Genomic DNA, 51491 nt, shown 5'->3' with positions numbered 1-51491 from the left:
TTGGTGGTTGATGGTGGTGGGGAAACGCCCGGTCCCTTTTCGAACCCGGTGAGCTAAGCCCATTTCATGCTGATGGTACTGCATTCGTTGGGGTGTGGGAGAGTAGGTTGCCGCCAACACTAAAAATCTATAATAGATAAGAGATGCAGGTGAGAAAGGCATATTATTGTCTTTCTCACCTGCATCTCTTTTTGTGTGCCCACGTAAATTCGTTCCCTCAGCACCACAGTCCCATATATATCTACACCCAGTATTCGCGTTCCTCCCCGCTGATCGGGTCAGTGAACTCTAGCCCTATCGCGCATAGGCGCAGGGGCCGGTGAAAGTCCTCTTCTTTCCTGCTGACTACCGGATAAAGGGGATCCCCCTCAATCGGTACGCCGGCGGCGCTCATGTGCACGCGTAATTGGTGTGTTTTCCCGGTATGGGGCCGCAGGGTGTAAGCACCCTGCCCGGAGTTACCTATCTGCTGTACGCCCAGAAGGGTGGTGTGGGCGTTGGGCTCGCGCTCGGGCCAGGTGCGCGCCTGGAGTTCCCCGGGGGTTTTGGTGATGTGGGATCGCCATTCCACGCCGGAATCGGTTTCGGCGCAGGCGGCGGCGAGATCGGGGAGGTATGCGGCGATGGCCTCGTATGTTTTTGTTACCTGGCGCGAGGAGAAGAGTTCTTGATAAGCCCCGCGTATCTCGGGTTTTTTGGTTAAGAGCAGTACGCCAGAGGTTAGTCGATCAAGGCGGTGTGCGGGGGTGAGATCGTTGTTCCCGGTATGTCGGCGTAGTCGTACGGTGGCGGTTTCTGTGATGTGTTCCCCGCGCGGCATGGTGGCCAGGAAGGGGGGTTTATCCACCACAAGGATGCGTTCGTCCTCGTGAATGATTCGTATCTCGTGGGGCACGGGTGTTTCCGGCGCGGGGGTGCGGTAGAACCATACGTCGGTGCCGGGACGCAGGGTGTCGTCGGGTGCAAGGGCGCGTCCGTCGCGGAGGCGCACGTCTCCGGCGTGGAAGCGGTTGAGGATGGCGTCGGAGTTATCCTCGGGGTGCCGGTGCCGTTGGGAGCTAATGAGGTGGTTGAGGAACTCTAAGGCGGTAAGGGTGCTGTCCTCGGGGACGCGGGCGCGGGAGGGGTTGAGACCGTCGCGGATGGGCAGCGGCGGGGGTGTGCGTCGGCGTCGAAAAGCAACCATGCGTCTACTGTAGAGGGGTAATATGAGGGGTGTTGAGTCCAGTCTGAGGAAAGGGGAAGCGATGAGCGCCGAAGGAATCATCGTTGTGGCGGTGGATGGCTCGGAGGCGGCCAAGATGGCTGTGCGCTGGGCGGCGAATACCGCGAATAAGCGGGGCGTGCCGCTGCGCCTGGCGTCGAGTTACACCATGCCGCAGTACCTCTATGCGGAGGGTATGGTGCCCCCGCAGGAGCTTTTCGACGACCTCCAGAGCGAGGCGCTGGAGAAGATCGAGGAGGCTCGCGGCATCGCGCACGAGGTGGCCCCGGAGATTAAGATTGGCCACACCATTGCGGAGGGCTCTCCGATTGACATGCTGTTGGAGATGTCCAAGGACGTCACGATGATCGTGATGGGTTCCCGGGGCCTGGGCGGACTATCTGGAATGGTGATGGGTTCGGTCTCGGCGGCTGTGGTATCTCATGCCTCCTGCCCGGTGGTGGTGGTTCGCGCGGATAATCCGGTGAATGAGAACACCAAGTACGGCCCCGTGGTGATCGGCGTGGACGGTTCCGAGGTATCGCAGCGGGCCACGGAGTACGCCTTTGCGGAGGCCGATGCACGTGACGCGGAGTTGGTGGCCGTGCATACCTGGATGGACATGCAGGTGCAGGCCTCCCTGGCGGGCTTGTCTGCGGCGCAGCAGCAGTGGGAGGAGGTGGAGGCGGAGCAGCGCGAGCTGCTGGATTCCCGCCTGGCTCCATTCGTGGAGCAGTATCCGGACGTGGAGGTGTCCAAGGTCATCACCAGGGATCGTCCGGTGCGCGCCCTGGTGGACGCGGCGGAGAACGCTCAGTTGTTGGTAGTTGGCTCGCACGGCCGGGGTGGCTTCAAGGGAATGCTCTTAGGTTCAACTTCTCGGGCTTTGTTGCAGTCCGCTCCGTGTCCTATGATGGTGGTTCGTCCAGAAAAATAAACATAAGGAGTGGCGTATGAGCGGCTTGAGCATGGGTTTGATGGCCTGGATCATCATCGGTGGCCTGGCTGGTTGGGTTGCCTCCAAGATTAAGGGCACCGATGCCCAGCAGGGACTGGTGCTGAACGTGCTGGTGGGTATCGCCGGCGGCCTGTTGGGTGGTTGGATCCTGAACCTCTTTGGCGTGGATGTCGCCGGTGGCGGGCGTGTATTCAGCTTCTTTACCTGCGTGCTGGGCTCGGTGATCCTGCTGACGATCGTCAATAAAATCAAGAGCTAATCCGCCCTGGATAACCCCGGTTCTTGTGGGAGTGACCACAAGGGCCGGGGTTGTTTCGGCTTAAGCGGACAGGTTTGTCTATTATGTGGGGGTACGTGTTCTGCGGTGGCGAGGGAAGGACAAAAATCAGTGGCCAGTACCAAGGGGCGGAAGTCCGCGGCCGGAACGTCGCGCAGGCGCAGCCGCCCGAGTCCGCGGGAACGCCTGCTGACTTCCGCCACGAACCTCTTTACCACCGAGGGGGTTCGGGTCATTGGCATTGATCGTATCCTGCGCGAGGCGGACGTCGCTAAGGCCTCCCTGTACTCCCTCTTTGGTTCCAAGGACGCCCTGGTGGTGGCCTATATAGAGCGTCTCGACGCCGCCTGGCGCGAGGCCTGGGCCGAGCGCACCAAGGACATGCAGGACGCGGACGCGAAGATCCTGGCCTTCTTCGATCAGTACATCGAGCAGATGCCAGAGGAGAATTACCGGGGATCGCACTTTCTCAACGCCGTGTGCGAGTACCCCAGGCCGGAGACGGAGGCCGAGCACGATATTATCCGCGCGGTGATGGAGCACCGCCAGTGGTGTAAGAATACGCTCACGCAGTTGCTCACCCTCCGCAACGGCTACCCCAGCGAGACCCAGGCGGGGCACCTGCTGATCTTCCTCGACGGCGGGGTGGCGGGCTCGCGCATGTCCCGCAGCGTGGAACCCCTGGAATCGGCGCGCACGCTGGCCCGCCAGATGCTCGCGGAGCCCCCGGCCGATTACTCCATTTAGACCTTCGCCTATTCTTCCCTGCGGTGCCGCCCGCCGCTGCCCCGACGCTCCTCGGGCACCTCGATCCTCATGCGGCCCGCCCACTCCCGGTCGAGGGAGTGCTTGCCCAAGGCGGGAGGCGCTGCCGGTGCGGCTGGGGCCCCGGCCGATTGCCCTTTCTTGGCGGCCTTGGCCTCGGCGATGATGCCGCGCCGCGTCTGTTTCTTAGCCCGGGCGATGTCCTTGCGGTGTTTCTTTTCTGCCGTGCGCTGCACCTTGCGCAGCCGAGACTTCGTGGCGGCGAGTTGGCGATCCTCCTTGGAGCTGAGTCCCTTGAGGCGCAGCGCCCGGATTTCGCGGCGCTGCTCGCGCTCGCGCTGGCGAATCCCCTGGTGCTCCTCGCGCTGGCGCTGAAAGTACGCGCGATGATCCTTCTCCAGCGGCAGGCGGCGGCGCAGGATCAGGTGAATGAGGGCGTTTTGGAGGAGCGTCCAGAGATTATTGCCAAACCAATACACGATGATGGCCACGGGCAGCGGGCCGAAGAGCCCGGCGGAGACCAGCATGAAGGGAACCACGATGGCGATGAGCAGCGTGATCTTGTAGATATTGAGTGCAAAGCCCGAGGCGTAGTCCAGGGACTGCCGGGTGCGGTGCAACGAGAGCGCCGTGTTGAGGACGGTAAACACCACGGCCAGCACGAGGAAGGGGGCGATCATTCCGGTGACCTCGGCGCGGGTGGTGCCCAGGTCGGCCAGCTGCTCGGGGCTCATGGCGCGGTAGGCGGGCAGCGGCACCCCCAGGAACGTGGTGTTGAGGAAGGAATCGACGTCGTGAGCGCTGAGGAACCCAACGCGATGGTGCGTGCCCTCGATGCCCTCGGCGGGGCGCGCGATCCACAACAAGAGGCGATATAGGCCCAGGAAGGCTGATAGCTGGACGAGCGGTGGAATGCAACCCGCGGCGGGCTTGTACTGAAAGCGCTTGCGCAATCTGCTGATGAGCGCCATCTCCTCCAGCATTCCGCGCCGGTCGGTACGCTCGGCGTAGGCGCGGCGCACGGCGTCGAGATGCGGGCGCATGAGCACGGAGATGCGCGCGGCGCGGTACTGCATCCAGGCGAAGGGGGCGATGAGGGTGCGCACCGTGATGATGAGACCCACGAGGCTCAGTAGCCACGCATGGTGTTCCAGGAGGGAATGGAAGAACAGGTGCCACATCTTCATAATCCCCGAGATAGGGAGGACAAAGAGGTTCAGCACGGTGGATTCCGCCTTTCCAGTTCGTGGTGTGTGACGAGGTGCTGGGAAACTGCTGCTAAGCGTACCGTGTGGGGTATGACCACTGTGGAACGCCCGGAGCGGCCGGGGGAAAATAGCCTGACCAACGGCATTCACGTGCTCACCTCGGTACTTCTCATCGTCACGGTCAGCGCCTCGGTGCAGCTGGAGCTGAAGTTCGCGGTCATCAACGTGATTATCTGTGCCCTTTTTGCCTTCCTTTATTTCTTCGGTTCGGATCTCTGGGAGGGGTGGCCACCGGTGGCGCAAATGACGTGGCTGCTGGGGCTTACCGGGCTGTGGATTCTGATGATGCCGCTTGCAGACGTGGGCGTATATCTGCTGCTTTCCTTATTCTTCTTATATCTGCGCGTTTTGGACGATTATCGCGGAGTAGTGGCCGTGGTGATCGCCACGGTGGTCGCCATCGGGGCGCAGATACCCAACGGCTTGACCGTGGGGGCGATCATGGGGCCGGCGGTCTCCGCCCTGGTGGTGGTGGCCATTTATTACGCCTTCCGTACCCTGTGGCAGGTGAGCACGGAGCGGCAGGAACTCATCGACCAGCTCATGGCCACCCGCACGCAGCTAGCGGCCTCGGAACACGCGGCGGGGATCGCCGCCGAGCGTCAGCGCATCGCCCACGAGATCCACGACACCGTGGCCCAAGGGCTCTCCAGCATCCAGATGCTGCTGCACGCCGCGGAGCGCGACCTTCGGGACACGGGCCTGAGCGCGGAAGCGGCCGCGCCGGTGCTCACCAGGATCGACCAGGCGCGCCGCACCGCCTCCGATAACCTCGCGGAGGCGCGGGCGATGATCGCGGCGCTCCAACCGGCGGGCCTCTCCTCGGCCTCCCTGGAAACGGCGCTGCGCCGCGTGGCCACCAGCTTTGCGGCCAGCGTGGACATGGACATTGAGGTGGACATCGAGGGCGAGGTGCGCGCCCTGCCGATGAAAACGGAGGCCGTGCTGCTGCGCGTGGCGCAGGGGGCGGTGGGCAATGTGGTCAAACACGCGCAGGCCCGCCGCGCGCGGATCACCGTGAGCTACGCACCCGAGGAGGTACGCCTGGACGTGGTGGATAACGGTCAGGGCTTTGATCCCGAGGCCGTGGCCCAGCGCCCCGCGGGCCTAGGGCACGTGGGCCTTGACGCTATGCGACGCCGCGCCGAAGAAGTAGGCGGCACCCTCGGCGTGGAATCCGCGCCGGGGCGAGGAACGGCGCTGTCAGTGGCTATTCCAGTGCAAAAGGACGTATTAGACTAAGGCGTTAAGGCGAAGGCACGCCCCCGCGCGGAAGGAAAAGGAAAATTAGATGGGCCGTTCAACGATTAGGGTTCTTTTGGCCGATGATCATCAGATCGTGCGGATGGGGCTACGAGCCATCCTCGATGGGGCGGAGGACATCGAGGTGATCGGGGAGGTGGCCACGGCAGACGCCGCCATTTCCGCCGCCTACGCCGGGGGCATTGACGTGATCCTCATGGATCTGCGCTTTGGCGCCGGGGTGGAAGGCACCAAGGTGACCACCGGGGCGGAGGCCACGCGCGCCATCAAACAGGCAATGGCGCGCCCGCCGAGGGTATTAGTGGTGACCAATTACGATACAGACGCCGATATTCTTGGCGCGATTGAGGCCGGTGCCGTGGGCTATTTGCTCAAGGACGCCCCCCCGGCGGAATTGTTGGCGGCGGTGCGCTCGGCGGCGGAGGGAGACTCCGCGCTTTCCCCGATGGTGGCCGATCGCCTGATGACGCGCGTGCGAACCCCGCGTACTTCTTTGACCCCCAGGGAATTGGAGGTATTGGGATTGGTGGCCGATGGCTGTTCTAACCGAGAAATAGGCCAGCAACTCATGCTTTCCGAGGCCACGGTGAAATCCCACCTGGTGCACATTTACGACAAGTTAGGTGTGCGTTCCCGTACCTCGGCGGTGGCTTCCGCGCGAGAGCAAGGGGTGATTTAGGCCGAAAAAAGCGGTGCCCGGCACGAGGGGCACCGCTTTTTTCGGCTAAAAATTAGCGGCTCTGGTGAGCCTGGTTATAGGCCTCGATCACCTCGGAGGGGATCTTGCCGCGCAGGGCGATGTCCTTGCCCTGGTCAAGGGCCCACTGGCGGATCTCACGGGCCTTGCTGTTGCGCGCCGCGCCGCTGTTGCGGCGGCCGCTGACGGGGGCGGCGTGCTTGCGGGCCACCGCCAGGTAGGGGCGGAACATCTCGCGGAACTTCTCCGCATTCTCGGCAGAAAGATCAATGATGTAGTCCGTGCCGTCAAGGGCGAAGCGAACCACATTCACCTCATTCACGTCCAAAGGGGTACCGCTCAGATCATCAAAATACTGGGTGACTTCCTTGCGAGCCATGGATAACCTCTCCGTTGATTGGCCGGAGCGAGTACTTCCCTCCGGCCTATTTTCTCTTGGTGGCTCCTACTGTACATCGTATTGTGTGTATGTACATAGTTGTGAGGGGCCAAACGGAAAAATATTAGTTATCCACCCAGAAACATATCGCTAAACGCAATCATTAGCGCTGTTTGAGGCGGCCCTGAATCTCGTTGGTCACCTGATCGATGTCCCTAGCGATACTGGTGTGCGCACGGCGGCGTTGTTCCTCCGTCATGTACTCCGCGTTGTCTAGAGAGGCGGAAAGCTCTTCCAGGCGATCCTCCACATCGCGGACAAAACCGGAGGGCAACCCGGAATCCTTCAGCGACTCCTTAATCCCATGAATACGGGCTTTCAGTGGCGCGCCATAGCCGGAGAATTGCGCCATTTGATCCGAGGTGACGCCCATCCGCCGGGCCTGGGCGGAATTCGTCTGTTCCCGCAGTGCGGTCAGGCCACGGTACGCCAGCGGGAGGAGAATGGGCGTGAGCAGGCGCGCGGCCCCTGTCCAGCGCTTCACGTTATCCGCGTTAAACTTGCCCGCCTGAATCTGCGCCAGCTTATTCTCCGCCATCTTGCGCTCGTGCTTGCGCTTGGCCTGCAATCCCTTCTGCTCGGCCTTCAGCAGCCCCTTTTCCTGCTTGGCCAGGAGCTTCGCCTGGCGCTGGCGGGCCTTGGCCTGGGCCTTCACCTCGGCCTTGGCGCGGGTCTTGGCGGCCTTGATCTGGGCCTTGGAACGGGCGCGGCGCTTGCTCAAGTTTTTGAGGAGTCCCATTGTTCTGCGATCCTTCACGGTCGTTTGGTGGTGATCTTCAGTATCTTCGTCGCCTCAACCTTACCCGCGCCCATGTCTTATGCTCTTATGCATTGTGGAAAAACCGTCACGGATTGCCCCGATAAGGGCGCAGGAACTCCAGGGGTGCCGCTATAAACAGGTGCAGCGCCGCCGATTCCCCGGCACCCCACCCACGGAAGCCTCGCGGCACCGGGCGCGTCGTAAGCACACCGCCGTGGAAGCGGTGACGGCCCTCCTTCCCACTGGTCCCGCCATAGGGGACCCCCGGGTGCGCCGCTTCACCCGCATCCGCATCGACCCCACTCAGCCGGACGCGGACCTCGATACCCTAGAAGCGCTCGCGCAGGGGGCCACGCTGATCGAGGGGGCGGTGCTAGAGGGAACGCACGCAGGCATCGCCTGGCGGGCCGAGGTGGAGATCCTGGCCCTGCTTCCCGAGGGCACGTACCTGCCCGTGGCGGTGAGCAACCATCGCGTCGCGCGCCCCCACCCAGGTGCGCGCGCCCCGGTGATCTCCACCCGGCGGCTGGGGCTTAGCCAGCCGCACCCGGAGGAATACACGCTGAAGTATCACTCCTCCGATAGTTTCCGGCTGGCCCTGGCCGCCCGCGCGCTCCAGGAATACGGGCTTGGCGGCGGCCTTGGCGCGCTCATCGGCCAGGATCGCCACCGGGTGTTTCTCACCCCCACCGCCCCCTTCCAGCACGCCGTGGACAACGCCCTGGAGGCCCCCACGCCTCCGGCCCCGCGCCGGCTCAAGGAATGCGCCTCCTGCCGGTTCTGGCGGCACTGCGAACCCATGCTGCGCGCCGCAGACGACCTCAGCCTCTTCCTCCCCGGAGATCGCGCACAACGCTTCCGGGACCGGGGGATAGAGACGGTCACCGCGCTGGCCCGCGCTGACCTCGGAGAGCCCTCCGCCCTGGCGGGCGCGTGGCAGCGCGGCGTTCCCGTGCTGCGCCGCCCCTCGGTGACACCCCCGCCGCGCGCGGAGGTGGAAATAGACATCGACGTGGAGGCATACCTTGACCAGGGGGCCTACCTCTGGGGGACCTTTGACGGGCGGGAATACCGCCCCTTTGTCACCTGGGAGCCCCTGGGCGGGGAGGCGGAGGCCCGGAACTTTGCGGACTTCTGGTGTTGTCTCATGGAAAGACGCGCCCAGGCGCACGCCCAGGGGCAGACGCTGAGGGTATATTGCTACGTCCGCCACGGGGAAAACCACTGGCTGCGCTCCTCGGCACGCAGGCTCAAGGGCGGGCCCACGGAGGCGGAGGTGCGCGACTTCATCCGCAGCGAGGAATGGGTGGATGTGTTTGACTCCGTGACCGCCTCCCTGGCCGGGCCCTGTGGGTTGGGGCTGAAAACGGTGGCCCCGCAGGCGGGATTCTCCTGGCGCGATCGGGGCTTTGACGGAGAGGAATCCGTGAATGCCTACCGCGTGGCGGTGAGCCTCGACGAGGGCGATGCAGAAGCAGCCCGCCGCCTGCTCCTGCGGTACAACGAGGACGATTGCCTTGCCACCGCCGCCGTGCGCGATTGGCTGACCCGGGGCGCGCCGGGGGCGGAGGATCTGGCCGTTTAGGGGGCCGCCGGGGCCTCGGGGGCAACGATCACATCAAAGGTCATGCCCTTGGCGTGATGGCCCGCTATGGTGCACCAGCCGGGAACATCGGCGGTGATGACCCCGGCATCAATCTCCGTGGTCTTTCCTGGGGTGAGCCGCCCCGAGCGCGCCCCGTTGGTGAGCTTGAGATCGTGCGCCTGGGAATCGCCGTTGAGCAGCTCAATGATGAGGCGATTCCCCGAGGGCACGGTGACGCTGGCGGGTTCAAAAACCATATCTCCCGCGGTGACCTTCACCCTGGTGACATTCTTTTCTGCCGTGGTTGATGCCGTGTCTGAGACCGATGCCGGGGGCGGGGTCGCGCCACCCGGGCCGTCCAGCCCGCCACATAGGGCTACCAGCAGCGCTAGGAGGGAGACCCCCAGGGCCACCTGGCCCGAGGAGCCGCGAGCGTCGGGGATCTCTGGACGAGGGGCGTCGGTGTTGTCCGCAGTAGCGGCGGTGCAGCCCGTTTGCGCTCGCACCGCGCGCACCATGAGCGGTAGGAAAGCCACCAGCCCTAAGAACGCGAGCGCAGAGGCCCCCACGCGCAGCCAGGAATACTCGGCCACCAGCCACAGAATGAGCCCGCCGTTGGTGAGCGTGAGGCGCACCATGCCGCCGCGATAGGTCTCGCGCAACCCCCAGGCGGAACGCACGCGCATGGTGATGGGCAGGAGATAACTCATCATGCCGATGAGCAACTGCCCACCAAATCCCACCAGGAGCGCGGTGGTGGGCAGCGCCGCCTGGGAACCGTGGCGGAAAACCTGGGCGGCAAACCACAGCAGGCAGCCCAGTAGCCATAGCACCGCCGCGGTGACGGAGAGGGACCCATACGTGGCCTTGCGCAGCCCCGCGCGGGCGACCAGGGGTGCCCACGCCACGCAGGAGAGAAGCCACCCCAGGGCGTAGACCACCAGCGCCCCTCCGGTGAGCCACGGTTTCCCCACGAGCGCCCCGGCGACGGCCGCGATGAGGCCGCCGAGGTGCAGCAGCAGGCTGCCCCAGGGCCACGCCCGCGACCACGAGGATGGGGTGGGGCGGCTGCGCCAGATCGCGGGGAAGAACACCGTGAGGGAGGCGGCGGCCGCCAGGCCGAGGAAGCCAAGAACGTTGAGGATCAGGTGAGCCTGAAGCAGGCGGTCGTGGAGATCGGCGGCCGCCGAGGAGTCCGGGCTGTCCTTCGCCCCGGCGGCCAGCAGCGCGCCGATCACCGCCCCGGCGGTGAGGGACAGCGCCGAAGCCACGTAGCCGAGCACCGAGGGCAGAAGGCGGTACACCCGATCGGGCTGCGTGCGGAGAGCCCGGCGCAGTTGGGCACTGAGCGCGCAGGCGTGCCACAGCAGGGCGAGCGCCACCACCGCGGCCCCCGCGTGGGTGAGCGGAAGGACACCCGCTATCTGCCCGGCGAGGACGCCCACGATGCCGAGGTTCAGCAGCCATACCTTGCGCAGTTGCCAGGGGCGGGCGGAATCGGGGAGGCGTTGGTGCAGGAACTTCTCCGTGAAGGATTGAGACCACACCACGATGGAATTGGTCACGGCACCCAGGGTGAAGGTATGAATAAGAACCCAGCGGTACTCCGGGATAGCGGAATGGCTCAACCCCACGAGCACGATGATGACCAACCAGATGGTGACGGGTCTGCTAGCCCGGCGATGCCAGCTGCGATGATTCTTCCCCGGAGATTCCTGTGCCACGGTCATAATTCTCATGCTAGGGCGTAGTGCCAGCGGAGAGGTGGGAGATGCGGCATGATCGGGGTTATGGCTGAAACTCCCGACGTCCCCTCCCTCCTGCACTATGACCACCTCATCATGCAGCAGGTGACCAACTGGGCGAGCAATGACTTTGACATTCTGGATACCGAGGGCGAGGCCGTGGGCCGGGTCATCACCTCCGGCTCCCTTATGAGCCGCATGATGATGGGCTCGCGGGAACTCCTCATTGCCGAGGTAGACGAGACTCCGGTGCTTCACCTGAGCGACACCGTTAACTTTTTCCGAGACACGATGAACCTCGCCTATCCCGACGGCACCCCGCTGGCGCACCTGCGGCAGCGGTGGAGCTTCTTCCGTTCGCGTGCGGACATGCACCTGGCCGACGGGCGCATGGTGGAACTGCACGGGAGCGTGTGGGATTACAACTACCAGTTTGTGGTAGACGCGCAGGAGATAGGCCGGGTGAACCGCGAATGGGGCGGCCTGGGCCGGGTGTTCATGGGGCACTCGCGCTACCACCTGGAGTTTGCTCCCGGATTAACGGAGGAATTACACGCTACGGTGCTCGGTGGCGTGGTGGCGTTGGATCTCCTGCGGAAAAAGCAGCAGCAGTCCAGTTAGGGGAATAAAAAACGCCGCCCCCGAAAAGGCGGGAGCGGCGTGGGGGAAGAGTTACTTCTGTGCGGCGGCGAAGCGCTCGGCCACGTCCTCCCAGTTAAAGACGTTCCACACGGCCTTGACGTAATCCGGCTTCACGTTCTTGTACTGGAGGTAGAAGGCGTGCTCCCACATGTCCAGCATGAGCAGCGGGGTAAGGTTGGCGGAAACGTTGCCCTGCTGGTCGGTGAGCTGCTCGACCACGAGGCGGCCCGCGATGTGGTCATAACCCAGCACGGCCCAGCCGGAGCCGTGCAGGCCCAGGGCAGCGGAGGAGAAGTGATCCTTGAACTTCTCAAAGGAACCGAAGTCCCGGTTGATGGCCTCGGCCAGGTCACCGGTGGGCTCGCCGCCGCCGTTGGGGGAAAGGTTCTTCCAGAAGATGGAGTGGTTGGTGTGCCCGCCCAGGTTGAAGGCCAGGTTCTTGGAGAGGGCGCGGATCTGATCCGGGTTGGTGCCCTCCTCGCGGGCCTTTTCGAGGGCCTCCAGGGCGGCGTTAGCGCCGGCCACGTAGGTGGCGTGGTGCTTGGAGTGGTGCAGCTCCATGATCTCGGCGGAGATGTGGGGCTCCAGGGCTTCGTAGGCGTAATTAAGCTCGGGAAGTTCGTAGACAGCCATGAGAGGTAGGTCCTTTCGTCTAAGTGCAGTCGCGCGATGGATCACAGTGAACCACCGTGTGCCACCCCATGATAGGAACTTTCTTCCAGGTTGCAAGGTTGTCCGTCGTCTTAATTCGTCTTAAGAGGCGGCGGAATAACCAGCCGGGAGTGATGGTTGCGCTACAAAAGAAGCACGGTGAGTCGAAGAAAAGAGGTAACCCCGTGGGTTGGCTTTTTAGCAATACGCCCGGACTACTCGCCCCCGGCGAGACCCTGCCCGGCCGAACCACCCCGATCCTGGCCGAGCCGAAGCCCCACGCCGTGCTGGGCACGCCCCTGACCGGCCCGTGGCGGGAGGGGCAGCGCAGCGTCCTGGTGGGAATCGGCTGCTACTGGGGAGTGGAAAAGATGTACTGGCAGATGGAAGGCGTGGAATCTACCTCGGTGGGTTTCGCCGGGGGAGTGACCCCCAACCCCACCTACCGGGAGGTATGCACGGGGCGCACCAACCACACCGAGGTGGCGCAGGTGGTCTTTGACCCACAGGTCATCTCCCTGGAGCGGATCATCACGGCGGCCCTGGAGGCTCATGACCCCACCCAGGGGTACCGGCAGGGCAACGACGTGGGCACGCAGTATCGCTCCGCCTTTTATGCCGAGAACGAGGAGGATGCCGCCGCGATCCGTTCCCTGGTGCGGGGCTACGGGGAGAAGCTGGCTCGCGCTGGGTTTGGGCCTGTGACCACGGAGGTGTCCACGCTGGCGGACACGCCCGCAGGGGCCTATTACCTGGCCGAGGAGGAGCACCAGCAATACCTGCACAAGGTGCCCGGTGGGTATTGCCCGCATCACGGCACCGGCATTGCCTGCGGTTAAGCTTGATGGGCTAAACTCGCCGTTTTCCGTTGAGCCGCGTCCACCGCACGCAGCGGTGCAGCAGCTCCGGGCTGGCCTCCACCCCAAGCACCCCGGCCCAGTAGGCCGCAAACTCGGAATGGTAATTATGCCCGTGGTTGCCGGGGGCCTTGGTGCAGGTCAGCATGTCAATCCCCACCTGCCAGCCGGTAATGAGCGGAACCCACCTCATGCGGTGGGGGACGTCGCTATGCTGCGCGGGCGGGGCGGGAACGCCTCGCGATCCCGGCTCGCGCAGCCAGTCGGGGCGTCGATACAACAGCGATGGCTCCCACCACACGATCGGATCGGAGGCGTGCTGGGCGATGACCATTCGCGGAAATTCCCAGGACTGCGCGTAGGGGCGCCCGGCGTGGTCGCGGTCGAGGTGCTGTGGGTGGGCGCAGACGCGCAGGTGGCGGCCGCCGTCAAGCAGCGGGAGGCGCTCGGGAGAATCGGGCTGACGCCGCGCGCGAACCCAAGAAAGCAGCGGGGTGCTGCGCGGTGGGCCGGAGAACACCGCGCCGTCGGTAAGCGCGAGGAGCTCACTGAGGCGCGGAAACACCCCCGCCATGCCGTAGGCCCCCAGGGATTCCCCGCTGAGGAATATGTGCGGTGGGTGGGGGTGCTGCATGGCTCGGGAGCGCACCGCGTGTACGAGAAGCCGGGCGGCGTCGAGAGCGGTGTGGCGATCCTGGTAATAGCTGACCGCGCTGGGCAGGTAGGTGTATTGCACGGCCACGGTGGCGCAGCGGCCCCGGGTGAGGAACTCCACCGAGTCCAGGGAGTAATCCGGGAGCCACCCCGTGCCGGAGGGGTGGGTGATCACGATGACCTCGCGATCAAACGCCCCGGTGCGCTCCAACTCCGCCACCGCCGCCCGGGCGGCCTGCGCGAGGCTGCGGCCGGGAATCAGCCCGATGAACACGCGGATCGGTTCCTGGGCTTCGGCGCAACCGGTGACCTCCTCGATGTCGGCGCGGCGCGGGCCGCTAGAGACGTTGATGCGCCCCTGCGCTCCGAGGTGATCCCAGCGCTCCAAGGACTGCGGCGAGCCGGAGCGCTGCTGCTCCTGCGGCCTGCGGGCGAAGGAGGGGGTGGCGCGGTTGAGGGCCTCGGCGCGCCGGGAAAGGCGATGGATAAGCCGATGGAAGAACACGCGGTTCCACAGGAACGTCCAACCCAGCGCCACGGCGGTGAGGGCCGCGACGTAACTCAGGCGCGGGGGCAGGGCCGTGCGCAGCAGCGCGGCGGCACCACGGGTGCCGTGTTGGGTGAGCTCCGCGCACAGCAGAACCAGCCCGTAGCCTGCGGTTCCCGCGGCGATCCCCGCGGCCGTGGGTGGGAGCCTGCGGGCAGACTCCCCGAGCAGGGCCGCCTGCTGACGCCCCCGGCGCAGGCTCAGGGCCACGCTCCCGGCGGTGATGAGGGCGAGGACGGAGTGGGCTGTTGGCGGAATCGTGCCGGCTGAGCTGCCGGGGCGGCGCGGGGTGCGTCGTGCTACCCAGGAGAGCGCCGTCCCGCAGAGGTGTCCGACGCTCTGCGCGAAGGTGAGGTTCGCGGCCGTGGCCCACCAGGGGTGGCGCAGCAGCGAGGGGCTGAGCGCCCACCACGTAGCGATCTCCGCGCCCAGCAGGCCTGCGGGAGCCGTGCGCGCGCGTCGCCCCCGCCGCATGCGCACGACGGGGGTGAGATCGGCCACCAGGGTGCCCAGGCGCGCCAGGACTCTCGACGTCATGGTTCCTGATCGTCGCACGTCGAGGCAGGGTTCGCAGGGCGTGCGGCCCGGCGTGGTGTTATTCGCGGCACACCGAGTCTCGGTGGAGGCAAAAACCGGGCAGAAACCCAATCAAACGGGCATAATGGGTGGCGGAAGGGAGCAGATCAATGAAGCACACCATTGGTAACAAGGTAGTTCTCATCGGGGCCGGGGATGTGGGCGTGGCCTATGCCTACGCGCTGGTGAACCAGGGGATCATCGACCACCTGGCGATCATCGACATCGATGAAAAGAAGCTCGAAGGTAACGTAATGGATCTCAACCACGGCGTGGTCTGGGCGGGCTCGCGCACCCGCGTGACCAAGGGCAGCTACGCCGACTGCGAGGACGCCGCCCTGGTGGTGCTGTGTGCCGGGGCCGCCCAAAAGCCCGGTGAGACGCGCCTGCAACTGGTGGACAAGAACGTGGCCATCACCAAATCCATCGTGGAGGAGGTCATGGCCCACGGGTTCGACGGCCTCTTCCTGGTGGCCTCCAATCCGGTGGACATCCTCACCTACGCCACCTGGAAGTTCTCCGGCCTGCCCACCCAGCGCGTGATCGGGTCTGGCACCGTGCTGGATTCCGCGCGCTTCCGCTACATGCTGGGCGAACTCTACGAGACGGCCCCCAGCTCCGTCCACGCCTACATCATCGGGGAACACGGGGACACCGAGCTTCCGGTGCTCTCCTCCGCCACCATCGCCGGGGTATCCATGCGCAGAATGCTGGAAAAAGACCCCGAACTGGAGGGCCGCCTGGAAAGAATCTTCGAGCAGACCCGCGACGCCGCCTACCACATCATCGACGCCAAGGGCTCCACCTCCTACGGCATCGGCATGGGGCTGGCCAGGATCACCCGCGCCATCGTGCACAACCAGGACGTGGCCCTGCCCGTCTCCGCCTACCTGGAGGGGGAGTACGGGGAAGAAGACATCTACATTGGCACCCCGGCGGTGATTAACCGGGCGGGTATTCGGCGCGTGGTGGAACTAGAACTCTCCGAGCACGAGCGAAAGCGCTTTGCCCACTCTGCCGCGACGCTGCGGGAGATTCAGGGACAGTTCTTCTGAGGGATTCAGGGCAGGAGAGAAAAGCAATGAAGGTAGCGGTTCTGGGCGGAACGGGGTTCATTGGATCGAAGCTCGTGGAAAAACTGAAAGAAAACGGCCACGAGGCCGAGGCTCATTCCCGATCCACCGGCCTAAACCTCCTCACCGGAGCGGGATTGGGGGAAGCGCTGCGCGGGACGCAGGCTGCCGTGGTGAGCATCAACGCCCCGCAGTTGGACGCGAGCGCCGTGGATTTCTTCCGCACCACCATGCGCAATACGGTCGATGCGGCGCAGCGGGCCGGGGTGGGGCACGTTGTTCTCCTTTCCATCGTGGGCATAGATCAGGTTCCCGATGTGGGCTATTACCGGGCCAAGGTGGAAGAGGAAAACGTTCCCGGGTTCCCTTCACCATCGTCCGCGCCACTCAGTTCATGGAGTTCATCCCGGGGATCATGGAGTGGACCACCCAGGGCGATACCGTCAGGCTGCCCGCCACCCCCATGCAGCCGATAGCCGCCGCCGAGGTAGTGGATTTCCTCGCGCGGGTCACCGTGGGGGAGCCGCGTGGTGGCACGGTCAACGTGGCCGGGCCGGAGGTATTTACTCTCGACGAACTCGCCCGCCTCATTCTGAACCATCGCCGGGACGGTCGCACGGTGGTTACCGACCACACCGCCGGCCTGTTCGCGGCGGTTCCGGGCAGGGCCATTGTTGCTCCCAAACACGCCCACCTTTCTTCCGTGCGCTACGCCGACTGGATGGCAACCTCACCCAGCGAACCCCGGTGAAGCGGCGTAACCTGTGGGCGTGAAAATCATCGCGCACCGCGGTTATTCCTCCCGCTACCCGGAGTCCACGGCGATCGCCTACGAAAAATCCTTTGACCTCCCCATTCACGGGGTGGAATGCGATATTCGCCTGACCAAGGACGGCGAGGTGGTGTGCATTCACGATCCCATCCTGGATCGAGTATCCACCGGCAGCGGCCGCGTATCCGTGCACACCCTGGCGCAATTGCAGCGCCTCGACTTCGGCTCGGAGGAACACCCCCAGCGGGTGCTCACCCTGGATCACCTGCTGGAGATGTCCAAGCCGCACCCTCACCACCTCTACATAGAGACCAAGCACCCCCTGCGCTACGGGCGCATGCTGGAGGAACAACTGGTGCGCAGGCTGACCTACCACGGAATGCTCGATGACCCGCGCGTCCACGTGATTAGCTTCGCGGGGGCGTCGATAAGCAGAATGCATGCCCTGGCCCCGCAGATCGACAGGATCTACCTGCGCCGCTCCTGGCACCGCCTGCTGCACCCCTGCGACCCCACGGTGGGTGCCCCCACCGGGCTGGGAATGTCCATCGAGCGGGCGCGCCAGCACCCCGGACTGATCCACGCGCGCTCCCTGCCCACCTACCTGTGGACGGTGGACGAGCCGAAGGACATGGCGTGGGCGCGCGACCGCGGGGTAGACATGCTAGCCACCAATAAACCGGAACTGGCCTTGACGTATCTTTGAGGGCATGGCCAAGAAGAACAAGAAGAACGATGACCTTCCCGAGGGCATGAGCCGCCGCCAGGCCAAGCTCGCCAAGCGCGCGGCGGAACGCGCCGCCCTGGAAAAAGACCCCCGCCCCTACGCCGGATTCGCCTCCGAGGCGGACCTCGTGGCGCTCCAGGAGTTTGTGCCCTCCGCCACCGCCCCGCTATCGGTCAAGGGAGCAACCCGCCCCGTGCGCCTGGTGACGGTTCTGCCCGGCGCGGCGGCCGCGCTGGTGCGCGAGGAGAAACACGGCGGCGAGGCCCTGGTGGCCCTGCAAGTGCAGGCGCGTTCCCACAATCCGGGGCGCGACCTCGCCTATGCGCTCGCCTGGGCGGCGCAGGCCGGGCCGGGCGAAACCCTGATGTCCACCGCCGCCGACGGCACCCAGCCCGCCCTGAGCGACCTGATCGATCCCGGCACGGCCCTGGACATCGAGGTTCACCAGGACTTTTCTTGGTGGATTCCCGAAAGCATGGCGGGCGACGCCACCACCGTGCGAGCCCTCCAGGCGGCGAACGACGCCATCGTGCCCTCCCACCGCGTGCCCGCCGACGTCCCCGGTGCCGTCTGGTGGGTCTACCCCGGTGGGGATAAGGCACACATCCGCTGGGTGCGCACGGAGGATAACGAGGATCGCCTGCTGGCGGCCCTGGCACGCATCGCCGCGCGAGGGGAGCTGAACATGGGGGAGGGCTCCCGCTTTGCCGGGACGTTCCGCACCCACGGCCTCGTGGTGCCGGTGTTTGACCTCGATCCCGCCCGCGAATACGGCACCTATGGGGAGGATTTGGCCGAGCTGAACAAAGCCATCGAGGCCGAGGTGTCCAGCGAGGAACCGCTCAATGCCGAAGAGCGCAAGCAATTGCAGAACATCAAGTCCCGCCAGGTGACGATCCGCTAACGGGTTTTCTATAACTAAGGCGACGGTGAGAGCGGTGCGCTGGAACAAGGAGACGGCGCGGGACGGCAGCATCATCCTGAGTTGTCTCTGCGGAATCGCGCTCGGGGGCACCGTGGCGGGGGCGGTGAATAACGTCTACGTTGCGCACCGATTTGCGGAGAATTTGGATGGCGAGGGTGGAGTAGAGGTGGCCGCCAAGGTGGAACGCGCCTGGGAGTTTATCCAGATGGCGGGGTATAGCGCCGTGGGTGTGGTGGTGTTTGCCGTGCTGGCGGTGGTGCTGAGCCGGGGGCTGCGGATGTGACTCGATGGGTGGGGCGCGCGCCGGGGTTGTGGAATAACCGGGTTATCCACAGGGGAAGTGCCTCATGGGGTGTGGTGGTGGCGCGGGTGGGGAACAGTGGCGAGCATGAGCGTTGCGCTGTGGTTATGTCGGGTGGATTGGGACGTGGTGATCCGTCTCTTGCAGGTACTCGTTGCCGGGGTGGGTCTGGCGATTGCGCAGAAGGGGTTGAGGTACACGGTGCGAACCCTGGCGCAGAAAACCGAGAGCGATAACCGCGCCGAGTGGTGGAAGCGATACACCTGGGCGATGGAAAAGGTATATGATGATCGAGAAAAGGTGAGAGCCACGGGGTGGGAGTTGATGGTTTTTCTCAGTCAGAGTCCGCTGGCCACGCACACCGAGGTGGAAATCATCGATTTTCTGATTATGCGGCGTCCCGATCGCACGGAATCGGAGGAAGGATAAAACCGATGTCTGAATCGTATTTTTGGGAAGGCGAGACCCCGTTTGTAGCGGCATCCAGGGCGCGTGCGGCCATCACGGTTCGACACCGCCTGGGAAAGTTTCTGCCGCGCTGGTATTACGAGATAGCCGGGCAGCCCGTGCCGCCAGAAGTGGTAGAGGCGGAGGAGAAAGGTATCCCCGTGGAGGAGATAGACGCTGTACCTCCGCCGCCAAAGCTCATAGACTGGATCTAGTGATAGGCGTATTGGCAAATCTGGAGATGAACGGCAGCAACCCCCTGCTGCCTATGACGTACGACCTGGTGTGGATCGGGTTGCTACTGATCTGGTCCATAGTCACCGTCGCGCTCATAGTGGACATCATCAGGCTGCCCGCCACCGTGACCGAGACCGCAGCCTTGATTCTGCTGGTGCTGCTGGCTCCGGTGGTGGGGTGTGCGATCTATCTTGTGCTGCGGCCCAGGATCACGGTGCGGAGGAAAATGCAGGGGAACCCCGCGCGCGGGTAGCAATGTCTCCGTCAAGCCGCGAGGCCACATCCCTTACCACGACGGACTCTTTGCTGCCCTGGAGGCCGTGGCCCGCTGGGGCGGGTGGGATCAGGGTGCGAAGAATTGCCCCTGGAGGCTCCCCGTGAGTTCCGGCCCATCCGGGTACTCCCCGGCGAGGATGATGAGGCCGGGGTATTCCATGCCTAGGAAGTTCTTCCGTGGCTGAGGGAGAATGAGAGCGGAGCGCCGTCCCTGAGCGTGGGTCAGCCGCCAGTCATTGGCTTCGATGACGGAGGTGGCTCCTTTTAGGGAAAAAGATTCCCGCTGGTAGTGCTTCTCCCCATCGAAGAGTTCTTCTGTCCAGAAGAATACGTAGTAGGTGGGGTTGATGTCCTCCGGTGGGTAGACGTTGTGGCGGATGATAATTTTTTCTATATTCATTAGAGATGGACGCATCCTTCCAGTTGTATTATTTCTTGCATGTAAAGTTACGTTCCTTTATTTCCAGCTTCTGAATTATTTGTGGGGATCATCGAGATTTGTTTACGGAGGTAGTACCCCGTGAATAAACCTCGATGTGTTATAAACTACCCCCAGTTCCCCGTTATGGTTGCCCCACGCCACCCGCTCCCAGCGCCTCCCTCTACCTGGAGGCTCTCAACTTCGCCCCTGCTGGGCTGGGTGCTTTCCCTGTTGTGGCTGCGCCCCGCCTCTGCGGAGGGAACAAAGGAGGTGGCCGGAACTGAACCGGAGAGCCTCGCTCCTACCGCATGGAAGCCCACAGCTCCTCGGCGGCGGCCTCGTCCCAGAGCACTACGTTTCCCACGTCGTAGTCGGCAAAACCCGCATAAGGCACCGTGATCGTCTCCACCCCGGAGCGCATGGCCAGGGCCACCCGCGCGAGGTGCCATACGTGATCGGAGGAGCCGACGGTAAAGGATGAGGCGGTGTCGGAAATGAGGGGGATCATGCGGAAGGGATTGAGGAGGGTGCCCGCGCTGGTGGTCTGATTGAGCAGCCCGGAGAAGAATTCGCGCTGGCGCTGCACACGATCCAGGTCTCCGCCCGCGGTGGCGCGGGTGCGCACGTATCCCAGGGCGGTGGGGCCATCGACCTTTTGGCAGCCCGCCTGGATTGAGAGTTGCGCGAGGGGATCGTCGATGGGTTCCTCCGGGCACACCTCTACGCCGCCCACGGAGTCCACCACGTTAGCCAGCCCACCCATGCCGATCTCCGCGTAGTGATTAATGCGCAGCCCAGTGGCCTGCTCCACCGTTTCCGTGAGGAGCTGCGGCCCGCCGTAGGTAAAGGCGGCGTTGAGTTTATCCATGCCGTAACCGGGCACCGCCACGTAGGAGTCGCGGGGGAGGGAGACCAGCGTGGCCTTGCCGCCGCGCGGAATGTGCAGCAGCATGACGGTATCGGTGCGGCCCACGCCGATGTCCCCGCCGGTGCCCAGGCGGGCCACGTCCTCCTCGGAGAGCCCCTGGCGGGAATCGGAGCCCACGAGCAGCCAATTAGTGCCGGAGGTCTTGTCCACCTGCTGTGCGGGCAGGGCGTCCACGCGGGTGAGTTTGGTATCCGCCCAGAGCGTGATGACGATGCTGAGCACCAGGAGGATCGCCAGTGGCCAGCCCACGCACCCCAGGCAGCCGAAGGAGGGGCGGGCGATCCGGGGGCGTTTTTCCCCCGAGCCTCGCTTCTCACGCACCGCCGCCTGCGGCACACGCGGGGTGCGCGCCTGCTGTGCTTGCTGTGTCGGTCGGGGTGGACGGGAGGGGCGCCGCGTGTTTTCGGCGCGGCTTGTCTCGGCCGGCGGCACGTACTGTCGGGTGTATCGGGGATTTTCCCCACGGGATTCCCGTTGTGGCGGAGCCTGTCGGGTGGGGGGAATCTGGCCCTGGGAAGCACCCCGGGAGGTGCGCGGGGTGCGCCGGGGTGGGCGTTGCTCGGCCCCGGCGGGCGGCATGTATTGGCGTGGTTGCTCCCGGGGAGATCGGTCCCGCTGCTGCCGTCGGGAGGCGGAGGAGGATCGCCGCCGCACGGGGCGGCCGTAGCGGTCGGTCAGCGGAGTGCCGTCGGCACGCAGCACGTACTCGTCGCGCGGATCGTGCCGCTGCTGGGCTCCGCGATTCCGGCGATGTTCCTCATAGCCCCTGGAATCCATGCGCTCTACCCTAGATCACAGAAGGTCCCCGCCAAGGGCCGCGTAGCCGAGGAAGGCCACGGCGTCAATGAGGAAATGCGCCACCACCAGGGGCCATACGCGGCCGGTGCGGCGGAAAAACCAGCAGAAGATCAGCCCCATGATGATGTTGCCCAGCCCGGCGCTGATCCCTTGGTACAGGTGATAGGAGCCGCGCAGCAGCGAGGAGGCCGCCGCCACGGCCCACCATGACCACCCCAGTTGGCGCAGCCGCGTGCATAGCCACAGCACCACCACGATCTCCTCCCCGAAGGCGTTGGCCGCCGCGCTCACCAGCAGCATGAGAGAGGCAATCACCCCGCTCGAGGGCGCGGCCACGACCTCCTTGCTCAACCCCAGGTGCAGGGCGCCTAGGTAGAAGAGGAGGCCGGGGATACCGATGAGGGCGGCCAGGCCTACGCCCCAGGGGAGATCGTTGCGCCGTGGGGTGAGGCTAAGCGGAACCCGGTCTCGGGCCAGCAGAAAAAGCGCCAGCCCACCCCAGGCAAAGAGCGTGGTGGCGGAGCATAGTTGCAGGCCAACGTTGAGCCAGACGTGCGTGGATTGGGCGGCGTTGAGCGCCACCGACTGCTCGGCCAGAGGCACGTCGGAGAAGAGGGCGTCGATAAGCCGCAGCGCGGCCCGCACCCCGGCGGTGCCAAAGGTCAGGGCCAGGACCAGCGGAATCTCATAGCGCAGGCGCGACGTCATCGCTGACCTCCCGCGCCAGCCCCAGCAGAACCTCCGGTGGTACGGTCATCGCCCCCAGGTGCACGGAGGCTCCCGCCCCGCCGCAGGGCACGCTGACGGCCGCCTGGCCGCTCATGTTGAACCAGGAAGCCCAGGGGGTCCAGCGGGTCTGCGCCCAAAAGTCCTCCTCCGGGGGGAGATCGGAAAAATACCCGATGGGCGGGGGATCGTGCGCGAGGGTGGGGCTTAGCACCACGTCCGACGCCGCGAGGGCGGGCATGGCGGCCTGCACCCTCTGGGCTCGGGCGAGGTCCTCGGGGCCAATCAGCAGGCCTTGGGCGTGTAAGTGCCGCACCATCGCCCCGCTGGGCTCTGCCGGGGCGATGGTGGCTGCCCGCGCGCTAAAGATCGTGCGGAAGGCGGCGAAAACCTCGCGTGCCTGGGGCGGGGGAGAAACGGGAATGACGCGGTGGCCGGCGTCGGCAAGCAGGCGTGCGGCGCGCTCGGCGGCGGCACCCCAGCGTTCGGAGACTGCACAGTCCGCAAAGAGAGGGTCAGCGAGCAGGCCCACCGTCAGGCGCGACATCTCCGTGGGCAGGGTCAGCTCGTGCAGCAGGGCGCTCGCCTCCACGCTGCGGGTGATAAAGCCCTGGGTGGAGAGCGCCCCACCCGTGGGATCGTGCGGGGGCTTGTACCCCACCACCGCGCAGGCGGCGGCGGGAATCCTGATCGAGCCGCCGCCGTCAGAGGCGTGGGCGGCGGACACCAGGCCGCGCGCCACCGCCACCGCTGCCCCACCCGAGGAACCGCCGGGAGTGCGGCCCGGCCACCGGGGATTATCCACGGCGGGTAGCCCCGTGGGCTCGGTGTACGCCGTCAGGCCCAGCTCCGAGGCGGCCGTCTTGCCGGGAATCACCGCGCCGCGTTCTAAGAGGCGGCGCACAAAGGGCTCCGTGCGGGTGGCCAGGCGCGTGCGGGCGCGGGAACCAAAGGTGGTGGGCATGCCCGCGACGTCATACAGATCCTTCACCGGGATCACCATGCCGTGCAGCGGCCGGGAGCACAGGCAGGGGGTGCGTTCCAGGGCCTCCGCGCGCACCACGGCGCGCTGAATGCTCAGGTGGCTAAAGCCATGCTCGGTGGGTCCCAGGCCGGCGATGGCCCGCGCGAAGTCCGCCACCGCCTGCACGGGGGAGGGCGGGGTAGTACCGCCGGGAGGCGCAGCATAAGGCATGGGCACCAGGATAGGCTGGAACACCATGACGATCACCGTGGCATACCTGGGCCCCGAGGGAACCTTTACGGAGGCGGCGCTGTGGCAATTCGTGGAGGAGGGCGGCTTCGACGCTGAGGTCACCGCCCTGCCGGTGGACAGCCCCGCGCACGCCGTGGAAACGGTGGCCGCCGGCCGCGCCGACTACGCCTGCCTGGCCATAGAAAACTCCGTGGACGGGCCCGTCACCCAAACTTTCGACGCCCTGCGCAGCGCCGGCGTGCAGATCTACCGGGAGACGGACCTCCAGATCGCCTTTAGCCTCATGGTGTACCCCGGCACGACCCCCTCCGAGGTACGCACACTGGCCACGCACCCCGTGGCCCACCAGCAGGTTCGCGGTTGGCTGGCCCGGCACCTGCCGGAGGCCCAGTTCATCCCCGCTACCTCCAACGCCGCCGCCGCCCGCTCCGTGGCCGAGGGCAAGGCCCAGGCCGCCATCGCCCCGCACCGCGCCGCAGCGATCTGGAACCTGGACGTCGTGGCGGAGAATATCGCGGACGTGACCGAGGCCCGCACCCGCTTCGTGCTGGTGGGCCCGCGCGGCGTACCCACCCCGCGCACCGGGAACGACCGCACCTCCGTGGTATTCACCCTGCCCAACCAGCCCGGCACCCTCGCCGCCGCCCTGGGCGAGTTCGCGCGCCGGGGCGTGGACATGAGCCGCATCGAATCCCGCCCCACCCGCGACAGGTTGGGCGCCTACCACTTCTACGTAGACCTGGTGGGGCATATCGACGACACCCCCGTGGCCGAGGCCCTGCGCGACCTCTGGCTGCGCGCCGAAACCCTCACCTTCCTGGGCTCCTGGCCCGCCGGTGCTGCTGCGAGGAGGCCGCCGCCCCCGTGATGGATTGGGTGACCGCCGCCCGCACCGGAAAGGAACTGCCATGACTACCTCAAACCTGATCCTGCTGCGCCACGGGCGCACCTACAGCAACGCCTCCCGACTCCTCGATACCCGCCCGCCAGGCGCGGAACTCACCGAGATCGGCCGCACCCAGGCCGGGGAGATTGGACGGGAACTAGCCCAACGGCCGGGACGTATCCGCGAGATCATCACCTCCGTTGCCCTGCGCGCCCAACAAACCGCCATGCGGGTGGCCGCCGCCTACGAACAATCCCGGGGGCTTCCCCAGGGTGGGGTGCCGGTGACCGTGCGCGCCGGGCTGCACGAGGTCTCCGTGGGGGAGATGGAAATGCGCGGCGATGAGGCCGCGCACCACGCCTACCAGCAGGCCTTCCACGGGTGGCTGCGCGGCGACGAAACCGCCCGCATACCCGGAGGCGAGGGCTACCACGACGTGCTCAGGCGGTTTAAACCCGTGCTGAACGAGATCGCGGAATCCCTGCACGCCGCACCCGAGGCGGGCGACGTGGTGGTGGTCAGCCACGGCGGGGCCATCCGCACCGTGAGCACCCACGCCGCGGGCGTGAACCCGGAGGCGGCCTTTGCCGCTTACCTGGCCAATTGCCGGTACGTAGAACTCAACCCGGTGGGACAGGACGGCGTGCGCGATTTTGGGCACTGGGATGTAGTGAGGTGGGATACCCTGCGGTGATACGGCGGCTTATGCGCAGCGCGAGCCTATGGCGCTTCCTCTTAGTAGGGGTATTCAGCGCCCTGTGTGATTATGGCTCACGCGCTGCGCTGCTGTGGTTAGGCATGGGATTTGCGCCCTCGCGGGCGGGGAGTTTCATCGTGGGCAGCACGGTGGCCTACCTGCTCAATAGCGTGGTGACCTTTAGCGGCAAGAGAAACCCGGCCGAGGTACTGCGCGCCGGGGTGGCCTACGGGGCGAGTTTTGGCACGGCGGTGGCGGTAGACGCGCTGTGCCGATCCTATGTGTACAGCGGATCCTGGGCGATCACGGCGGCGTGGGTGACCTCCCAGGCGTGCGCCACGACGTTGAATTATCTGCTGCAATCAAGGTGGGTGTTTCGGGGGTAGGTGCTTTTGATGGGCGCAAGGGGAACGGAAGGAAGCACGTGGCGATCCCGTGAATTAACTCCTTATTCTGTACGCATATTTTATGCATCCGGTGATTCCTGATCGGTCTTATTGTATTTACTTTCATGTACTGAGTTTCGGAATTAAATATAGTGGTCATTGCCTTTGCTGTCGTGGCTTGCGTGGGAATGTTGAAAATTCCTGATGAAAATTGCTTGTCTGGTTGGGATTGGGGCAGATGGTATTGAGTAACGGGTATTCTGGGCCACTATGGCTTCATGCCGAGTTGATCTTGCGGGTGAACAATGTCATCATTGCCTACATGGTGATGGGTGGCAGTCCTTCCTGGCGATTCAGAGCGGCCCTTGAGGTGCACCCACCCGATGATGTGAGCGCCCGGGTGGGTGCATTGGCTACTGCTGTCAATGTCCCCGAAATAATGTACTCCGCGAAACTTTAGGGCGTAAAACTGATCGGATGGAGTGGGAGTGCCGGGTGGCAGAAAGTATAGCGGATATTCGCGCGGGGCGAGTAGTGACGGTGTCCCTATCGGAGCTGAATGCAGAATTAGGGGATCCCGGTGTGCCTAGTGCAGATATTCTGCAATGATGTGAAAAGTTGAGCCTTCTGAGCTTTCTCCGACTGCGGCCAAGGTGCTCTCTGTGATCCACAGGTTCGAGAAAATTCGATAACCTCGAACTACATCTAGTTCACCCCGCGATCATCTCTCCCCACGCGCCGCATACTCCTCCCGCAACATGCCCAGTTCCACCTGGTCATAAAACTTCGATCGGTGGAGCGTGGCCGCCCGGCGGCGGCCTTCCTCCACGAAGCCCAGGGAGGAGTAAAGCGCGAGCGCGCGGGCGTTGTATTCCCAGGCTCGTAATTCCACTTTGTTTGCGCCCATTTCCTCGAAGAGGAGGCGCAGTGCCACGGTCATGGCGTCTCGCCCGTAGCCGTGGTCTTGGTATTCGGGCCCGATGACGATGCCGAGGGTGGCGATCCGCACGGGAAGCCCAAGGCCCCACGCGGTGATGTGGCCTACGAGGTTTTCTTGCTGATCCTCGATGGCGTAGCCGAAGCCGCCGGGGGATTCGTTGGAGCTCCAGGAATCAAAGAGGCTTTCTGCGTGGTGGGTGGGGCGTGGGGCGATGCGGTCTTGCTGGAGGATCGCCTCGCCGGTGTCATTCCACCAGGCGGCAAGAACGCTGGTGTCGGTGGGTTGCACGGGGCGGAGGATAACCTGTTCGCCGCGCAGGAGGTTGGTGCCCCATGAGCGCAGGGAATCAAAAGTGTTCACGTCTTAATTATTTACCCGGTGGCGCGCACCGGCCGCCCATGCACCCCGGATTTACCCCCACCCCAGACGGTGCAGTTGTTCCTCGCTCATGCCAAAGTAGTGGCCCACCTCGTGCATGACGGTGATGTACACCTGCTCCTCCAGGTCTGCCTCCGAGGTGCAGTAGTCCATGAGTGCCCCGCGGTAGAGGGTGATGGTGTCGGGTAGGTGTCCGGTGTGGGTGAACTGGCGGCGGGTGAGGGAGACCCCCTCGTAGAGCCCCAGGGTGTTGGAGTTGCCCTCGCGGTAGTCGCGCACCAGGATCACCACGTTTTGCATGCGGTCGGCAAATTCGTCGGGTATCCTGGCGAGGGCGGAGTCCACTAGTTCGTCGAAGCACTCGTCGCTGACGTCGATCATGGGGCGGCGGCCTCCTGCCCCGGAACACCCGGAGCCCCCTGCTCGGCCCCCGGAGCAGCACCCGCTTCGGTGGCCCCGGCGTCGGCAGCGGGGGCAGGTGGGGCCCCGTTGATGGTGAACTCCCCGGTGGCGCTGCCGCGCAGGGAGTTGAAGCCGTTTTCCCCGTGGGCGCTGATCAGGGAGCAGTTCACGCTGTGGGAGCCGCCGATCCAGGATTCGGCGGGGATGCTACCCCAGTAGATTTGCAGGGTGGTCTTTTCTAGGTTTTCCGGGCCGCCCAGGTAGTCCTCTGCGGCCTTGGTGCATACCTCCTGGAGGTGGTTGTCCTGGTCCTCCACGCTGGGGGTGCTCTCAGGGAAGGTTTCTAAGAGGTTGACCACGGCGGTGGTTTCTAGCTGGTGATCCTCGCCGCAGTCCACTACTCCCAGGGAGTTAGCGGCGTTGACGGATACGCACTGGCCCGGCTGGGTGACGCGGGCCTGATCTTGGCTACTCACGGTGCCGTGGGTGATCTCCGGGGTGCCGGCGGGGTTGGTGGATTGTAGCCCGCAGAGCATGGTGCGGTCTCCGGCGGCCCAGGCTTCGGCGGGCGGGAGGATGGAGGCGATGGAGTAGCGCCCGGAGGGGTCAAAGCGGCCGTCGAGGTAGCGCAGGGTGGGGTTGTGGCAGAGTTCGGAGCGCAGTTGGGCCTGGCGGGTGACGTCCGGCGGGGCGGCGTTGTCTCCGAACTCGGAGGAAGGGTAGGTGCCGAGGTCTTGGCGGGCGGAGACCTCAAAGCGGTGGTCGCCCTCGCAGGGGGCCTCGCGGAAGTGGCTCACGGTGCCGTCCTCGGCTACGTCCCAGCTCAGGCAGGCGCCGGGTTGGGCGGCGGTGAAGGGTTGGGCTTCTTTCTTGGCGGCGGCACCTTCGGTCTCCTCGGCGTGTGCGGAGCTGGTGGTGCTGGGGGCTGCCTGGGGGGCGGTGTCATCGTGCCCGGCGGCGTAGTGAAAGGAGACGAGGCAGACGGCGGAGGTCAGCGCACCGACGAGGGCGATGCGCACGGAGAGGGCGGTGCGCCAGGTTTTAGGGAGGCTCATAACAGTTACCCACTGTAATCATCTCGGGAACGGGACACGCGGGCCTTCATGCGGTAGCGGTCCGTGCGGTACACGGAGGAACAGTATTCCACGTGGGCCTCCCCGGCCCGCGATTGCCGTTCGATGCTCAGTAGGGCGGTCTTGGGGGCGACGTCGAGGAGCACGGCGGCCCCGGTGGTGGCGCTCACGGCGGTGATGGTTTGGGTGGCGTCGGTAATGCGCAGGCCGTAGCGCTGTTCGAGGATGGTGTACACGGAGTTGTACACGTCGGTTTCGAGCAGGTCGGGGGCGAGCCCGGCGTGGTACCAGGCGTCGTCGATGGCGTAGGGCTCGCCGTTGCCCAGCCGCAGCCGACGCAGCCGAATGTGGGGTTGGTGCTCCGGGGTGCCAAACCAGCGGGCGACCTCCGGGGGTGGGGTGCCGCGCTCCGCCAGCAGGATGCGGGAGGAGGCCGTGACGTCCTGGGCGCGCATCTCCGAGGAGAAGGAGGCCAGGTGGGGCCGGGAAACTAGGGGACTGGGGGCCACGAAGGTGCCCTTGCCGCGCTCGCGGCGGATCTTTCCGGCGGCCACGAGGTCTCCGAGCGCGCGGCGCACGGTGATGCGGGAGACCCCGTAGGCCTGCTCGATGGCGCGCTCGCTGGGCAGCATGTCCCCGGGGTGAAGCCGGGTGGTGCAGAGTTCTTCCAGGATTTCCCGCAGCTGCGTGTGCTTGGGCGCGGTGTCGCCGAGCACCTCGCCGGGGGGAAGTTCTGGCTCAGGCATGGGTCTGAGTCTACGGGGTGCTCGGTGGCTTATCGACGCCGCGCCGCGCGCCGTCGATAAGCTACCGGCCGGTAGGCTGGGGCGCGTGATTGATCTGAAGTTTCTTCGCGATAATCCCGACGCAGTGCGCGCCTCGCAGACCACCCGCGGGGAGGACCCCGCGTTGGTGGATTCCCTTCTTGCGGCTGACGAGGCCCGCCGCCAGGCCATTCAGAGGGCCGATGAGCTGCGCAGCGAGCAGAAGGCCTTTGGCAAGAAGATCGGCCAGGCCAGCCCCGAGGAGCGCCCCGCCCTTTTGGCGGGCTCCAATGAGCTCAAGGAGCGCGTGAAGGCGGCAGAAGAGGAGCAGAAATCCGCCGAGGAGCGTGTGCTGGAGCTTCAGATGAAGCTGGGCAACGTGGTAGAGGGCGCGCCCGCCGGCGGCGAGGATGATTACGTGGTGCTAGAGCACGTGGGCCAGCCGCGCGAGTTTGACTTCGAGCCCAAGGACCACCTGGATTTGGGCGAGTCCCTGGGCTTGATTGACATGAAGCGTGGCACGAAGGTTTCCGGTTCGCGCTTCTACTACCTCACTGGCGACGGCGCCCTGCTCCAGCTCGGCATGCTCATCCTCGCCGCGCAGAAGGCGCGCGACGCCGGGTTCCAGGTGATGATTCCCCCGGTGCTGGTGCGCCCGGAGATCATGAACGGCACCGGCTTTTTGGGCGCGCACGCGGAGGAGATTTATTACCTGGAGCGCGATGACCTCTACCTGGTGGGCACCTCCGAGGTGGCGCTGGCGGGGTACCACTCCGAGGAGATCATTGACCTCTCGCAGGGGCCGATCAAGTACGCCGGGTGGTCCTCCTGCTTCCGCCGCGAGGCGGGCTCCTACGGCAAGGACACCAGGGGCATTTTGCGCGTGCATCAGTTCGATAAGTTGGAGATGTTCGTGTACTGCAAGCCGGAGGAGGCCGCAGCCCAGCATCAGGTGCTGCTGGGCATGGAGCGGGAGATGCTTTCCGCCGTGGAGGTGCCGTACCGCATTATCGACGTCGCGGGCGGTGACCTCGGCTCCTCGGCCGCGCGGAAGTTCGACACCGAGGCCTGGGTGCCCACCCAGCAGACCTACCGGGAACTGACGTCCACCTCGAACTGCACGACCTTCCAGGCCCGCCGCCTCTCCACCCGATACCGTGATGAAACCGGCAAGCCGCAGGTGGCGGCGACCCTCAACGGCACGCTGGCCACCACCCGGTGGCTGGTGGCCATCCTGGAGAATAACCAGCAGGCCGATGGCTCCGTGGTGGTGCCGGAGGCCCTGCGGCCCTTCGTGGGTAAAGAGGTATTGGAACCCCGATAGATCCAAGGAAGTTCCCAGCTTTTTATCAGATATATCCCCTGCTTAGTGGCGGGGGATATATGTTTTATTGGAAACGAATGGGCCTTTAAATACACCCGGATAGGGGTGGTGATAGGCGCTTTGCCAGGGCTTTTAAAAGGTTTTCCTGGAGGTACCATTTATCCGTTAGGGGGCTGCGGTTATGCTTTTGCTCAAATAGTCCCGTGCCGTGGTTGCGCTGTGGCTTCGCCGCGGCACCGCAACGCCACAGTACAAATTGCAGGCCTCTGTAAAAAGACGAAGAAATGAGGAAACGCATGACCTCCCAGCGCATGTCCCTCCGCGTGATCGCCGCAGGCTCGGCCCTGAGCCTCGCCCTGACGGGCCTGACCCCCGCCCTCGCCGGCGCGCAGGTCATGGGCGCCCCGGCTGCCCCGGCGGCGGCCGCCCCCCAGGCTGAAGTCAACGAGGGCTTCTTCACCAGCAACGATGGCCAGAACACCCAGGTGTACTGGAAGTCTCAGACGCTGCCCAACGCCAAGGGCAACGTGGTGGTGGTGCACGGAGCCGCCGAGCACTCCGGCCGGTACGACTACGTGGCCGATCGCCTGCTGGCCGATGGCTACAACGTCTACCGCCTGGATCACCGTGGCCACGGCAAGACCGCGGACGCGGGTAACTCCGTGGTGCGCGGGCACATTGATGACTTCCACTACCTCGTGGATGACATGAACATCCTGACGCAGAAGGCCAAGGCGGAGCACCCGGACGTCAAGACCTTCATGCTTGGGCACTCCATGGGAGCCCTGGCCGCGCAGTTCTACGGGATCAAGTACCCCGGCGAGGTAGCCGGAATCATCACCAACGGCGGCGGCGCGCCGATCAACCTCTCCGGGCGCAACGAGCCCGGCCCGGTGGTCACCCCGCAGGAGATCACGCAGAAGCAGCGCGAGCTCGATCCCACCTTCTCGGAGCGCCTGCCGATGACGGAGCTGACCACCTTTAACGCCCGGCTGGCTCAGCAGGTGCTGCCCGGCCGCGTGGACGCGCATGTTCCCTCGGCTCCGCTGAGCGATCAGATTCAGATCCCCAATGCGTTCACGGACGGTGTGGCTTCCGAGCCCGAGGTGACGGAGCAATACAAGACCGATCCCCTGGTGAACAAGACGCTCAGCCTGGGCATGGTGCAGCAGATGGTGTTTGCCGGCTTCTATGACGGCGTGAATGCGGATCGGTTCACCGCTCCCACCCTCATCATGCACGGCACCAAGGACGGTGTGGTGCCCAGCTACTTCTCCCAGGACTGGTACAACGGCATCGCCTCGCAGGACAAGGAGATCGTGTACTGGGAGGGTCAGATGCACGAGGTGTTCAACGAGCCCGCCAAGGCGGAGGCCATGGATAAGGTCATCGGCTGGCTGAACGCCCACAACGTCTAGGAAGTAGAGCCGCACACGCGGCGGAAAACTGCGCGCGCCACGCGGGTGCCCTGAACTATAATCCCGGATATGTTGCTGAAGGATATGGTTTATCGAGGCATCGTCCGCGTGGCGCGCTTTGTCATGTTCGCCCAGGGCCTCCAGATGCACGTGGACGGCCAGGATCGGGTGCCCCGCAAGGGGGGCGCGGTGTTGGTGATGAACCACTCCGGGTACATGGACTTTGTGCTGGGCGGTTACGTTCCGTACCTCCAGCGCCGCCTGGTGAGGTACATGACCAAGTCCAGCATCTTCGATAAGCCGGGGGTGGGCACCCTCATGCGGATCATGGAACATATCCCGGTGGACCGTATCGACGGCGCGGCCTCCTTCGAGGAGGCGGTGCGGAAGGCCTCGGAGGGGCAGATCGTGGGGATCTTCCCTGAGGCCACCATCTCCCGCAGCTTTGAGATCAAGAACCTGCGCACGGGGGCGGTGCGCATCGCCCAGGAGGCGGGGGTGCCGGTAATCCCCCTGGTGTCCTTTGGCTCCCAACGCTTGTGGACCAAGGGGGGCAAGCGCAACCTGGGGCGCAGCCGCACCCCTATTTACCTCTCGGTGCTGGAACCGTGGCAGCCGGAGGGCTCGCCCGAGCGTGCCACGGAGGCCCTGCGAGGGCAGATGCAGGAGGGGCTGGAGCGGCTGTGGGAAAAGTATCAGCGGGATTACGGGGAGTTCCCGGCCGATGAATTCTGGGTGCCGGCGCGCTTTGGCGGCGGCGCGCCCTCCCCCGAGGTGACCCAGCGGGAAGACAGCGCGGTGGAAAAGGAACGCTACCGCATCCGCAAACTCAGCGAGGATCTGACCACGCTGAGCGAGAAGTTCAAGGAAGTAAGCCGTAACCTGGTTGCCGGTGCCTATGAGGCCTATGATTCCGCGCAAGAAAAGCTGGCCCAGGTGCAGAATCAGGCCCAAGAGCAGGCCCGGGAGGGGGACGAGGATCGCGCCGCGATGATGGTGTGGCTCAAGAACAACATGGACGAGCTGGCCGCCGAGGTATCCCAGGGGGCCAAGGAGGGCCGCGATCGGATCTCCGCTTCCATGGAGCAGGCCAAGAACAACGCCGCCATGCTGTATTCCCAGCTCTCTAGCAGCGGGTGGGAGCGCTACGAGGGCTCGCGCCTGGACGAGGCGCTCACCCGCCTGGCGGCGCAGTCCAAGCAGATCGTGAGCAAGCTGCCGCACCGGGTGACCTCGCAGTTTAACGGTATTCCGGCGGCGATCGTGTGCAACATCGAGGGATCCCTGTTGGGTACCGATGGGGGGATGGACGAGCGGGACGTGCAGGCCCTGCGCCGGGCGGCGGAGCAGGGTTCGAGCATCGTCTTGACCACGGAGTTCGGCCCGGACGAGTGGCGGCGCGCCGCGGCGGCGCTCGATCTGCCCACCGTGGGGGTGTGTTATGACGGCGCGGTGGTCATGGATGCCAAGGGGGAAACTCTGCACCGGAGTTTTTTCGCCGAGGAACAGGCGCGGGCCGTGGAGCGGGCCGTGGCGGACGCGGGACCGGATGTGTCTCTCCAGTGGCGCACCGAGGCCGATGGTGAGGAATATCACAAGATGATCGGCGTGGTGAAAGTCGCGCCGAAGGCGACGCGAAAAATCGCCTCTCACCTGCGCAAGGAGCTTGGCTCCGGGGTGGAGGTGGTGCCCACCCTGGGGCGGGGATTCCATCTCCTTCCGGCCGAAACAAATAAAGGTCTAGGTGTTTTTCGGGCGTTGGATTCCCTGCACATTACCCCCACGCAGACGGTGGCCTTCGGGGCCGCAGCCTCGGACGTTCCCGTGCTTGAGGCGGTGGGCAAGGCCGTGGCGATGGCCGACGCCCCCTCTGAGGTGCTGAAAAAGGCGGCCAGCGCGACGTCGATAAGCGACGAAGCCGGGGTGGCGGAGGTGCTCACCCCGCTTTTGGACGCGGCCGCGCAGGGCGACGGCGACGGGGAGTGACCACCCCCGTTCATCTCCCGTGCTCCGCAGGTCAAAACCATAATGTGGACATTTTTGCCAGGGCGTTTTTACGCACCTTTTTGCTACTGTGAAGCCGTAAATCGTGCGCGATGACGAGTGGCCGCACCGGCCCTATCCAACCGTGAAGAGAAGGGGTAGAGCTACTACCAATGGCTTCCACAAGCAAGCAGACTTTTAATCCGGAATCCTACGAAAACGCCTGGCAGCGCTTCGGCGAGGAGGAGTTTGACGTCGTCATCATCGGCGGCGGCTCCGTGGGCGCGGGCGCGGCCGTCGATGCCGCCACCCGTGGCCTGAAGGTGGCCGTGGTGGAGACCCGCGACTTCGCCGCCGGCACCTCCTCGCGCTCCTCCAAGATGTTCCACGGCGGGCTGCGCTACCTGGCGATGTTTGACTTCCGCCTGGTGGCGGAATCCCTGCGCGAGCGCGAGCTGAACATGTCCACCCTGGCCCCGCACCTGGTCAAGCCGCTGCGCTTCATCTTCCCGCTCACCCACCGCCTGTGGGAGCGCGTGATGATGTTCGGCGGCTTCACCCTTTATGACCTCATGGGTGGTGCGAAGTCCGTGCCCATGCAGAAGCACCTCACGCGCTCCAGCGTGCTCAAGCGCAACCCCGGCCTGCGCGAGGACGCCGTGGTGGGCGGCGTGCGCTACTACGACACCCAGGTGGACGACGCCCGCCACACCATGATGGTGCTGCGCACCGCGGCCGAGTACGGCGCCGTGGTGCGCACCTCCACCCAGGTCACCGGCCTGGATAAGATCAACGGCCGCGTGGTCTCCGCCCGCCTGCGCGACACCGAAACCGGCGCGGAGACCACCATTCGCGGCTCCGTGTTCATCAACGCCACCGGCGTGTGGAACGACGAGATCGAGAAGATGGCGGGCACCAAGGGCAAGTTCTCTGTGCATGCCTCCAAGGGCGTGCACATCGTGGTGCCCAAGAGCGTGCTGGAGGCGGACTCCGCCCTGACCTTCGTGACGGAAAAGTCCGTGCTCTTTGTCATGCCGTGGGGCGACTACTGGATCATCGGCACCACCGACACGGACTGGGCCAAGACGCTGAGCAAGCCCGATCCCGCCCCCACCCGCGCGGACATTGATTACATCCTCACCGAGGTGAACAAGCGCGTGCGCCGCCAGATCACCCACTCGGACATCGTGGGCGTGTATTCCGGCCTGCGCCCCCTGCTGGAGGGCAGCTCGGATTCCACCACCAACCTCTCGCGCAATCACGCCGTGGCCCGCAACGTGCCGGGCTTGGTCTCCGTGGCCGGCGGCAAATACACCACCTACCGCGTGATCGGCAAGGACGCCGTGGATCTGGCCCTCCAGGACGTGCCCAAGCAGGTCTCCGAATCCGTCACCGACCAGACCCCGATCCTGGGCGCCGACGGCTATCACGCCCTGGCCAACCAGGTACCCGCCCTGGCCGCGCGCTACGGCCTCAGCGACAAGCAGATCGAGCACCTCCTGGGCCGCTACGGCTCTCTCTACGAGGAGGTGCTGGCCCCGGCCGCCGAGGACGCCACCCTGCTGGAGCCGGTTCCCGCCGCGCAGGGCTACCTCAAGGCCGAGGTGCTGTACGCCGTCACCCACGAGGGCGCGCTGCACCTGGAGGACGTGCTGGGTCGTCGCCTGCGCGTGGTCATGGAATATTCCCACCGTGGCCTTGACTCTGCCGAGGCCGTGGCGGACCTCATCGCCCCCACGCTGGGCTGGGACGAGGACACCAAGGCGAAGGAGATCGCCACCTTCCGCGAGCGCATCGAGGCCGAGCTTGCCGCAGAGAAGGCACTCACGGATGAGGATGCGAATACGATCATCACCGAGGCTGCCGATTCCCGACACGCCATTGACACTTCGGTGGAGGACTGATGCTTACTGCTACTGATGCTTTCCTGTGGGAGTTCCTAGGAACCACCCTGCTGTTGCTCCTGGGCAACGGCGTCTGCGCGGTGAACGCGCTGCGCACCTCCGGCGGCAAGGGCACCGGCTGGGTGCTCATCGCCTTCGGCTGGGGCATGGCCGTCTACGTGGGCGCCAGCGTGGCCGACGTCTCCGGCGGCCACCTCAATCCGGCGGTCACCGTGATGCTGGCGCTCAAGGGCGCGGTGTCCTGGTCGCTCGTCCCGGCCTATGTGGGTGGGCAGCTCCTCGGCGCCATCTTCGGCGCCGTGCTGGCCTGGGCGGCGTTCAAGCAGCTTTTCGACGCCAACAACGTTGACGAGCAGGGCAAGGTCACCGGAGCGAATAGTGAGACCGGGGGGATTTTCTTCACCGGCCCGGCCGAGCCGAACAACCTGTGGAACACCGTCACGGAGTTCATCGCCACCTCGGTGCTGCTGATCTTCATCGCCTTCGGCCCCACCGGCGGCGAACTGGGCCCGCTGACCTACTTCGGCGTGGCCTTCGTGATCGTGTCCATCGGCATGTCCCTGGGCACCCCCACGGGCTACGCCCTGAACCCGGTGCGCGACTTCGGCCCGCGCCTGGCCTACGCCTTCCTGCTGCCGATCCCCGGCAAAGGCAACCCCAACTGGGGCTACGCCTGGGTGCCCGTGGTGGGCCCCATGCTGGCGGCGGTGGCCGTGGGCCTGCTCGCCGCGCTGTAGATCGCTAGAGTACGTGGAGAGAGACCTACGGCGGAAAGCACAGTAGCAGTAACGCGGCCCCCTCACGGGGGCTTAGCCGTAGAACAATACGGACAGACTTAAACGGAGCAAGTGAACTAATGAGCCAGAGCAAATACGTTGCGGCCATCGACCAGGGCACGACCTCGACGCGCTGCATTATCTTCGACCACGACGGCAACCAGGTGGCCTCGGGGCAATTCGAGCACGAGCAGATCTTCCCCCAAAAGGGCTGGGTGGAGCACAACCCCATCGAGATCTGGGACAACACCCGCCGCGCCGTGGGTAGCGCGCTCGCCGATAGCGACGTAGCCAGCCACGACATCACCGCCGTGGGCATCACCAACCAGCGCGAAACCACGATCGTGTGGGACAAGAACACCGGCGAGCCGGTGTACAACGCGATCGTGTGGCAGGACACCCGCACCAGCGAGCTCTGCGCCGAACTCGCCGGGGAAGAGGGCCCCGACCGCTGGCGCAAGACCACCGGCCTGCGCATCAACTCCTACCCCTCCGGCCCCAAGATCAAGTGGATCCTGGACAACGTTGAACGCGCGCGCGAGCGCGCCGAGGCCGGAGACCTCCTCTTTGGCACCATCGACACCTGGTTGCTGTGGAACCTCACCGGCGGCGCCGAAGGCGATGAAGGCGAACCCGCCGTCCACGCCACGGACGTCACCAACGCCTCCCGTACCCTCCTCATGGACCTCGAAACCCTGCAATGGGACCCCGAGCTCTGCAAAGCCATGGACATTCCCATGTCCATGCTGCCGGAGATCCGCCCCTCCCTGGGCGACTTCCGCACAATCCGCGCCCGCGGCTCCCTTCCCGGCGTGCCCATCCGCGCCGTCCTCGGAGACCAGCAGGCCGCCATGTTCGGCCAGGGCTGCTTCCGCCCCGGCGACGCCAAGAACACCTACGGCACCGGCCTCTTCCTGTTGCTCAACACCGGCACCACGCCCAAATGGAGCGATAACGGCCTGATTACCACCGTGTGCTTCCAGATCGAGGGCGAACGCCCCGTCTACGCCCTGGAGGGCTCCGTCTCCATGGGTGGCTCCCTGGTGCAGTGGCTGCGCGATAACCTCCAGATCATCCCCAACTCCGGGCAGATCGAAAACCTCGCCCGCGAGGTACCCGACAACGGCGGCGTGTACATCGTCCCCGCCTTCTCCGGGCTCTTCGCCCCGCACTGGCGCCCCGACGCCCGCGGCGTCATCGTGGGACTCACCCGCTTTGCCAACCGCAAGCACCTCGCCCGCGCCGTGCTGGAGGCCACCGCCTACCAGACCCGCGAGGTGGCCGACGCCATGGTGGCCGACTCCGGCGTGGAGATCACCGACCTGCGCGTGGACGGCGGCATGACCATGAACGAACTGCTCATGCAGTTCCAGGCGGACATCCTGGGCACCAACGTGGTACGCCCCAAGAACATCGAGACCACGGCCACCGGCGCCGCCCTGGCCGCCGGCATCTCCGTGGGCTACTGGGACAACCTTGAGGTGCTGCGCCAGGACGAGAACGCCACCACCGTGTGGAAGCCCACCATGGAGCAGGAACAGGTGGACTCCCTCTACGGGGAGTGGCAGCGCGCCGTGAAGCGCTCGCTGAACTGGGAGTATGACGCGGACTAGGTTTTACGGTCCGCCAGGTGTGCCACCGGGGTTGGGGTGCCCGGTGGCACGTCGTATTTACATGGGGATATGCGTAAGAAGAATGCCGTCTGTGGCGGGCGCTGGCGTGGTGCCTTTGGGTAAGGCGGGAAGGGGATCAAAGCCATGTAATACGGCCTCGGGGAGATTGGGCCGTTGTGGGGAAAGCCACGCAATCACGCGGTGTGAAGCATCGTCCAGGAAAGCGGGGGCGTGTTTTGCCGCCAGTGCGGTCTGATCAAATATATTCCTAGATATAACATCAACATCGGTGCTGGCGAGAATCTCGGGCAGAGTCACAGAGACACCTATCACCCTGGTGCCCTCAAAAGTATCTACGCATCGCATTGTGTACTTATGGACGCGCTGGTGTTGATCGAGATACTCCCCGCTATGTCTTGCTCCCGTTTGTGCTGTGCGGATTTGTTGAGCCACACGCAGAATATCGGCTGGCCGGGAAAACGAGATAGCCAGTCTGTCAGCGTTTCTCCTGGAGAAAAGGGAGTTTTGGCTTTGACAACGGCGGAGGGAACGGCCCGATCGGAGAGATCCCATCCCCATGCCTCTGTTTCTGGTTCCCTGGGAAGACTATACGTGGGATCACCTATCCACATCAGTACCCCGTGAACATGGCGGGTAACTCCTAAGACTGGAAAGGCTACGGCCAGACCTGGTCCGGCAAGATCCACAAGTACCTGGGATTGTTTGAGGTTATTCAGGACGGTCTCTAAGAGTCGAAGAACGGTGGTGCGCACTGATCCTCGAAATTTGTTGGAGAGTGGACGCCATTGTTTTGACCGAGCGCCGATACGCAGGACGGAGGGAGAATCGCCTACCGTGTCCACAAGGAACCAACTCTCAGTCATGTGCCTTTTCCTCGTTATTGCAAGTCAGCGAGAAGTAACTATGCAAGCAGGATAACATAGTTTTCTCTTCTTCTGCTCTTCCTGCCCAGGCGATATAACCATCGGGACGAACAACAATGACCTCGGGGAAGTCTTGAGGGAGTTCTTTACTGAGAGATATGGGATTGGTGAACTTGGGGATTGGAATATTTTTGAGGATCTTTTCTGTTGAAATAATTAAAAACTTCCCGTCACCGAGCAGTCTACTAATAGTAGTAATCTCCTTATTTAACGCGATCTCTAAATCAGGCATGAACGTTCCATCAAGATCCGGGTATTCCTCCAGTCCCACGCTGTATTGAGCAGATACCCCATTGATGCGGTCGGCCAGCCAATCGTGTGATTCCTGGTGGCAGAGCATTTCCGCCATGGTGTGACGGATTGTGTCGTAGATAGGGTCAGGGTTCATCATGAGGGATTGCAGGCGAGTATTATTAATCAGCCACTGACCTGCCGATTCCCGTTCCTGTCCGTAAGTATCGAGCAATTGTTCCTCGGCCGCCCCACAGAGGACGGCGCTGATTTTCCATCCCAGGTTCACGGCATCAATGATTCCGGTATTGAGGCCCTGACCTCCGAGAGGGTAATGGATATGAGCGGCATCTCCGGCGAGGAAAAGACGGCGATCGCGATAGCTTCGGGCTATGCGACTATAATCGCTAAACCGATTCAAGTAATGGGGGGAAACTAGTTCCACGGGATTGCCGACGACACGTTCAACGGCGGAAGAAAACTCTTCGGGGGTAACTGAAGCCTTACGATCGGAGACAGGGCCATCGAATTCAAAAACAATCAGTCGGCTCTCTCCATAGGGATTATGATTTAGTAGAGTCCACCCTCGTGGAGTGTGTGACCAGCCATTAGGAATCTGATTTGGGTGGGGGAGGGAGACCAAACCGAGCATGGCGCGCATGGTGGGAGCATATTCTCGAATATCAAAATCTCCCGATTGCCGTACTATGCTCCGTCCACCGTCAGCACCAATAACGTAGTCTGCGGTGAAAGAGTGCTCGTTCCCCTCATCATCAAGAGACTGGATGAAAGCTTCCGTCTCCGTTTGTGAAACCGCAGTCACGCAATGCCCTCGCAAAACTTTGGCACCACAGCCTTCCGCATGGCGGCTAATTGCTCGTTCAAGATCCGCCTGCGCGATGCCAAGCATAACTGGTCCATCAATTGTTCGAGTACGGAGGCTGAGCCAGGGATACCCTGCGAACTGAAACGGCTCGACTGTATTAGCCAAGTGATCGGTGGTACGCCGTGGAGAAGCTACGATGCCTCGACGGATGAGCGTAGAGATAGCGCGCGCATGATAGGTACCAGCCTTCGGGTATTCGCTGATCGTGTGACGCTTTTCTAGCACCACAGCGGAAATATCGTGTAATGCTAACTCATTGGCCACCAACATTCCTACGGGGCCACCACCGACGATAACTACGTCATAGTGTTTTCTCATGATCTTCTGTCCCTTCTATCCAAGAAAAACGGGAAGGCGGGAAGGTCTGCGTAAACCTATTCCTCTATCCCAGGGTATGTCTGAGGGGGCAAGGGAAAGTTGGAGATTGGGAAAACGTTCCGCAATGGTTCCAATTATCGTAATTAACTCTATTTGCGCTAGGGCGGAACCCATGCAACGGTGCATGCCGTAACCGTACTGTAGATGTTTTTTACCAGGACGGAAAGGATTAATCTCTAGCGGTCTCTCGAATACCTTGGGGTCCCGGTTGGCTGCGTTTATGTACGGATATACGATTGTACCCACAGATAGTTCTCTTTCCCCAATGGGGAGGGGTTGAGTTAGCTCGCGCGGGAAGGAACCGGGAGTGCCTAGCGGCATAAGGCGCAAGATCTCCTCAACGAATCCCTCTACTGGTATTTCTCCCGAGACAATTCCGCCGTAGAATTTAGGAAAAGCTAAAGCTGTATAGACGATTTTTGAAAGCATGGTACTCACGTTGTTATCGCCGCCGAGGACGATTCCCATGACCGTTCCAGCTAGGAGGGTCTCGGAGATATCATGGAACTCTGGCTGCATGGAACGCTTACGATAGATATCAACCAAGCCTCCAGGGCTAGAATGTTCTTCTCCTTTTACCAACCGTTGAACCCAGCCGTATAGCTCCGTCCAGGATTCTTCAATTACTTCAATATTATCCCGGGGTGCCATCTGTATTATCCGCCCTAAATTATTCATCCATGTGGCGCGATCTGTGCTCACGCCAAGCATGGTACAGACTACCTGTGCAGGCACGATACGAAATACGTCTGTAACAAGATCTGGTTGAGAAGATTCTTGTAGGGTATCAAGGCATTGATGAGTTAAGCCGATGATCGTGGGAACGAGAGTACTGATAGCGCGAGCGCTAAACTCGTGAGAAACGAACCGACGAACCTGGCCATGGATAGGAGCATCGAGATTAATGAGAACCTCTGGTGCCCAGTTGGTCGGCATGAAAGAGGGGCCGCCCTCTACATTGCAGAGAGACCGACTGGCGCTGCGGTCGAGCATGAGGGTTTTAACCTGATCATAATCACTAAGGCTGATTGCTTCGTGGCCGCTGGGGAGTTGAACCCGGGTTAGGCCATCTTCTCCCTTCCACTCGCGAATATAGGGAGCAGGAGTATCCAGGTTTGGAATATCTGTCACAAGGGGATTCATTTTATCCTTCCGTAGATTTAACGGCAGAGTTTCTGCTGCTTAGCAATGCGAAAACTGTGATGGATAGTATAAGACTTATTGCCGCAAGCGTCCATAGGATTGGGGTCAGTCCTTGGCTAAAAGCTTCTTGCAAGGAGTTTATCTCAATGTCGGTGATGTGTATGCCTCCGATTTCTCCACTGACTACTTTATTGATGATTCCTTTTGATCTTCCTCTGCGATCTTGTCGGGGAGTGTTTTCTTGACACCTGCTCCGACGCTGGTGCTCAAAATTCCTGCGAATACTGCAACTACTATTGCTTGACTACCCAATCGAACGGTGGAAACGAGGCCCGATACCATTCCAGATTTCTCTTCGGGAACTGATCCAATTGCTTGTCCATCAACTAGTCCGACTCCTAGTCCAAATCCAAGTCCAATTATGAGGAATGGGATGATGAGGGAGGGAATGCTTGGAGTCGTGTCCTGGACTGTGAGTAGGGCTGCGCCGAGCGCGAAAAATGCAATGCTGCTAGATAGAATAATCTGAGCAGGGACCCCTTTATTGTAGAGTTTCCCGGCAATGAGAGGGCCGATAACTACTGGAATAGTCATGATGAGCATGACCTTTCCTAGTTTCTGCGAAGATAATTTCCAGACGATAGTGAGAAAAGTAGGGTAATAGGTGAGTAAAGTTACAAACCCTATTGCGCCTGCAACTGGTACGGAAAGAAGGCCTACCATGCGGGGAGACTTGAGTAAGCTCAAATCGAGAAGAGGGTTATCTGCATTTTTTTCTACCTAAATGAACGCGATGAACAATACCATACCTAGACAGATTAAGGTGACTGTACCCAAGGAAGTACACCCCCAGGTATTGCTCTGGGCTATGCCGGTAATAATTAGGCTCAACGAGGCGGCAAAAGTGATGGCCCCTGGATAGTCTACCTTACTTTGGTTGGGGGTAGAGGTATCTCTTATTCTTGAAGCCAAAGTAAGGAAGATTGAGATACTTATAGCCACTGCGCTGAACCAAAATATCCCTTTCCATCCCGTTGCTGCAATTGCCAGTGAGGAAACGGTGGGGCCGAGACCAAGTCCGACGCCAGCCGCAGTGCCGAACAAATCAAATGCACGAGCAGAGGCCGATCCTGAAAAGGTAACGGCAAGTAATGCTCCCGAACAGGCGAATATAATTGCAGCACCAATTCCTGCGATGCCACGGGCTATATCAAGAATTATAAGGTTTGGTGCTAGGGCGCTAAGTACACCCGATAGGCCAAATATAAAAGACCCTAGAAGCAATCCGCGCTTTCGCCCCAGGTGGTCGGAGATGGATCCGGCAACCAGGCTGAATACCGCGAAGGTCAAATTAAATCCATTGACAACCCACTGCAACCGGGTCGGATGAGATCCCAGGTCCGAGGCGATATAAGGTAAGGCTACTCCGGTTCCTGATACGCCCATTGGTACGATCACTACGGCAAGGAGGATGGCTGCGAGGAGAACATTGGGTTTTTCCTCCCTGAGTACTTTTAGTCACGGTTACCATCCTTTGCTTCTCGGCTCAGTAGGCCAATGATGTCTTGTACTACCTGTTCATCGCTGGAGAATTGAACTGAAGACCATCCGCAAGATTCTGCGGATAGACAGTTCTCCCTAAGATCGTCAATCAGGATGCACTGGTTGGGCTCGGAAGAAATCTTTTCGGTTGCAAGGAGGAAGATAGCCGGATCCGGCTTCCGTACCCCCACGGCATAGGAATCAATGATTGTGTCTACATGCTCATCGAGGCAAACCATCGAACGCCAGTAAGGTTCCCACTCTCTTACATTATTAGTGAGTAACCCCACCTTGTATCCACTATCCTTTAGTCTCAGTAGGAGGTCTTTCATTGAACCGTTTACCGTATGGCCGGCGAACCACTGCCGCCCAAAATCTAAATCTGATCTAGAAGTATCTATCTTTCTCTTATTGAGCCAAGAGTGAATGCGTCTCATCCACTCTTCTTCTGTAATCAGCGCAAGTTCAATCGGTGCCAGGGTGGGAACTTTCATCTCCCTTGCCACGCTGTACATGGCGCTTGATAATTCTTCCTTTTTGATTCCCGTTTTTTCCTCATAGGACTGGAATAGAACGTCAAGAGGGGGAGAGAGGACTCCGCCGAAGTCAAAGAAAATAGTGTTATAGTGGGAATATTTTCCATACTCAGGTATGGTCATTTCCATGATTACTCCTCAGTATCAAGTATTGGCTGTTTTGTGAAATGAGCTTTTCCGCGTGCGATGACCTCATCCTCTTGGAGAAGGTCAATCGAAACGACGAACCCCATAGTGGTGGACTCTTTTTCTCTGATGATGGCCTTGGTGTGTAGATCGAGTTCTCCAAAGCGAAGGAACTCTATAGCTAGAGATTGAAGGAGAAGTCGGCGTGCGCTCAGTGCATATTTCTCATGTGTGAAGAGTATCCCTGATTGGCGCAATGCCTCAAAGAGGACTGCTCCGGGGATATGGTCAAGCGGGTGATCGAATAGGCTGGGGTGGTGCTGATTAACGAGGACATCGACTTGAAATGTTTCTTCTTGATCCTGGTATTCTCCTAGGACAATATTGTGATCAATTCTTCTTCCAAGTACTTCTGGAATATGTACTCCTGGTAAGGTGTGCGAGCTTCGGCTCGGGTCGGGGTATGTGTTGGGTGAATATACTGGAAGATTGATTCGCTCTCTACCCTTATTTCTGATGCGCATCCACACGTCTTTGGGCATCCACTGAATGATCATTTTCATGGTGGCAGCGGTACGGTCACGAAGGACGCAGGTCATGTCCAGCGTTATTCCGATTGTTTCTTCACTGCGTTTTTTCTCGTCGGTAATGGTGGCGCTTATCTCCCCATTACCGGGGAAAATACTGATCTGTGTAGCCGCATGGGAGTTTATGTGAAGTTCTCCATAGTTAAAGATGAAAGCTTGATTGAGATCTACATTGAGATGGGTATGGGTGATGAGGATGGACGTTTGGCGAAAAGCTTCCAGCAATAGAAGTGGATCATAGTGCTTCTCGGCAAGACCAATGTGATCGCTGTAGTAGCTGTGAGACTTTGGTAGATGAATCCCTACTCGGAAATGCGGGAACCGATCGCAGATGATGTCGGTTAAGTACACCTCCGAGAGCGCGTCGCGATGGACTTTTTCTCGGGGAACGAGAGTGGAGTGGGAAAGTGGAGATGTCGTTGTACTGCTCATGGTGACCCCTTGATGTGCCTCTGGTTTGCATAGAATCGGTGCCGTTACATGGCACGATTTTCATTTGGTGCAATCGGATGAGGCTTGGGCTTGTTGGCAAGGGGTCTACGGAGCGACTCTCAGTCCAATGCCCACATGATGAGGGGAATCTTGGCGCTGTGCAAGTTGAAGTAGCGCGGATGAAGCGGCTGTGTTCATGCATGCTCAAGAAAACGTGCAGGTCAGATGGATGATCCAATCTTTCCAGTGGTATATTTCATACTTTGGCTGTGGGTCTGTGGTTCTATTTCTGGCATGTGCAGGCATGATGATTCGTCGAGGTTGCGTCAGCGCTCATTGGCTCTTGGATTGGTGTCGGGTGTGGAGGGCTATGAGTGGGTGACTTACCTTGCTTTACTTCCGTACTTGCCGGAAGGCTTATGGGGGGAGATGGAAAATTCTGCGGGGATGGGGTTATTAATCTTTGCGGTGGGATTTTGTCACGTCCGGTGGGTGGGTATTTCTTTGGTAATATGTCGGATATTCGGGGTTATCTTCATGCCATGAAACTGGGGATGTTGTTGGCCGTTTTGTTGATATCGTTTATGGCGGCAGTTCCCTCAGATTTAGGGCAGGGATGGTTGGCATTTTATCTGATGCTGCTGTGCCGTCTTTTGTTGGGTTTTGCGCATGGTGGAGTAAGCGCCGCGGTCAATGTTGCGAGCTTTGACTTGACTGTACGGAGGGGAGGGGGAGTTTCTTCTTCGCTTGTTTATTCCATGGCGGCTGTGGGAAAATGTGTGTCCTTGTTGGTGATATTACTATCTGATCTTTTGTTGGAAGATGATAGGATGTATGTGTGGGGGTGGCGAATTCCGCTTGTGTTGGGGGCCGTTGCGGGGTTGGTGATACTTATTTTCTTATGCCGTATGGATGATATTGCAGGTAGATCAGCACTATTGGTGGAGGGGAAAGTTTCGGGCGGGTTAAGTTTTGTTAAGTTTTCTTTAATATTTTTCATGTCATCGGGAACTGTGGTTTGTTATAATTTGTGGGTATCTACTGCGGTCGTTGCTGGGGTGGAGTACTTTGGAATCTCAGAGCGTAAAATGTTTATTCTATCGTTTTTGCAAACGCTAATATTCTCGATATTGGTTTTTGTGGCAGGGCTTCGCTGGGATGGTGAAAATCATTTGCGTAGATATAGAAATTTCCTGATCGTTCTCTGTGTGTTTAGTCCGGTAATGCTGCTACTAAATTTTCCTGGACTGCATCCGTCTAATATTTTTTATCTTGTTGCAATTTTCTTGTCTATAGTCCCACTTTCCCTTGTCTGTTCGGCAATACCTGTGGCCGTGGTGCGGGTTATGGCGGGTTCGTCGAAAGGTATTGGTAACGGAGTTCCATATTCTGTAGCGGTGGCGGGCTTGGGTGGAACGGCACCGATGATTCGTCACGCATTGGAAGATCATTATGCCGTTTTCTCTGTGTATGTTTTGTCCTGTGTCTTTGTGCTACTGCCATCGCGGAGCGATTGTTCGGGACCGATGCTGAGGCCCCGCTACAATCAACCCCGTGACTACCCCGCCTCCCCAGCTCATCGTTAGCGATATTGATGGAACCCTTATCACCTCTGCGGAGCGGGTGCCGGAACGGCTGCGAGCGGTGCTGGGGAGGGCCGTCGATAAGCAATGCGCGGTGGCGCTGGCTACGGGGAGGCCGCACCGCTGGATTTTTCCGGTGTTGGAGCAACTGCCGGTGCGCCCGGTGTGTGCCACGGCGAACGGGGCGGTGCTCTATGATCCCGTCACGGATACGATCCTGCGGGCGCATGAGCTAGCCCCGGACACAATGCGGGATGTGGTGGCTCGGGCACGCGCGGCGCTGGGGGAGCGGGGAGTGCAGATGAGCGTGGCCGTGGAACGGTGTGGCACTTCTGCCTTTGACCCGGAGGGGGAACTTTTTGTGGTTAGCCCGCAGTACGTACACACCTGGGAGGCGCAGGGATTTTCCGTGTGTGAGGAGGCGGAGGTGCTGGCGGAGCCCGCCGTGAAGTTGCTGCTGCGCAATGAGTACATGACCTCGGCGCAGATGTATGAGGCGATCGCCCCGGCCCTTGATCCGCGGGTGGCGCACCTGACGTATTCCATGTCGGAGGGCATGCTGGAGGTGGCGGCCCCGGGGGTGACTAAGCGGCTCGCGGTGGAGGATTTGGCGCGCAGGTACGGGGTGGAGCGGGAGCGCGTGGTGTGTTTTGGGGACATGCCCAACGACATTGAGATGCTGCGCTGGGCTGGGGTGGGTGTGGCGATGGGGAACGCGGCCCCGGTGGTGAAGGAGGCGGCGGATCTGGTGACGGACACCAATGATGAGTGTGGGGTGGCGCAGGTGTTGGAGGGCTGGTTTTAGGGGTAAGTGAGGGTTGCCTTAGATTTTTCTGTGCCGTACCTTTTGTGTAGGTAATTCATCTCACATGTGCCGCCCTTTTTTGGCGGCAGACGATGGGGGTTCTGACGATGGGGGTTCTCATGAGACGCTCTTCCTCCGGGGTGAGCGGGCTAGGCTACCTGGCGCGCCCGCCCCGCTTTGCCTCGGTGTCGCTTTTCCTCGCTGTTTTGATCCTCGGGCTTGCTAGCGCCGGGCTGGGGACGATGCCCACCGCCTACTCCGGCATAGAGGGGCGCGACACCGCCCGCACTCCCGTTGTGGCCGCCGAGGGGGAGGAAGCCGCCTTCCTGTACCGCGAGGTGCATGACTCGATGGTGGATACCCCGTTGGACGCCACCTTGATATATCTGTGGCCCCTGGCGGAGAACGCTCCTCTCCCTCCCGGCGTGACGCAGTGGCCCGACCCGGGTGAGGCGGTGCTCTCTCCGGCCTTGCAGGAGATGGAGCCCGGGGAGGGATTGGATTCCAGGTATGGCCAGGTGGTGGGCACCATCGGGAGGGAAGGTTTAGCTACCGAGAACGAGGCCCTGGCCTATGTGGTTCCCCGCACCATGCCGGAGGAAATCCGGGAAAGCTTCATGACCGCTAGCACGGGCTACGGCGCTGTGGGCATGGGGACGGGTGAGGTCATAGAGACGGTACCCTTCCCCCTGGCTGCCGCCGCGTATGCCCTGACGGTGGGGGTGGCTGCCGCGATCCTGGGAATCATCGCCGTGGCGCAGGGACGTGAAGGGAGGCAGCGGCAGAACATGTTGCGCTTTACCTTGGGATATTCCTGGCGGGAGCGCCTGCGGTGGATGGCGGCGCAGGTGTGGTGGCCTTTGTTGGGGGCGATAGCGCTGCCCATGGCGGCGATGGCCTTCGCGGGAACGTACGGCCTGCGCCTGCCCGGCATGGGCAACGGCGTATGGAGCGAGGATATTCGCGCGGGGCTTCCGGTGATCCTGGGGGCCATGCTGTGCTCCTGGTTGGTATTCCTTATCTATTACCTCCGTTCCTCCCTGGTGGTACCCAAGAACCTCGCGGCCAATCGGCCGCGCGCCCGGGAACGGGAGTTTAGCCCCCGCCGCGCTCTGGCGTGCTTCCTGGCGGCCCCGGCGGCCGTCGGCGTGCTGGTGGCGGTGCAGCGCACGAGCTCGCAACTGCTCTTCTTCGTCTACCTTGTTGCGCTCTTGGTGGTGGTATTTACCCTCTTTGACCTGGTGGGATACCTCATGCTGCGGGTTTCTGCTGCGGTGCGGAAGCGGGGGAGCGTCGGCGTAGCCCGGCGTCGATAGTGGGGGCTGCGGGCATCATGCATGGTATCCGCCCGGTGGCGGTGCTGGGCGTGAGCGTGGCGGCCTGCCTGCTCGTGGGCACGCAGGTGCAGGGCTTCCTGGTCTCCTGGGCGGAGGGTTCCCGCGAGGCGCGGGCCGCGCACGAGGAGTTCCGGGATTCCGTGGTGGAGATCTCTCCCCAGATGGGCTTCTACTCAGGCTCGGAGGCGCTGCTCCCGGAACTTTCCCGGCAGGCCCCCGGTGCCACCATCGTGCTCACCCAGACCGTCTGCGGGGAGGAGGGCTGCGTGCCACGCTACGCACCGTTTGGGCGTGACGACGCCCCGGTAGGCGACGCATACCGCCGCTACCTCTTCGGGGGACGGGAGGCGCAGCGAGTGCCGCTCGACGCGATACTGGCGGGTGGGTTTGAACAAGATCTGGGCGAGGTGGTGATCTCCGTGATATACCCGGAGGGGCAGTCCGCCGACCTCCGAGGAATCAAGGAAACCGTGGCCGGAAACACCGTGCCCATGTGGCGTACCTGGAGCCCCGCCACCTCGGATTATTACGGCGCGAGCATGGGCGCGCGACAGGCAGCCTGGGTGGGGTACTTCTCCCTTGCGGCCCTGGCGATCATGCTCTGCGGCATTTTCATCGTTCTTCTGGCGGACGTCTCCGCCACCATGCGGCGCATGGGGCCGCTGGTGGTGCTCTCGGATTCCGGGCGCGTGCTCCGGGGAGTGGCGTTGGTGCGCCTGAGCGTGCCGGTGTTCCTGGGCTTTGCGGTGGGTGGCGGCATGGCGCTCATGCTCTCCTCCGCCCTGGCGCTTTCCTTTGGTTCCTCCGCGTCCTATGCTCTGCCCTTCCTCCTGCTGTGCGCGGCGGCGGTGGGATTGGGGCTGGCGGTGGCCACCGCCGTGTCCTTCTTCCGCGCGCGAATGATGATGACCGAGTGGAAGGTGGGAACATGGGTGTCCTAAGAATCGCAGGGCTGCGTGCCGACGTCCCCGGGCGCACCCTTTTCACGGGGTTGGACGTGGAAGTCCGGGCCGGTGAGGCGCTGGCCGTGGTGGGGCCCTCGGGCGTGGGCAAGTCCACGCTGCTCAACCAGGTGTTGGGCCTGGCGCCCGCCCCGGTGGGGGAGATTGAGGTGATGGGGAAACGCATGAACGGCGTGCCCCGCACCCGGGCCGCCGCCGTGCGACGCGAGAACATCGGCGTGATCTTCCAGGACGGGGAGCTGCTCCCTGAACTCTCGGCGCGGGACAACGTGGCGGTGGCGCAGATGATGATGGATCGCTCTGGTGACGGGGGAGATCGCGCCGGAGACCTCTTGGGTCTCTTGGGCGTACCGCCGAACACCCTGGCCAGGGACCTCTCCGGCGGGGAACGGCAACGCACCGCCATTGCCCGTGCCCTGGTGACCGACCCATCCCTGATCCTCGCGGACGAGCTCACCGGGGCGTTGGACACCCTCACCCGCGACGAGGTGGCCGATCAGCTCTTCTCCCTGGTGCACGAGCAGGGCAAGGGAATGCTGGTGGTCACGCACGACGAGACCATCGCGCGCCGGGCGGATCGGGTGGTGAACCTGGCGGATTATGGGGTGGCTTGATACGTACTCAGGTGAGAGTGCGGTGGCCTGGCATTGTGATTTTTCCTCGCCACTGTGTGACTGGTGGGGTTCTCACCGCCAACCAAGCGAAAGGAAAGAATCTATCCCTGCCACTGTGTGACGCATGGGGTGAACAGAAGGAACCAAGGGATGAAAATAGCAGTGGGGTAACCGACGGAATTGATCTCACCGCGAGCACACCTGGGTAAGTGATACTCGAACTTTTCTCCACCACTGTGTGGCTGGTGGGAATCTACTGCGTTGCAGTAGCCCCCTGGTATTCCGCCGGGGTCGCCCCGGCTCCAACACCTGCACCCACACCGGGTTCCTCGCTGGGAGCGGAGGGAGCAGAGGTAGCGGCAGTGGGCTCCGAGGCAACCACTCCAGCGGTAGGAGCGGCGGTTTCAGGGGAGCCAACTGCATCCGTACCCGCACCTACCTGCCCCGAGAACACGGGGGCAGAGGTCGCGGTCGTAGTCTCGGAGGGCACCGCGCTCGTCGTCTCCACTTCCGAAGTCTCAGCCTCCGACGTCTCCGTCCCGCTCAGCTCGTCCACCAGGGAATCGTAGGTTTCCTTGGCGATGGCCCGGATGGTGTCCATCTGGGCGTAGCCGGCATCGCCGGGGCAGGTGGTCAGGCCCACGTCGCGGTGCGCGAAGATGTTGGGCAGGGTGACCTCGGTGCCGTAGGCGTACTTGGTAAAGGAGGTGCCCTCGGAGTAGTGGATGTCCTCCCCCGTGGGGTCGAATCCGGCGAGGGCGGCGCGCCACCCGGCCAGGCGGCCCACGGCGTCGAGGGTTTCCTGGGGCGGGGTGACGGACTCGTAGTTGCCTATCATGGAAATGCCCCAGGTGTTCTGGTTGAAGCCGCCTGCGTGGGCGCCCTGCACGGCCTTGTTGAGTCCGCCGTAGCGGCCCTCGTAGATGGTGCCGTACTTATCCACCAGGGCGTTGTATCCGATGTCGCACCAGCCGAGGGTTTGGGCGTGGTACTGGTAGATGCCGCGTACCACGCCGGGGGCCTGGGCCTGGGTGTAGTTGTTGGAGCCGGCGGTGTGGTGGATAGTCAGGGCGGAGACCTGGTCGTCCACGGTTGCGTCTTGGCAG

General features: G+C 62.7%; 53 protein-coding genes, 1 rRNA gene and 2 pseudogenes (1 of these 56 cut by a window edge). 32 read left to right on the top strand and 24 right to left on the bottom strand.

The window, feature by feature from the left end:
• Positions 1–118: ribosomal RNA gene (rrf, locus tag Cocul_RS11465) — 5S ribosomal RNA — on the top strand.
• A 123-nt stretch (positions 119–241) separates the two neighbouring features.
• Here the strand turns inward: rrf and Cocul_RS11460 are convergent.
• Positions 242–1186 carry a pseudouridine synthase gene (locus tag Cocul_RS11460; RefSeq protein ID WP_055123410.1) on the bottom strand — a complete coding sequence of 315 codons (945 nt, stop codon included), beginning with the start codon at positions 1184–1186 and terminating at the stop codon, positions 242–244.
• Positions 1187–1247: 61 nt separating this feature from the next.
• Between Cocul_RS11460 and Cocul_RS11455 the strand changes: the two genes are divergently transcribed.
• From Cocul_RS11455 to Cocul_RS11445, 3 genes are all read left to right on the top strand, one after another.
• Complete coding sequence (locus tag Cocul_RS11455; RefSeq protein ID WP_055123409.1) at positions 1248–2141, top strand: universal stress protein; 894 nt, start codon at positions 1248–1250, stop codon at positions 2139–2141.
• A gap of 16 nt (positions 2142–2157) precedes the next feature.
• Complete coding sequence (locus Cocul_RS11450) at positions 2158–2421, top strand: GlsB/YeaQ/YmgE family stress response membrane protein (RefSeq protein WP_055123408.1); 264 nt, start codon at positions 2158–2160, stop codon at positions 2419–2421.
• A gap of 129 nt (positions 2422–2550) precedes the next feature.
• Positions 2551–3186, top strand: coding sequence for a TetR/AcrR family transcriptional regulator (locus Cocul_RS11445; protein ID WP_055123407.1), 636 nt, complete (start codon positions 2551–2553; stop codon positions 3184–3186).
• An 8-nt stretch (positions 3187–3194) separates the two neighbouring features.
• On the opposite strand, the gene yidC is transcribed toward Cocul_RS11445, so the two are convergent.
• Complete coding sequence (gene yidC, locus Cocul_RS11440) at positions 3195–4427, bottom strand: membrane protein insertase YidC (protein WP_055123406.1); 1233 nt, start codon at positions 4425–4427, stop codon at positions 3195–3197.
• A gap of 75 nt (positions 4428–4502) precedes the next feature.
• On the opposite strand from yidC, the gene Cocul_RS11435 reads away from it, so the two are divergent.
• Positions 4503–5714, top strand: a complete 1212-nt coding sequence (locus tag Cocul_RS11435; RefSeq protein ID WP_055123405.1) for a sensor histidine kinase — start codon at positions 4503–4505, stop codon at positions 5712–5714.
• A gap of 49 nt (positions 5715–5763) precedes the next feature.
• Entirely contained in the window at positions 5764–6414 is a 651-nt protein-coding gene (locus Cocul_RS11430) for a LuxR C-terminal-related transcriptional regulator (RefSeq protein ID WP_055123404.1), read from the top strand.
• 52 nt (positions 6415–6466) lie between these two features.
• Here Cocul_RS11430 and Cocul_RS11425 read toward each other — a convergent pair whose 3' ends face one another.
• On the bottom strand, positions 6467–6811 hold the full coding sequence (locus Cocul_RS11425) for a histone-like nucleoid-structuring protein Lsr2 (protein ID WP_055123403.1): 345 nt from the start codon (positions 6809–6811) through the stop codon (positions 6467–6469).
• Positions 6812–6974: 163 nt separating this feature from the next.
• Positions 6975–7610, bottom strand: a complete 636-nt coding sequence (locus Cocul_RS11420; protein ID WP_055123402.1) for a DUF6474 family protein — start codon at positions 7608–7610, stop codon at positions 6975–6977.
• A gap of 94 nt (positions 7611–7704) precedes the next feature.
• Between Cocul_RS11420 and Cocul_RS11415 the strand changes: the two genes are divergently transcribed.
• The gene (locus tag Cocul_RS11415; protein WP_245622237.1) at positions 7705–9216 is read left to right on the top strand and encodes a TM0106 family RecB-like putative nuclease; all 1512 of its coding nucleotides are present in this window, start codon (positions 7705–7707) and stop codon (positions 9214–9216) included.
• Here Cocul_RS11415 and Cocul_RS11410 read toward each other — a convergent pair.
• Positions 9213–10946 carry a cupredoxin domain-containing protein gene (locus Cocul_RS11410; RefSeq protein WP_055123400.1) on the bottom strand — a complete coding sequence of 578 codons (1734 nt, stop codon included), beginning with the start codon at positions 10944–10946 and terminating at the stop codon, positions 9213–9215. The genes Cocul_RS11415 and Cocul_RS11410 overlap by 4 nt on opposite strands.
• A gap of 60 nt (positions 10947–11006) precedes the next feature.
• Between Cocul_RS11410 and Cocul_RS11405 the strand changes: the two genes are divergently transcribed.
• On the top strand, positions 11007–11582 hold the full coding sequence (locus tag Cocul_RS11405; RefSeq protein ID WP_069723644.1) for an LURP-one-related/scramblase family protein: 576 nt from the start codon (positions 11007–11009) through the stop codon (positions 11580–11582).
• Positions 11583–11633: 51 nt separating this feature from the next.
• Here Cocul_RS11405 and Cocul_RS11400 read toward each other — a convergent pair whose 3' ends face one another.
• The gene (locus Cocul_RS11400) at positions 11634–12236 is read right to left on the bottom strand and encodes a superoxide dismutase (protein WP_055123398.1); all 603 of its coding nucleotides are present in this window, start codon (positions 12234–12236) and stop codon (positions 11634–11636) included.
• A 203-nt stretch (positions 12237–12439) separates the two neighbouring features.
• Here Cocul_RS11400 and msrA point away from each other — a divergent pair, with 203 nt between their 5' ends.
• Positions 12440–13093: a peptide-methionine (S)-S-oxide reductase MsrA gene (msrA, locus tag Cocul_RS11395; RefSeq protein ID WP_055123397.1), complete on the top strand. Its 654-nt coding sequence runs from the start codon at positions 12440–12442 to the stop codon at positions 13091–13093.
• Positions 13094–13103: 10 nt separating this feature from the next.
• Here the strand turns inward: msrA and Cocul_RS11390 are convergent, their stop codons facing one another.
• Entirely contained in the window at positions 13104–14849 is a 1746-nt protein-coding gene (locus Cocul_RS11390) for an alpha/beta-hydrolase family protein (RefSeq protein WP_055123396.1), read from the bottom strand.
• A 149-nt stretch (positions 14850–14998) separates the two neighbouring features.
• On the opposite strand from Cocul_RS11390, the gene Cocul_RS11385 reads away from it, so the two are divergent.
• Together Cocul_RS11385 and Cocul_RS13210 are read left to right on the top strand one after the other, a co-directional pair.
• Positions 14999–15943, top strand: a complete 945-nt coding sequence (locus Cocul_RS11385; RefSeq protein WP_055123395.1) for an L-lactate dehydrogenase — start codon at positions 14999–15001, stop codon at positions 15941–15943.
• Positions 15944–15969: 26 nt separating this feature from the next.
• Positions 15970–16026: pseudogene (locus Cocul_RS13210) on the top strand (hypothetical protein); the annotation flags it as partial.
• A 48-nt stretch (positions 16027–16074) separates the two neighbouring features.
• Here Cocul_RS13210 and Cocul_RS13205 read toward each other — a convergent pair.
• The gene (locus Cocul_RS13205; protein ID WP_245622235.1) at positions 16075–16236 is read right to left on the bottom strand and encodes a hypothetical protein; all 162 of its coding nucleotides are present in this window, start codon (positions 16234–16236) and stop codon (positions 16075–16077) included.
• A gap of 119 nt (positions 16237–16355) precedes the next feature.
• Between Cocul_RS13205 and Cocul_RS12660 the strand changes: the two genes are divergently transcribed.
• The 7 genes from Cocul_RS12660 (at position 16356) to Cocul_RS11350 (ending at position 19623) form a co-directional block, all read left to right on the top strand.
• Complete coding sequence (locus Cocul_RS12660) at positions 16356–16712, top strand: SDR family oxidoreductase (protein ID WP_211257134.1); 357 nt, start codon at positions 16356–16358, stop codon at positions 16710–16712.
• A 19-nt stretch (positions 16713–16731) separates the two neighbouring features.
• The gene (locus Cocul_RS11375) at positions 16732–17439 is read left to right on the top strand and encodes a glycerophosphodiester phosphodiesterase family protein (protein ID WP_055123436.1); all 708 of its coding nucleotides are present in this window, start codon (positions 16732–16734) and stop codon (positions 17437–17439) included.
• A 4-nt stretch (positions 17440–17443) separates the two neighbouring features.
• Entirely contained in the window at positions 17444–18364 is a 921-nt protein-coding gene (locus Cocul_RS11370; RefSeq protein WP_055123394.1) for a DUF5926 family protein, read from the top strand.
• 25 nt (positions 18365–18389) lie between these two features.
• A complete protein-coding gene (locus Cocul_RS11365) occupies positions 18390–18668 on the top strand; it encodes a hypothetical protein (protein WP_150114480.1) in 279 nt (92 codons plus the stop codon).
• Between the two features lie 105 nt (positions 18669–18773).
• Positions 18774–19115: a hypothetical protein gene (locus Cocul_RS11360; protein ID WP_150114479.1), complete on the top strand. Its 342-nt coding sequence runs from the start codon at positions 18774–18776 to the stop codon at positions 19113–19115.
• 5 nt (positions 19116–19120) lie between these two features.
• The gene (locus Cocul_RS11355) at positions 19121–19348 is read left to right on the top strand and encodes a hypothetical protein (RefSeq protein WP_055123391.1); all 228 of its coding nucleotides are present in this window, start codon (positions 19121–19123) and stop codon (positions 19346–19348) included.
• Entirely contained in the window at positions 19348–19623 is a 276-nt protein-coding gene (locus Cocul_RS11350) for a hypothetical protein (RefSeq protein WP_055123390.1), read from the top strand. The genes Cocul_RS11355 and Cocul_RS11350 overlap by 1 nt, the downstream gene beginning before the upstream one ends.
• A 90-nt stretch (positions 19624–19713) precedes the next feature.
• On the opposite strand, the gene Cocul_RS11345 is transcribed toward Cocul_RS11350, so the two are convergent.
• The 4 genes from Cocul_RS11345 to Cocul_RS11330 all read right to left on the bottom strand — a co-directional run bounded on the left by Cocul_RS11345 (position 19714) and on the right by Cocul_RS11330 (position 23714).
• A complete protein-coding gene (locus tag Cocul_RS11345; protein WP_055123389.1) occupies positions 19714–20046 on the bottom strand; it encodes a hypothetical protein in 333 nt (110 codons plus the stop codon).
• 322 nt (positions 20047–20368) lie between these two features.
• Complete coding sequence (locus Cocul_RS11340; RefSeq protein WP_245622233.1) at positions 20369–21772, bottom strand: LCP family protein; 1404 nt, start codon at positions 21770–21772, stop codon at positions 20369–20371.
• A gap of 15 nt (positions 21773–21787) precedes the next feature.
• Positions 21788–22501 carry a CPBP family intramembrane glutamic endopeptidase gene (locus Cocul_RS11335; protein WP_055123388.1) on the bottom strand — a complete coding sequence of 238 codons (714 nt, stop codon included), beginning with the start codon at positions 22499–22501 and terminating at the stop codon, positions 21788–21790.
• The gene (locus Cocul_RS11330; RefSeq protein WP_069723643.1) at positions 22479–23714 is read right to left on the bottom strand and encodes an amidase; all 1236 of its coding nucleotides are present in this window, start codon (positions 23712–23714) and stop codon (positions 22479–22481) included. Before Cocul_RS11330 ends, Cocul_RS11335 begins: the two co-directional genes overlap by 23 nt.
• Before the next feature lie 25 nt (positions 23715–23739).
• On the opposite strand from Cocul_RS11330, the gene pheA reads away from it, so the two are divergent.
• Genes pheA through Cocul_RS11315 form a run of 3 tightly spaced genes read left to right on the top strand, consistent with a single transcriptional unit; the run spans position 23740 to position 25704 of the window.
• On the top strand, positions 23740–24603 hold the full coding sequence (pheA, locus tag Cocul_RS11325; RefSeq protein ID WP_082422313.1) for a prephenate dehydratase: 864 nt from the start codon (positions 23740–23742) through the stop codon (positions 24601–24603).
• A gap of 40 nt (positions 24604–24643) precedes the next feature.
• A complete protein-coding gene (locus tag Cocul_RS11320) occupies positions 24644–25315 on the top strand; it encodes a histidine phosphatase family protein (protein WP_055123386.1) in 672 nt (223 codons plus the stop codon).
• Between the two features lie 11 nt (positions 25316–25326).
• Positions 25327–25704, top strand: coding sequence for a GtrA family protein (locus tag Cocul_RS11315; protein ID WP_069723634.1), 378 nt, complete (start codon positions 25327–25329; stop codon positions 25702–25704).
• Positions 25705–26425: 721 nt separating this feature from the next.
• Here Cocul_RS11315 and Cocul_RS11310 read toward each other — a convergent pair.
• From Cocul_RS11310 to Cocul_RS11295, 4 genes are read right to left on the bottom strand one after another with little or no spacing between them, the layout of a single operon-like run.
• Positions 26426–27004 (bottom strand): GNAT family N-acetyltransferase, encoded by a 579-nt coding sequence (locus Cocul_RS11310; protein ID WP_055123384.1) that lies wholly within the window; start codon positions 27002–27004, stop codon positions 26426–26428.
• 51 nt (positions 27005–27055) lie between these two features.
• On the bottom strand, positions 27056–27403 hold the full coding sequence (locus tag Cocul_RS11305; RefSeq protein WP_055123383.1) for a metallopeptidase family protein: 348 nt from the start codon (positions 27401–27403) through the stop codon (positions 27056–27058).
• The gene (locus tag Cocul_RS11300) at positions 27400–28479 is read right to left on the bottom strand and encodes a septum formation family protein (protein ID WP_082422312.1); all 1080 of its coding nucleotides are present in this window, start codon (positions 28477–28479) and stop codon (positions 27400–27402) included. The genes Cocul_RS11305 and Cocul_RS11300 overlap by 4 nt, the downstream gene beginning before the upstream one ends.
• Positions 28480–28484: 5 nt before the next feature.
• Positions 28485–29243, bottom strand: coding sequence for a GntR family transcriptional regulator (locus Cocul_RS11295; protein ID WP_055123382.1), 759 nt, complete (start codon positions 29241–29243; stop codon positions 28485–28487).
• 85 nt (positions 29244–29328) lie between these two features.
• Here Cocul_RS11295 and serS point away from each other — a divergent pair, with 85 nt between their 5' ends.
• The 6 genes from serS (at position 29329) to glpK (ending at position 38279) form a co-directional block, all read left to right on the top strand.
• A complete protein-coding gene (serS, locus tag Cocul_RS11290; RefSeq protein ID WP_055123381.1) occupies positions 29329–30585 on the top strand; it encodes a serine--tRNA ligase in 1257 nt (418 codons plus the stop codon).
• 296 nt (positions 30586–30881) lie between these two features.
• Positions 30882–32003, top strand: a complete 1122-nt coding sequence (locus Cocul_RS11285) for an alpha/beta hydrolase (RefSeq protein WP_055123380.1) — start codon at positions 30882–30884, stop codon at positions 32001–32003.
• Positions 32004–32072: 69 nt separating this feature from the next.
• A complete protein-coding gene (locus tag Cocul_RS11280) occupies positions 32073–33989 on the top strand; it encodes a 1-acyl-sn-glycerol-3-phosphate acyltransferase (RefSeq protein WP_055123379.1) in 1917 nt (638 codons plus the stop codon).
• A 170-nt stretch (positions 33990–34159) separates the two neighbouring features.
• Positions 34160–35890 (top strand): glycerol-3-phosphate dehydrogenase/oxidase, encoded by a 1731-nt coding sequence (locus Cocul_RS11275; RefSeq protein WP_055123378.1) that lies wholly within the window; start codon positions 34160–34162, stop codon positions 35888–35890.
• Positions 35890–36627 carry an MIP/aquaporin family protein gene (locus tag Cocul_RS11270; protein WP_055123377.1) on the top strand — a complete coding sequence of 246 codons (738 nt, stop codon included), beginning with the start codon at positions 35890–35892 and terminating at the stop codon, positions 36625–36627. The genes Cocul_RS11275 and Cocul_RS11270 overlap by 1 nt, the downstream gene beginning before the upstream one ends.
• A 119-nt stretch (positions 36628–36746) precedes the next feature.
• Entirely contained in the window at positions 36747–38279 is a 1533-nt protein-coding gene (gene glpK / locus Cocul_RS11265; RefSeq protein ID WP_055123376.1) for a glycerol kinase GlpK, read from the top strand.
• A 57-nt stretch (positions 38280–38336) separates the two neighbouring features.
• On the opposite strand, the gene Cocul_RS12955 is transcribed toward glpK, so the two are convergent.
• The 7 genes and pseudogenes from Cocul_RS12955 to Cocul_RS11240 form a co-directional block, all read right to left on the bottom strand.
• Positions 38337–38597, bottom strand: a complete 261-nt coding sequence (locus tag Cocul_RS12955) for a hypothetical protein (protein ID WP_150114478.1) — start codon at positions 38595–38597, stop codon at positions 38337–38339.
• Positions 38598–38632: 35 nt separating this feature from the next.
• A complete protein-coding gene (locus Cocul_RS12950) occupies positions 38633–39163 on the bottom strand; it encodes a GAF domain-containing protein (RefSeq protein ID WP_245622229.1) in 531 nt (176 codons plus the stop codon).
• Complete coding sequence (locus tag Cocul_RS11565; RefSeq protein WP_069723633.1) at positions 39156–40658, bottom strand: FAD-dependent monooxygenase; 1503 nt, start codon at positions 40656–40658, stop codon at positions 39156–39158. Before Cocul_RS11565 ends, Cocul_RS12950 begins: the two co-directional genes overlap by 8 nt.
• A gap of 15 nt (positions 40659–40673) precedes the next feature.
• Positions 40674–41861, bottom strand: a complete 1188-nt coding sequence (locus Cocul_RS12090; RefSeq protein ID WP_082422311.1) for a cytochrome P450 — start codon at positions 41859–41861, stop codon at positions 40674–40676.
• 183 nt (positions 41862–42044) lie between these two features.
• A pseudogene (locus Cocul_RS12085) lies at positions 42045–43307 on the bottom strand (MFS transporter).
• 68 nt (positions 43308–43375) lie between these two features.
• Entirely contained in the window at positions 43376–44068 is a 693-nt protein-coding gene (locus Cocul_RS11245; RefSeq protein ID WP_150114477.1) for an HAD family hydrolase, read from the bottom strand.
• Between the two features lie 2 nt (positions 44069–44070).
• Complete coding sequence (locus Cocul_RS11240) at positions 44071–45084, bottom strand: AfsA-related hotdog domain-containing protein (protein ID WP_082422310.1); 1014 nt, start codon at positions 45082–45084, stop codon at positions 44071–44073.
• 374 nt (positions 45085–45458) lie between these two features.
• Between Cocul_RS11240 and Cocul_RS12415 the strand changes: the two genes are divergently transcribed.
• The 5 genes from Cocul_RS12415 to Cocul_RS11220 all read left to right on the top strand — a co-directional run bounded on the left by Cocul_RS12415 (position 45459) and on the right by Cocul_RS11220 (position 50385).
• Positions 45459–46670 carry an MFS transporter gene (locus Cocul_RS12415; protein WP_150114476.1) on the top strand — a complete coding sequence of 404 codons (1212 nt, stop codon included), beginning with the start codon at positions 45459–45461 and terminating at the stop codon, positions 46668–46670.
• Entirely contained in the window at positions 46639–47472 is an 834-nt protein-coding gene (locus Cocul_RS11235; protein WP_055123372.1) for a Cof-type HAD-IIB family hydrolase, read from the top strand. Before Cocul_RS12415 ends, Cocul_RS11235 begins: the two co-directional genes overlap by 32 nt.
• A 119-nt stretch (positions 47473–47591) precedes the next feature.
• Positions 47592–48788 carry a hypothetical protein gene (locus Cocul_RS11230; protein WP_150114475.1) on the top strand — a complete coding sequence of 399 codons (1197 nt, stop codon included), beginning with the start codon at positions 47592–47594 and terminating at the stop codon, positions 48786–48788.
• Positions 48789–48805: 17 nt separating this feature from the next.
• Positions 48806–49750, top strand: coding sequence for a hypothetical protein (locus Cocul_RS11225; protein ID WP_150114474.1), 945 nt, complete (start codon positions 48806–48808; stop codon positions 49748–49750).
• Positions 49738–50385: an ABC transporter ATP-binding protein gene (locus Cocul_RS11220; RefSeq protein ID WP_055123369.1), complete on the top strand. Its 648-nt coding sequence runs from the start codon at positions 49738–49740 to the stop codon at positions 50383–50385. The genes Cocul_RS11225 and Cocul_RS11220 overlap by 13 nt, the downstream gene beginning before the upstream one ends.
• 253 nt (positions 50386–50638) lie before the next feature.
• Here Cocul_RS11220 and Cocul_RS11215 read toward each other — a convergent pair whose 3' ends face one another.
• Positions 50639–51491: the 3' portion of a peptidoglycan recognition protein family protein gene (locus tag Cocul_RS11215; protein WP_245622227.1), read on the bottom strand. 824 nt of this gene lie beyond the right edge of the window; the window shows 853 of its 1677 coding nt (coding positions 825–1677); its start codon lies beyond the right edge, outside the window; it ends in the stop codon at positions 50639–50641.

Source organism: Corynebacterium oculi, from assembly GCF_001412105.1.
In the GTDB taxonomy this organism is placed as follows: domain Bacteria; phylum Actinomycetota; class Actinomycetes; order Mycobacteriales; family Mycobacteriaceae; genus Corynebacterium; species Corynebacterium oculi.
Note: the sequence above shows the minus strand (reverse complement) of the source record. Positions and strands in the feature narration are given on the sequence as shown.

Excerpts from the sequence above, each read along its gene's own strand:
- Cocul_RS11460 (WP_055123410.1), bottom strand. The coding sequence starts at position 1,186 with ATGGTTGCTTTTCGACGCCGACGCACACCCCCGCCGCTGCCCATCCGC.
- Cocul_RS11455 (WP_055123409.1), top strand. The coding sequence starts at position 1,248 with ATGAGCGCCGAAGGAATCATCGTTGTGGCGGTGGATGGCTCGGAGGCG.
- Cocul_RS11450 (WP_055123408.1), top strand. The coding sequence starts at position 2,158 with ATGAGCGGCTTGAGCATGGGTTTGATGGCCTGGATCATCATCGGTGGC.
- Cocul_RS11435 (WP_055123405.1), top strand. The coding sequence starts at position 4,503 with ATGACCACTGTGGAACGCCCGGAGCGGCCGGGGGAAAATAGCCTGACC.
- Cocul_RS11430 (WP_055123404.1), top strand. The coding sequence starts at position 5,764 with ATGGGCCGTTCAACGATTAGGGTTCTTTTGGCCGATGATCATCAGATC.
- Cocul_RS11425 (WP_055123403.1), bottom strand. The coding sequence starts at position 6,811 with ATGGCTCGCAAGGAAGTCACCCAGTATTTTGATGATCTGAGCGGTACC.
- Cocul_RS11420 (WP_055123402.1), bottom strand. The coding sequence starts at position 7,610 with ATGGGACTCCTCAAAAACTTGAGCAAGCGCCGCGCCCGTTCCAAGGCC.
- Cocul_RS11410 (WP_055123400.1), bottom strand. The coding sequence starts at position 10,946 with ATGACCGTGGCACAGGAATCTCCGGGGAAGAATCATCGCAGCTGGCAT.
- Cocul_RS11405 (WP_069723644.1), top strand. The coding sequence starts at position 11,007 with ATGGCTGAAACTCCCGACGTCCCCTCCCTCCTGCACTATGACCACCTC.
- Cocul_RS11400 (WP_055123398.1), bottom strand. The coding sequence starts at position 12,236 with ATGGCTGTCTACGAACTTCCCGAGCTTAATTACGCCTACGAAGCCCTG.
- Cocul_RS11390 (WP_055123396.1), bottom strand. The coding sequence starts at position 14,849 with ATGACGTCGAGAGTCCTGGCGCGCCTGGGCACCCTGGTGGCCGATCTC.
- Cocul_RS11385 (WP_055123395.1), top strand. The coding sequence starts at position 14,999 with ATGAAGCACACCATTGGTAACAAGGTAGTTCTCATCGGGGCCGGGGAT.
- Cocul_RS12660 (WP_211257134.1), top strand. The coding sequence starts at position 16,356 with ATGGAGTTCATCCCGGGGATCATGGAGTGGACCACCCAGGGCGATACC.
- Cocul_RS11370 (WP_055123394.1), top strand. The coding sequence starts at position 17,444 with ATGGCCAAGAAGAACAAGAAGAACGATGACCTTCCCGAGGGCATGAGC.
- Cocul_RS11360 (WP_150114479.1), top strand. The coding sequence starts at position 18,774 with ATGAGCGTTGCGCTGTGGTTATGTCGGGTGGATTGGGACGTGGTGATC.
- Cocul_RS11355 (WP_055123391.1), top strand. The coding sequence starts at position 19,121 with ATGTCTGAATCGTATTTTTGGGAAGGCGAGACCCCGTTTGTAGCGGCA.
- Cocul_RS11345 (WP_055123389.1), bottom strand. The coding sequence starts at position 20,046 with ATGAATATAGAAAAAATTATCATCCGCCACAACGTCTACCCACCGGAG.
- Cocul_RS11340 (WP_245622233.1), bottom strand. The coding sequence starts at position 21,772 with ATGGATTCCAGGGGCTATGAGGAACATCGCCGGAATCGCGGAGCCCAG.
- Cocul_RS11335 (WP_055123388.1), bottom strand. The coding sequence starts at position 22,501 with ATGACGTCGCGCCTGCGCTATGAGATTCCGCTGGTCCTGGCCCTGACC.
- Cocul_RS11330 (WP_069723643.1), bottom strand. The coding sequence starts at position 23,714 with ATGCCTTATGCTGCGCCTCCCGGCGGTACTACCCCGCCCTCCCCCGTG.
- pheA (WP_082422313.1), top strand. The coding sequence starts at position 23,740 with ATGACGATCACCGTGGCATACCTGGGCCCCGAGGGAACCTTTACGGAG.
- Cocul_RS11320 (WP_055123386.1), top strand. The coding sequence starts at position 24,644 with ATGACTACCTCAAACCTGATCCTGCTGCGCCACGGGCGCACCTACAGC.
- Cocul_RS11315 (WP_069723634.1), top strand. The coding sequence starts at position 25,327 with ATGCGCAGCGCGAGCCTATGGCGCTTCCTCTTAGTAGGGGTATTCAGC.
- Cocul_RS11305 (WP_055123383.1), bottom strand. The coding sequence starts at position 27,403 with ATGATCGACGTCAGCGACGAGTGCTTCGACGAACTAGTGGACTCCGCC.
- Cocul_RS11300 (WP_082422312.1), bottom strand. The coding sequence starts at position 28,479 with ATGAGCCTCCCTAAAACCTGGCGCACCGCCCTCTCCGTGCGCATCGCC.
- Cocul_RS11295 (WP_055123382.1), bottom strand. The coding sequence starts at position 29,243 with ATGCCTGAGCCAGAACTTCCCCCCGGCGAGGTGCTCGGCGACACCGCG.
- Cocul_RS11285 (WP_055123380.1), top strand. The coding sequence starts at position 30,882 with ATGACCTCCCAGCGCATGTCCCTCCGCGTGATCGCCGCAGGCTCGGCC.
- Cocul_RS11280 (WP_055123379.1), top strand. The coding sequence starts at position 32,073 with ATGTTGCTGAAGGATATGGTTTATCGAGGCATCGTCCGCGTGGCGCGC.
- Cocul_RS11275 (WP_055123378.1), top strand. The coding sequence starts at position 34,160 with ATGGCTTCCACAAGCAAGCAGACTTTTAATCCGGAATCCTACGAAAAC.
- Cocul_RS11270 (WP_055123377.1), top strand. The coding sequence starts at position 35,890 with ATGCTTACTGCTACTGATGCTTTCCTGTGGGAGTTCCTAGGAACCACC.
- glpK (WP_055123376.1), top strand. The coding sequence starts at position 36,747 with ATGAGCCAGAGCAAATACGTTGCGGCCATCGACCAGGGCACGACCTCG.
- Cocul_RS12950 (WP_245622229.1), bottom strand. The coding sequence starts at position 39,163 with ATGACTGAGAGTTGGTTCCTTGTGGACACGGTAGGCGATTCTCCCTCC.
- Cocul_RS11565 (WP_069723633.1), bottom strand. The coding sequence starts at position 40,658 with ATGAGAAAACACTATGACGTAGTTATCGTCGGTGGTGGCCCCGTAGGA.
- Cocul_RS12090 (WP_082422311.1), bottom strand. The coding sequence starts at position 41,861 with ATGAATCCCCTTGTGACAGATATTCCAAACCTGGATACTCCTGCTCCC.
- Cocul_RS11245 (WP_150114477.1), bottom strand. The coding sequence starts at position 44,068 with ATGGAAATGACCATACCTGAGTATGGAAAATATTCCCACTATAACACT.
- Cocul_RS11240 (WP_082422310.1), bottom strand. The coding sequence starts at position 45,084 with ATGAGCAGTACAACGACATCTCCACTTTCCCACTCCACTCTCGTTCCC.
- Cocul_RS11230 (WP_150114475.1), top strand. The coding sequence starts at position 47,592 with ATGAGACGCTCTTCCTCCGGGGTGAGCGGGCTAGGCTACCTGGCGCGC.
- Cocul_RS11225 (WP_150114474.1), top strand. The coding sequence starts at position 48,806 with ATGCATGGTATCCGCCCGGTGGCGGTGCTGGGCGTGAGCGTGGCGGCC.
- Cocul_RS11220 (WP_055123369.1), top strand. The coding sequence starts at position 49,738 with ATGGGTGTCCTAAGAATCGCAGGGCTGCGTGCCGACGTCCCCGGGCGC.